The organism is Plantactinospora sp. B24E8 (genome assembly GCF_039871735.1).
Taxonomy (GTDB): domain Bacteria; phylum Actinomycetota; class Actinomycetes; order Mycobacteriales; family Micromonosporaceae; genus Plantactinospora.
In genome coordinates this window covers 57,159-101,308 of sequence record NZ_JBDPMH010000026.1, presented here as the reverse complement: position 1 = coordinate 101,308, position 44,150 = coordinate 57,159, and the positions used below count along the sequence as shown (strand labels likewise).

The 44,150-nt window shown below is 71.8% G+C and carries 35 protein-coding genes (1 of these 35 only partly in view); 8 read left to right on the top strand and 27 right to left on the bottom strand.

Annotated elements, in window-relative coordinates:
- Positions 1-213 precede the first annotated feature (213 nt).
- Positions 214-2,205 carry a cellulase family glycosylhydrolase gene (locus tag ABGB21_RS27635; RefSeq protein WP_347680259.1) on the bottom strand — a complete coding sequence of 664 codons (1,992 nt, stop codon included), beginning with the start codon at positions 2,203-2,205 and terminating at the stop codon, positions 214-216.
- An 80-nt stretch (positions 2,206-2,285) separates the two neighbouring features.
- Positions 2,286-4,865 carry a glycoside hydrolase family 2 protein gene (locus tag ABGB21_RS27630; protein WP_347680257.1) on the bottom strand — a complete coding sequence of 860 codons (2,580 nt, stop codon included), beginning with the start codon at positions 4,863-4,865 and terminating at the stop codon, positions 2,286-2,288.
- 333 nt (positions 4,866-5,198) lie between these two features.
- Between ABGB21_RS27630 and ABGB21_RS27625 the strand changes: the two genes are divergently transcribed.
- Together ABGB21_RS27625 and glyA are read left to right on the top strand one after the other, a co-directional pair.
- The gene (locus tag ABGB21_RS27625; RefSeq protein ID WP_347654699.1) at positions 5,199-6,212 is read left to right on the top strand and encodes a LacI family DNA-binding transcriptional regulator; all 1,014 of its coding nucleotides are present in this window, start codon (positions 5,199-5,201) and stop codon (positions 6,210-6,212) included.
- A 123-nt stretch (positions 6,213-6,335) separates the two neighbouring features.
- Entirely contained in the window at positions 6,336-7,604 is a 1,269-nt protein-coding gene (gene glyA, locus ABGB21_RS27620) for a serine hydroxymethyltransferase (RefSeq protein ID WP_347680255.1), read from the top strand.
- Between the two features lie 510 nt (positions 7,605-8,114).
- Here glyA and ABGB21_RS27615 read toward each other — a convergent pair.
- The 5 genes from ABGB21_RS27615 to ABGB21_RS27595 form a co-directional block, all read right to left on the bottom strand.
- Positions 8,115-8,729, bottom strand: coding sequence for a TetR/AcrR family transcriptional regulator (locus ABGB21_RS27615; protein ID WP_347654697.1), 615 nt, complete (start codon positions 8,727-8,729; stop codon positions 8,115-8,117).
- A complete protein-coding gene (locus ABGB21_RS27610; RefSeq protein ID WP_347654696.1) occupies positions 8,729-9,577 on the bottom strand; it encodes an oxidoreductase in 849 nt (282 codons plus the stop codon). The genes ABGB21_RS27615 and ABGB21_RS27610 overlap by 1 nt, the downstream gene beginning before the upstream one ends.
- A 101-nt stretch (positions 9,578-9,678) precedes the next feature.
- Complete coding sequence (locus tag ABGB21_RS27605) at positions 9,679-10,341, bottom strand: ISAs1 family transposase (RefSeq protein ID WP_347680253.1); 663 nt, start codon at positions 10,339-10,341, stop codon at positions 9,679-9,681.
- Complete coding sequence (locus ABGB21_RS27600; protein ID WP_347680251.1) at positions 10,317-10,946, bottom strand: lipase family protein; 630 nt, start codon at positions 10,944-10,946, stop codon at positions 10,317-10,319. The genes ABGB21_RS27605 and ABGB21_RS27600 overlap by 25 nt, the downstream gene beginning before the upstream one ends.
- A 398-nt stretch (positions 10,947-11,344) precedes the next feature.
- Positions 11,345-13,990, bottom strand: coding sequence for an EAL domain-containing protein (locus ABGB21_RS27595; protein WP_347680249.1), 2,646 nt, complete (start codon positions 13,988-13,990; stop codon positions 11,345-11,347).
- Between the two features lie 239 nt (positions 13,991-14,229).
- Here ABGB21_RS27595 and ABGB21_RS27590 point away from each other — a divergent pair, with 239 nt between their 5' ends.
- Positions 14,230-14,634, top strand: coding sequence for a PH domain-containing protein (locus ABGB21_RS27590; protein WP_347654691.1), 405 nt, complete (start codon positions 14,230-14,232; stop codon positions 14,632-14,634).
- A gap of 34 nt (positions 14,635-14,668) precedes the next feature.
- Here the strand turns inward: ABGB21_RS27590 and ABGB21_RS27585 are convergent, their stop codons facing one another.
- Positions 14,669-15,595, bottom strand: a complete 927-nt coding sequence (locus ABGB21_RS27585) for a 2-hydroxyacid dehydrogenase (RefSeq protein ID WP_347680247.1) — start codon at positions 15,593-15,595, stop codon at positions 14,669-14,671.
- Between the two features lie 54 nt (positions 15,596-15,649).
- Positions 15,650-17,302, bottom strand: coding sequence for a hypothetical protein (locus ABGB21_RS27580; RefSeq protein WP_347680245.1), 1,653 nt, complete (start codon positions 17,300-17,302; stop codon positions 15,650-15,652).
- A 286-nt stretch (positions 17,303-17,588) separates the two neighbouring features.
- On the opposite strand from ABGB21_RS27580, the gene ABGB21_RS27575 reads away from it, so the two are divergent.
- Positions 17,589-18,776 carry a PQQ-dependent sugar dehydrogenase gene (locus tag ABGB21_RS27575; protein WP_347654688.1) on the top strand — a complete coding sequence of 396 codons (1,188 nt, stop codon included), beginning with the start codon at positions 17,589-17,591 and terminating at the stop codon, positions 18,774-18,776.
- 57 nt (positions 18,777-18,833) lie between these two features.
- Positions 18,834-20,528, top strand: coding sequence for a metallophosphoesterase (locus ABGB21_RS27570; RefSeq protein WP_347680263.1), 1,695 nt, complete (start codon positions 18,834-18,836; stop codon positions 20,526-20,528).
- A 73-nt stretch (positions 20,529-20,601) separates the two neighbouring features.
- On the opposite strand, the gene gatB is transcribed toward ABGB21_RS27570, so the two are convergent.
- From gatB to ABGB21_RS27550, 4 genes are all read right to left on the bottom strand, one after another.
- Positions 20,602-22,107 carry an Asp-tRNA(Asn)/Glu-tRNA(Gln) amidotransferase subunit GatB gene (gene gatB / locus ABGB21_RS27565; protein WP_347654687.1) on the bottom strand — a complete coding sequence of 502 codons (1,506 nt, stop codon included), beginning with the start codon at positions 22,105-22,107 and terminating at the stop codon, positions 20,602-20,604.
- 71 nt (positions 22,108-22,178) lie between these two features.
- The gene (locus tag ABGB21_RS27560; RefSeq protein WP_347680243.1) at positions 22,179-22,880 is read right to left on the bottom strand and encodes a response regulator transcription factor; all 702 of its coding nucleotides are present in this window, start codon (positions 22,878-22,880) and stop codon (positions 22,179-22,181) included.
- A complete protein-coding gene (locus ABGB21_RS27555; RefSeq protein WP_347680241.1) occupies positions 22,877-24,145 on the bottom strand; it encodes a sensor histidine kinase in 1,269 nt (422 codons plus the stop codon). Before ABGB21_RS27555 ends, ABGB21_RS27560 begins: the two co-directional genes overlap by 4 nt.
- Positions 24,146-24,463: 318 nt before the next feature.
- On the bottom strand, positions 24,464-25,162 hold the full coding sequence (locus tag ABGB21_RS27550; protein ID WP_347654684.1) for a hypothetical protein: 699 nt from the start codon (positions 25,160-25,162) through the stop codon (positions 24,464-24,466).
- Positions 25,163-25,610: 448 nt separating this feature from the next.
- Here ABGB21_RS27550 and ABGB21_RS27545 point away from each other — a divergent pair, with 448 nt between their 5' ends.
- The 3 genes from ABGB21_RS27545 (at position 25,611) to ABGB21_RS27535 (ending at position 28,146) form a co-directional block, all read left to right on the top strand.
- Positions 25,611-25,937 (top strand): hypothetical protein, encoded by a 327-nt coding sequence (locus ABGB21_RS27545; protein WP_347680239.1) that lies wholly within the window; start codon positions 25,611-25,613, stop codon positions 25,935-25,937.
- A gap of 22 nt (positions 25,938-25,959) precedes the next feature.
- Entirely contained in the window at positions 25,960-26,802 is an 843-nt protein-coding gene (locus ABGB21_RS27540; protein WP_347680237.1) for a metallophosphoesterase, read from the top strand.
- A 114-nt stretch (positions 26,803-26,916) separates the two neighbouring features.
- The gene (locus tag ABGB21_RS27535) at positions 26,917-28,146 is read left to right on the top strand and encodes a CehA/McbA family metallohydrolase (RefSeq protein ID WP_347680235.1); all 1,230 of its coding nucleotides are present in this window, start codon (positions 26,917-26,919) and stop codon (positions 28,144-28,146) included.
- 178 nt (positions 28,147-28,324) lie between these two features.
- Here ABGB21_RS27535 and ABGB21_RS27530 read toward each other — a convergent pair whose 3' ends face one another.
- The 14 genes from ABGB21_RS27530 to ABGB21_RS27465 all read right to left on the bottom strand — a co-directional run.
- A complete protein-coding gene (locus ABGB21_RS27530) occupies positions 28,325-28,954 on the bottom strand; it encodes a DUF4276 family protein (protein WP_347654680.1) in 630 nt (209 codons plus the stop codon).
- Positions 28,954-30,339: an AAA family ATPase gene (locus tag ABGB21_RS27525; protein ID WP_347654679.1), complete on the bottom strand. Its 1,386-nt coding sequence runs from the start codon at positions 30,337-30,339 to the stop codon at positions 28,954-28,956. The genes ABGB21_RS27530 and ABGB21_RS27525 overlap by 1 nt, the downstream gene beginning before the upstream one ends.
- Positions 30,340-30,345: 6 nt before the next feature.
- Entirely contained in the window at positions 30,346-31,821 is a 1,476-nt protein-coding gene (gene gatA / locus ABGB21_RS27520) for an Asp-tRNA(Asn)/Glu-tRNA(Gln) amidotransferase subunit GatA (protein ID WP_347654706.1), read from the bottom strand.
- 5 nt (positions 31,822-31,826) lie between these two features.
- The gene (gene gatC, locus ABGB21_RS27515; RefSeq protein ID WP_331212630.1) at positions 31,827-32,186 is read right to left on the bottom strand and encodes an Asp-tRNA(Asn)/Glu-tRNA(Gln) amidotransferase subunit GatC; all 360 of its coding nucleotides are present in this window, start codon (positions 32,184-32,186) and stop codon (positions 31,827-31,829) included.
- A 24-nt stretch (positions 32,187-32,210) separates the two neighbouring features.
- Positions 32,211-33,119, bottom strand: a complete 909-nt coding sequence (locus ABGB21_RS27510; protein WP_347680233.1) for an FAD:protein FMN transferase — start codon at positions 33,117-33,119, stop codon at positions 32,211-32,213.
- Positions 33,116-33,628 carry an FMN-binding protein gene (locus tag ABGB21_RS27505; protein ID WP_347680231.1) on the bottom strand — a complete coding sequence of 171 codons (513 nt, stop codon included), beginning with the start codon at positions 33,626-33,628 and terminating at the stop codon, positions 33,116-33,118. Before ABGB21_RS27505 ends, ABGB21_RS27510 begins: the two co-directional genes overlap by 4 nt.
- Positions 33,622-35,007: a ferredoxin reductase family protein gene (locus tag ABGB21_RS27500; RefSeq protein WP_347680229.1), complete on the bottom strand. Its 1,386-nt coding sequence runs from the start codon at positions 35,005-35,007 to the stop codon at positions 33,622-33,624. Before ABGB21_RS27500 ends, ABGB21_RS27505 begins: the two co-directional genes overlap by 7 nt.
- 23 nt (positions 35,008-35,030) lie before the next feature.
- Entirely contained in the window at positions 35,031-36,446 is a 1,416-nt protein-coding gene (locus ABGB21_RS27495; protein WP_347680227.1) for a HAMP domain-containing sensor histidine kinase, read from the bottom strand.
- Between the two features lie 116 nt (positions 36,447-36,562).
- Positions 36,563-37,252, bottom strand: coding sequence for a response regulator transcription factor (locus ABGB21_RS27490; protein ID WP_347680225.1), 690 nt, complete (start codon positions 37,250-37,252; stop codon positions 36,563-36,565).
- Between the two features lie 103 nt (positions 37,253-37,355).
- Complete coding sequence (locus ABGB21_RS27485; RefSeq protein WP_347680223.1) at positions 37,356-39,647, bottom strand: EAL domain-containing protein; 2,292 nt, start codon at positions 39,645-39,647, stop codon at positions 37,356-37,358.
- Positions 39,648-39,831: 184 nt separating this feature from the next.
- On the bottom strand, positions 39,832-41,961 hold the full coding sequence (gene ligA, locus ABGB21_RS27480; RefSeq protein ID WP_347680221.1) for an NAD-dependent DNA ligase LigA: 2,130 nt from the start codon (positions 41,959-41,961) through the stop codon (positions 39,832-39,834).
- A 121-nt stretch (positions 41,962-42,082) separates the two neighbouring features.
- A complete protein-coding gene (locus ABGB21_RS27475) occupies positions 42,083-43,111 on the bottom strand; it encodes an ADP-ribosylglycohydrolase family protein (RefSeq protein WP_347680219.1) in 1,029 nt (342 codons plus the stop codon).
- A 94-nt stretch (positions 43,112-43,205) separates the two neighbouring features.
- Complete coding sequence (locus ABGB21_RS27470) at positions 43,206-43,574, bottom strand: VOC family protein (protein ID WP_347680217.1); 369 nt, start codon at positions 43,572-43,574, stop codon at positions 43,206-43,208.
- A 38-nt stretch (positions 43,575-43,612) separates the two neighbouring features.
- A protein-coding gene (locus ABGB21_RS27465) for a methionine synthase (protein ID WP_347654670.1) crosses the window boundary here: on the bottom strand, positions 43,613-44,150 show its 3' portion. The gene runs 503 nt beyond the window's last position; the window shows 538 of its 1,041 coding nt (coding positions 504-1,041); the start codon falls outside the window, past its right edge; the stop codon is at positions 43,613-43,615.

The following is a 44,150-nucleotide window of genomic DNA, read 5'->3' as shown; positions in this document are numbered from 1 at the left end:
GGCTGGCCGCGGGTCACCGGGCACCCGTGGCGTCTCGACGGCCGCCCCACCGCGCAATGGTCACGCCCCGGCGTCGCACCGCGATGACGTCCTGATGATCAAGGTGATCATGCTCGGGTCGGCCGCGTCGTGTCATCTGGCTCCGTCCCGACACCGTGTACGGGCTCCCACCGGCCACCCCGGCGGGAGCCCGTACCTGCAAACCCGGTCAGGTCACTCGGCGCGCAGGTGGTCGACGTCGTGCGTACCGGGGCTGCCCCAGAGCCAGATCACCCGTACGTCGGCCAGCGCCGCCCCGTCACAGGACATTTCGCTGAGCAGGTCGACCACCACCGTCGTCTCGGTGTTCTCCGGCACCCAGCCGAACGTCGACTGGCACCACGCCCAGCCGGCACCGGTCTGCACCGCGATCGCACTGGAGGTGCCGCCCGCTCCGGCCCGCAGGTCGTAGCGGAGCGTCGCCTTCGCCGACAGGTCCACCGGCTCCGGCAGGGTCACCCCGAACCAGCCACCGCCGGTGGCGGCGACCCGCAGCCCGGCGGCGCCCTGGGTGGCGTACTCGGTGGTCTGGCTGAGTGTGCCGGCGTCGGCCTGCCAGTCGCCGGGTGCCCAGCCCTCCACCCCGGTCTCCCAGGAGGCGAGCAGGATCGGGTCGCCGGCGGCCGGCTTCACCGTCACCACCAGCTCTGCCACATTGGAGGTACAACCGGCCTGGTCACGGATGGTGTAGGCGGCGGTGGCCCGGCCCTGGAAACCCTCGTCCGGGGTGAAGGCGACGGTCCCGGTCACCGGGTCGAGCGTGAAGCCACCCCCGGTAACAACAGCGTTCACCTGCTGCCCGGCGATGCTCGGGTCCAGGTCGATGCTGGCCGGCCGGACCTGTGTCCGGTACGCGATGTCGTTGCCGGCCGGGGTGAGGGTGACCGGCGTACCGGTTTCGGTGACCGCGCTGTCGTGGTCGGCGACCGGCGGCCGGGACCGCTGCCCGTGCCGGATCTCCTCGCCCGCGTTGCTGATCGTGGTGCAGACCGGGCTCGGGCAGTAGACGGTGAAGCCGTCGTAGTCCGGATAGGGCGAACCGTCGTCCTGCACGCCGGAGAGGATCCAGTACAGGAAGCCGCTGCCGCCGGTGCCGGTGAAGGCGTCCGTCCAGCGTTGGAAGACCGGGTTGCGGGTGGCTTTGTCGTGCCAGCCGAACTCGCCGAGCAGCACCGGCTTGCCGAGCCGCCGCGCGTCCCGGTTGTGTCGCTTGATCCACTCGGCGCCCCAGGTCGCGTCCTTGCCCCAGTGGTCGGGATAGAGGTGGTACGACACCACGTCGACCGCCGGCAGCCGGGTCAGGGCCAGCGAGTCGACGCCCTCGCCACAGTTGGTCGTCCAGTCCGCGCTTGCCGGGTCGTCGCAGTAGAAGCCCTCGTCACCGACGCTGGCCAGGTGCCTGCGGTCGATCGACTTGATGTGCCGGGTCATCTCGTCGGCCCAGGCGGTCAGGGTCTCCGTCGTGCAGTCCGGTGACGTCGGATAGACCCCGGAACCCTTGCACCGGGGCTCGTTGCCGAGTTCCCAGGTCATCACCGTCGGGTCGTCCTTGTATTTCACCCCGGTCAGGGTGTTGGTCCGGTTGAGTACGTGCGAGATCCAGTCCCGGTACCAGCCCCGGATCACCGGGTCGGTGTAGAACTCGTCGTGGTACTGCCCGCCGCGCCAGCGGACGTACTGGTCCATGCCGCCGAAGTCCCGCCAGTTGTTGGTCAGCGGGATGACCAGCTTGATCCCGGCCTGCCGGGCGGCGAAGAGCACATAGTCGAGCCGTTCCAGACCGTCCGGTCCGTCGTGGTAGGCCGGCTTCTCACCGTCCCAGTACTGGAAGTAGACCCCGTCGGCCGGGCCGGCGACCGAGTCCGTGCCGCCCGGGGTGCCGATGTCGAGGAATCCCCAGTGCCGCAGCACGGTGAAGCCGGCCGCCCGCGCGTCGGCGACAACGTCGTCGACCATCGTCCGGGACTTGTACATCAGGTAGTAGTTGTTGGTCCCGGCGAACCGGAACCGCTTGCCGTCCAGGTACAGCTGGTCGCCCTTCCGGACAACAAACCCGGCGGCGGTAGTGGTGGTGGAGTCGGGCGTCGGGGCGGCCAGGGACGGGGCCGGCTGGGCGGTGAGCAGCAGCCCGGCGACGGCCAGCAGCAGGGTGACACGGCGTTTCATCGGGTGGTGGTCCTTCCGCAGATCAGCGGTGCCGGAACGAGGTCCGGTGCCCGCCGCCACCACGACCGCCGCGGCGTGCGCTACTCGCGCGCCACCAGGTCGTTGACGCAGCGCAGCACCGGCCGGGCGGTCAACGCGGCCGGATCCAGCCGCTGCCGTGACCGCACGGTGAACGTGGTCGACTCCCCGGGAAGCAACGTGACCAGCGCCTCGTCGACCACCGCCGCCGGATCGAGCCGGTCCGGGGCGAGCACCAGGTCACGCAGCACCGTCCGGGCGGTGACCCGGACCCGTACCCCGTCGGGGGTCTGCTCGACCGTGGTGTCGTACTCGGCCTGTGGGTAGGCCAGCTCGCGGTCCTCCGCGAAGAACCAGAAGGCACGCTCGGCGGTGCCGCCGGGATCGGCGAGCAGCAGCTCGGCGCGCGGATCGTCGGGCCGGGCCAGGTCCGCCGGCAGCGGCCAGCTCGCCGAGGAGTACGCCGGCACGTCCAGCTCGATCGACGTCTTCGCCCTCGGTTCGCCGGCCAGGGTCAGCCGGGTCACCTCGACCCGGCCCGTCCACGGGGTGCCGCCGTCGTTGACCGCGACAAGCGTCGGTTTGCCGTCCCGGGGCTGCACGGTGAGCAGCCGGTCGGCGTACGAGTGGCGCAGCGCGTACCAGAGGGGTTTACGCCGGCCGTCGCCGTCGACCGCCGCCCACGAGGTGACCGGCCAGCAGTCGTTGAGCTGCCAGACCACGCTGCCCATGCAGATCGGCCGCAGCGACCGCAGGTGCTCGACCCCGACGCTGATCGCCCGGGCCTGGTTGACCTGGGTCAGGTAGTGCCAGTCGTCGAAGTCGCGCGGCTCCGGCAGATGGGCGGCGAGTCCCCGGGCCAGTTTCAGGTCGCCGTCCCCGGCCTTCTGCCGGTGCGCCATCGCCACCGAGTCCGCCGCCAGCTCGCCGTCGCCGATCGCCCGCCGCAGCGTGGCGTACGTCGCCGGCCCCTGGTAGCCGAACTCGGCGACGAACCGGGGCCGGTAGTCGCGGTAGTGCAGGTAGTCGACCTGGTTCCAGACGTCCCAGATGTGGGTGGTGCCGTGCGCCGGGTCGTTCGGGTGCCGGTCGGGGCTGCCGGACCACGGGCTGCCCGGCCAGTACGGTCGGGTCGGGTCCAGTTCGGCGACGATGCCGGGCAGCAGCTCGAAGTAGTAGCCGGCGCCCCAGCTGCGGCCGGCGAGCGGCTCCTGCCAGTCCCAGTCGTGCCAGCCCCAGATGTTCTCGTTGTTGCCGAACCAGGCCACCAGACTCGGATGGCTGGCCAGCCGGACCACCTGCTCGGCCGCCTCGGCGCGTACCTCGGAGGCGAACGGCTCCTCCTCCGGGTAGGCGGCGCAGGCGAAGAGGAAGTCCTGGGCGACGAGCAGGCCGTGGGAGTCGGCGAGGTCGTAGAAGTCCTCCGACTCGTACCGGCCGCCGCCCCAGACCCGCAGGAAGTTGACGTTCGCCGCGACCGCCTGGTCGAACCGTTGGGCGTAGCGGGCCCGGGTGACCCGGGTCGGGAAACAGTCGTCCGGGATCCAGTTCACGCCCCGGGCGAAAATCGGACGATCGTTGACGACCAGGGTGAACGGCGTGCCGTGCTCGTCCGGGGTCGTGTCGACCCGGACCGACCGGAAGCCGATCCGCCGCTGCCAGGTGTCCAGCTGCGCGCCGCCGGCGTGCAGGGTCACCTCCAGCGGATAACGCGGCTGGTCCCCGTACCCCCGGGGCCACCACAGCTCCGGGTCGGCGACGGTGAGGGTCAGGTCGATGCCGCGCTGGCCGGGTGGCAGCACCGCCTCGACGGTCTCGCCGGCGACGGTGGCCCGGACGGTGACCGGCGCACCGTCGACCGAGCCGTCGACCACGTCCTCCGCCGGGCCGTTGTCCCCGTCACCCGGGGTGTCGTCCCCGCCCGCCGGGACGGTGGTGTGGTCGGTCGGGATGGCGTCGCCGGCGCGGTCGATCTCGACGTGTACCTCGACCCGGCCCTCCCGGTCCTGCCGGTCGGTGGCGACCGTCACCAGTGGACGGACCTCGGCGAGTCGGGCGACCCGCCAGGTACGCAGCCCGATCTCCTGCCAGATGCCGGCGGTGACCAGGGTCGGTCCCCAGTCCCAGCCGAAGTTGCAGGCCATCTTGCGGATGAAGTGGAACGGTTCCGGGTACGCGTTCGGCCGGTCACCGAGCCGGTCCCGCCACTGTTCGGCGTAGCGGTAGGCGGAGTCGAAGCGGACCCGCAGCACGTTGTCGGCACCGACCCGCAGCAGTGGTCGTACGTCGAACCGGTAGCCGCGGTGCATGTTGGCGGTCCGGCCGACCTCGACGTCGTTGAGGGTGATCGTGGCCACGGTGTCCAGGCCGGCGCAGACCAGCTCGACCCGGGCGTCGTCGTCCGGGTCGCCGGCCCAGGCGAAGGTCGTCTCGTAGCGCCAGTCGGTCCGGCCGATCCAGGCGAGTGTCCGCTCGTTGTCGTCGAGGTAGGGATCCGGGATCAGTCCGGCGGCGAGCAGGTCGGTGTGCACACACCCCGGCACGGTGGCCGGGATCCGGACCTCGGCGACCGCTTCCGGGATCTCCGGTCCGGGCACCGCGCTCAGGAACCAACCGTCGTGCAGGCTCTGCCAGGACGTCACAAGCACCTCAACTCGGGGTCGCGTCAGGTGGGCGTCGTTACCCTAGGATATTGACAAGCGTCGACTGAACCGGATAAGTAACGTCACCGTACGGCCGGCCCCGCACCCTGTCAACGGGCGCCCGACCGGGGCCGGAACCGCAGCGCCGGCAGGCTGCCGCCAAGATTGGCGGGTCGCTATCCTTAACCGGAAAAGTTGTCCGTCGTCGGCCCGGACCCGGCGGACACCGGCCGACGCCCGCGACCAATGACCGCCCGCGACCAATGACCGCCCGCGACCAACAACCGCCCGCGACCACCGCCGGCCACGGCCACACAACCGAAGGAGCGCCGGGTGAAGCGGCCGACAATCGCCGACGTGGCCCGCCGGGCCGGCGTCTCCAAGGGCGCCGTCTCGTACGCGTTGAACGGCCAGCCGGGCGTCTCCGAGGCCACCCGGCAACGCATCCTCGCCATCGCCCAGGAGATCGGCTTCAACCCGAACAGCGCGGCCCGGGCCCTCTCCGGCGCCACCGCGAACGCGGTCGGGCTCGCGCTCTGCCGCCCCGCCCGCATCCTCGGCATCGAACCGTTCTTCATGGAACTGATCAGCGGTGTCGAGGCGGAACTCTCCGCCCGGTCGTACGCGCTCACCCTCCAGGTCGTCGACAGCCCCGACGCCGAGATCGCCGTCTACCGGCGCTGGTGGGGCGAACGGCGGGTGGACGGCGTCCTGGTCTGCGACCTGCGCACCGACGACCGACGGGTCCCGGTGCTGGAGGACCTCCACCTGCCGGCGGTGGTGATCGGCGGCCCCAACCACGGCAGTGGGCTCCCGCACGTCTGGTCCGACGACGCGGCGGCGCTCACCGAGGCGATCGAATACCTGGTCGCGCTCGGGCACCGCCGGATCGCCCGGGTCGGCGGCCTCCCCGACCTGCTGCACACCGAGATCCGCACCGAGGCGTTCCGCACCCTCTGCGGACGGCTCGGCCTCGACCGTACGCTCACCCTCTCCTCCGACTACAGCGGCGAGGAGGGGGCCCGGGCCACCCGCCGACTGCTCAGCTCCGCCGACCGGCCGACCGCGATCGTGTACGACAACGACGTGATGGCGATCGCCGGGCTCGCCGTCGCCCAGGAGATGGGGCTGGCCGTACCGGCCGACGTCTCCATCGTCGCCTGGGACGACTCGCCGCTGTGCCGACTGGTGCACCCGCCGCTGACCGCACTCAGCCGGGACATCCCGGCGTACGGGGCACACGCCGCCAACCGCCTGCTCGCCGCGATCTCCGGCCAGCCGACCGGCGACTACCAGGACGAGACGGCCCACCTCATCCCGCGCGGCAGCACCGCGCCGCCCCGCTGACCACCGGGGCACGACGGGACGCCCGGGCGTCGCCTACGGCGGGTGACCGGGTTACCGATAGCATCGGCGTCGCAGGCCTGACCAGCGAGGCCCGCAGGCCTGACCAGCCAGGAGGACGACGCCGTGCACGTACCACCGATTCCCCACCTGACCGCCGCCGACCCGGAACTGGCGACGCTGATCGAGGGTGAGGCGAAGCGGCAGCACGACAAGCTGCGGATGATCGCCTCGGAGAACTACGTCTCCACGGCGGTCCTGGAGGCCAGCAGCACGGTGCTGACCAACAAGTACTCGGAGGGCTACCCCGGCCGCCGGTACTACGAGGGCCAGCAGTTCGTCGACCCGATCGAGACGCTCGCGATCAGCCGGGCGAAGGACCTCTTCGGCGTCGACCACGCCAACGTGCAGCCGTACTCCGGATCGCCGGCGAACCTCGCCGTCTACCTGGCGTTCCTCTCCCCCGGCGACACGGTGATGGGGATGGCGCTGCCGATGGGCGGGCACCTCACCCACGGCTGGTCGGTCTCGGCCACCGGCAAGTGGTTCAACCCGGTCCGCTACCAGGTCTCGAAGGAGACCGGTCGGATCGACCTCGACGAGGTCCGCGACCTGGCCCTCCGGGAACGTCCCAAGGTGATCTTCTGCGGCGGCACCGCCGTACCCCGCACCATCGACTTCGCCGGCTTCGCCCAGATCGCCCGGGAGGTCGGCGCGGTCCTGGTCGCGGACATCGCGCACATCGCCGGTCTGGTCGCCGGTGGCGCGCACCCGTCGCCGGTCGGGCACGCCGACGTGATCACCACCACCACGCACAAGACCCTGCGTGGCCCGCGCGGCGCGATGATCATGACGACCGCCGAGCACGCCTCCGCGATCGACAAGGCGGTCTTCCCCGGCCTGCAGGGCGGCCCGCACAACCACACCACCGCCGGCATCGCCGTCGCGCTCCGGGAAGCCGCCACCGACGACTTCCGCCGGTACGCCCACCAGATCGTCGCCAACGCCCGGACGCTCGCCACCGAACTCGTCGAGCGGGGCTTCACCCTCTCCTCCGGCGGCACCGACAACCACCTGATCCTGGCCGACCTGACCGCCAAGGGCATCGCCGGCAAGCCCGCCGCCCAGGCGCTGGACCGGGCCGGCATCGAACTGAACTACAACACGGTGCCGTACGACCCGCGCAAGCCGTTCGACCCGTCCGGGATCCGGCTCGGCACCGCCGCACTCACCACCAGGGGCCTGACCGAGGAGCAGATGCCGCAGGTCGCGGCCTGGATGGACGAGGCGATCACCGCCGCGACCAAGGACGACGCCGCCGCCCTGGACCGGATCGCCGGCGAGGTCGGCGACCTGCTGGCGGCGTACCCGATGCCGGGCTACACCACCGCCTGACCGCCGGAGGCCGCGCCCCCGGGCGGGCAGGCCGCTAGTCCGGCGGTGGGACTGCGGGCCCGGCCTCAGCCCGCCCGGTGTGGGCCAGACCTGGCCGGGCACGCATCTCGTTCCCAGAGCCCTACCTACTTTGAGGCCGGGGAACGTGATCACTTTCCGTGCATGCTGTATGCCGCCGATGCGAGATCGTCGACATCGACGAGCGCTTGACACGTCTGCCGGGCAGGCTCGCCCGTCAGCCCAGGGTCGGGTAGCCGGAGGGAGTTTCACCCTCCGGCTCCCACAGATCCCGGCGTGACAGTCTCCTGTCACCCGGCTCTTGTCATCCTGGTCACCAAAAAGCACGTGTGGTTCGAGCCGGGCGCTTCCCCGGGCCGCCGGTCTCCTGCCGGAACCTCCTGGCAGCTACCCGGGCCGGAATCCAGAACCCGATGTGGAGATCCATGTACAGGAGTTTTGGCCGAAATCGCGACGTCCGGTTCTTATGCTCCACCGTCCATGCCGGATGTATCAGACGGTCAGACCGGCGCTGACCAGCCAGATGTGTTCGCAGGTCGAGGATGCCTGTTGCAAATTCTCGCGGGACTCCTGTGAGACGTGGTAGAAGGTCCGCTCGATCATCCAGCACAGGGCGCGTGCCATCGCCGACGCTTGTTCTGGTTCGGTGCCGGCCTGAACGCCGGCACGTTCCAGGACCGCGGCGATGGCTGTGATGAACAAGTCGGCTGTACGGTTCCACAGCTCGCCGATCTCCGGCACGGTCAGGGACAGGTCGATCGCCGTGCGCATGACCAGGCCGTGCTCGTTCCATAGGTCGACCGTGCGCCGCATGGCTGCCGCGATGGCCTGGCGCGGCTCATCGGCCTGCGCGGTGACCCGGGACCGCTCCCACAGTTGCTCAACCGTCCGGGCCACGAGCGCCGTGACCACTTCTTGCTTGGAGCCGAAATAGAAGTACAGGGCGCCGCGTGTAATGCCGGCGCCCTGGGCGATGTCGCCGACGGTCATGGCTTCGTAGCCCATCCGCGCCAGCAGAGCCGCGCAGGTATCCAGAATGGCTCGCTCCCGGACATCGCCCTTGCGTTCGGCGGCGCGTCGGCTTCGCGCGGGGTGGTAGCCGGGCATCAGAGCTGAGCACCCTCGGCGAAGTCGGTCGTACGGGAGAGCGTCTCCCATGTGCGAATGTCCTCGTCCACGGCCGTGCGCGCGGCGGTGACCAGTCGCAGCGCGTCCGAGCCCAGGACGAGATGGGCCGGCGGCTGGTCCACCGTCGTGATGTGCACGACGGCTTCCCCGGCCTTGGCCGGGTTGCCCAGTTGGTTCCCGCTTGCCTTCTGCCGCGCTTCGCGGATGGGGGTGAACAGCTCGTCGTAGTCGTCGATGGACTGCGCGGTGCGTGTCATGGACCGTCCGGCCCAGTCGGTGCGGAAGGAGCCAGGCTCGATCGCCGTCACGTGGATCCCGAACTGCGCGACCTCCTTGCCCAGCGCCTCAAGGATGCCTTCTAGCGCGAACTTGCTGCCGCAGTAGGCGGACATGCCAGGCACGGCCATGAGCCCGCCCATGGAGGTGACGGCCATCAGGTGTCCGCGGCGACGTCGGCGCATGTGGGGCAGTGCTGCCTGTAGGGTGGCCACTGCCCCGAGTACGTTGACCTCGAATTGCCGCCGCACCTCGGCCAGCGGGGTCTCCTCGAAGGTGCCCTCCAGGCCGTAGCCGGCGTTGGCGATGACAACATCCAGAGCTCCGACGCTCTGCTCTACCTCTGTGATCACATTCGAGACGGCGTCGCCGTCCGTCACGTCCAGGATGCGGCCGTGAGCCTGCCCGGGTTCGAGCTCTTCGAAGGCTCGCAGGTCCTTCTCCGAGCGGACCGTGCCGACGACCGTGTGCCCGGCGGCCAGGGCTGCTTGGGCGAAGGCACGTCCGAGGCCCGTGCTGACGCCGGTGATGAGCCACTTCTGTTCCTGCATAGTTCCTCCAGTTGGGCCTCGGAAGGAGCCTGGTTGTTCCCTCACCTCCAATTCTACACGGCGTCGATTTTTGCCATCGTCATGCAGATTCTGGTGACCCCTTACGGCTCCGCGTGTAGGTGGGGCTGGTTGCCTTTGACGGTCAGGATCCAGTGGGCCCCGCGCCGCGCGAGGTAGGTGACGTGCTCGCGTTGGCAGTACAGGGCGTCGGCGGTGACTACGGTGTCGCGCAGGTCGCTGATCTGGTCGAGCAGCGGTGCGAACCGGGTGATCTCGTTGGTCTTGCCGTCGACGTCGATGCTGGCCAGGACCACACCGGTAGCCTGGTCGCAGGCGGTCATCACGTGCCGGGCAACGGTGTCGGTGGTGCGGGAGCCGCGCAGGGTCTTGCCGTCGACGGCGATCGCCCGGCCGGCGAGCCAGACACTGATCGCCGCGGTCAATAGCTGCGGGTCCACGGCCTGCAACAGCCGACGGATCATCGCCTCCGATGGGCGCCGGTCGGCAGTCATGCCCAGGGCGAGAGCCGTCGTGGCCGGCACGTCGGCGACCCATTCGGCGATCGCGGCGTACGAGCGGTAGCCGGCGACCACCGCACACACCGCTGCGGTGACCACGACCGTCAGCCGGTGCCGGACGCCTCGCCTGGCGCGTGGATCAGGCAGACCAGCGAGTGCTTCGGGTAGCCCACCGGCGGTTTCGACAACGGTCAGAGCCGGTGCACAGGACAGGGACGAGATCAGCGATGATGGCAGCGCGGGCATGACTCACTTCGGGCGATCAGCATGGCGTCGATCCAGGCTGGCGAGCTGCCACCGCCGATAGCCACCGGGACGACGCCCTGGAATTGTAGTTGCGGTGCCCGCCGCGTCGCGATCTCACCTGCGCCGAGAGCGGGAAGTCCGTCTTCCGAGTGGCCCGCCGCGAACCACTGCCGTCCCACTTCCGACGACACGTTACGCGCGGCCAGGACGCTATCGATCATAGAACGGGCAAGTGTGTACTTTTGAAGGAAGTTGTGCAGTTGTCCGGGAAGGCCGAGCCCCGCGTAGTCGGTTGCGACAACCGCGTACCCGTCCCGCAGGAAGCGCGCGATGATGCTGTCGTATCCGCCCAACTCCGGCTGCCGCGAGAGTGCACAGTCCGGCCCGACGCCGGTCGTCCCGTGCCCCCATGCGATGATCGGCCACCCGCCCTCGGGGCGTGCACCGCGTGGAACCACCAGGTAGCCCGTTACCGCGATGGGTGTCCCATGGACTCCGTCCGAGCGATACATGATCCGCCATGCCTGGGAGCTGGCCTCCCGAACAACCTCGGTCACTGGCATCGGCTCGACGGCGAACACTCCACCGACCGGCGTCGCCTTCAACTCCCACCTGCTCGGATTCTGGTAGAAGTCCGTTCGCCGGGCATCGCCCCCCATAATCGCGCCACCGGCCGAGCCGGACAGGGTGAGTACGGCAAGGACACCGAGCCCGATACCGAGGGCCGCACGCCAGACCCGGCGCCCCGGTCTGGCTCTTCGCCGCACGTGGTCGCCCGACTTGAGCGGGCCTTCCGGTGGGCGGTCAGCCGTCCAGCTTGCTTCCGCCGAATTTGATCCATGTTGTGCCACAATCGACCTCCATCCGAGGATTGGGTGCGTGCAGCCAGCATCAGCTGAAAACGCATATGTGACACTGTTTCGGCTTCGTCTCACCGTTTCGGCGACATGCACCACAGCCCCGGTTTCCCACAATCGGGAACCTGGTCGATCGGGCGTTGCGGTCAACGGGACGCGCTCGGGAACTCCTCCAGGAACGCCTCCACCCGTTCGGCCGGCGCCGGCCGGGACAGCGCGTACCCCTGGCCGAACCGGCAGCCGGCGGCCCGGGCCTGGCTGACCTGGGTCGGCGACTCCAGCCCCTCCGCGATGATCTCCAGGCCGAACCGCCGGCCCAGGCTCACCACCACGTCGATGAACGGCTTGCTCTCCCCGTCCCGGCTGCCCCGGTCGATCACCAGCGTCCGGTCGACCTTGAGGAAGTCGACCGGCAGCCGGCGGAGCTGGGCCAACGACGCCGGACCGGTGCCGAAGTCGTCCAACGCGGTCCGCACCCCGACCGTCCGCAGCGCCGCGAGCTGGGTCACCGCCGCCGGGATCTCGACACTGCCGCGAGGCTCGGCGATCTCCAACACCAGCCGCTCCGGCGCCACCCGGTGCTCGGCCAGCGCCGCCGTCACCCGGCCCACGAAGTCCGGGGAGGCCAGCTCCCGCGCCGAGACGTTGATCGCCATCCAGATCGGCCGGGACCGGTGTGACCAGGCGGCGAGCTGCCGGCAGGCGGTGTCCAGCACCCACCGGCCCAACTCCTCCACGAGCATCAGGTCCTCGGCCACGGTCAACAGTTCGGCCGGCAACACGGTGCCGAGCGCCGGGCTGCGCCACCGCAGCAACGCCTCGATCCCCACCGGCTGCTGGTCGTCGAGGTCGAGCACCGGCTGGTAGACCAGGTCCAGCTCGCCCCGCTGCGCCGCCCCGGGCAGTTCCCGCTCCAGGTCCAGCCGCCGGGTGAACTGCTCCTCCAGCTGGTCGTCGTACCACTCGACCCGGTTGCGGCCGAGCTGCCGGGCCCGCAGCCGGGCCAGATCCGCCCGGCGCAGCACGTCGTCGACGCTGTCCCCGCCGGTCAGGTCGGCGAGCCCGATGCTGGTCCCGAGATACACCAGGGCGCCCGGCATCTGGTACGGCTCGGTCAACGCGGTCAGCAGCCGGGTCCCCATCGCGTACGCCAGCACCGGACGGTCCACGGTCAGTACGGCGAACTCGTCGCCGCCGAGCCGGGCCACCACGTCGTCGGTGCCGACCCCGGTCTTGAGCCGACGACCGACCTCGGCCAGTACGGCGTCGCCGAACTGCCGGCCGTGCGCCTCGTTGATCCCCGCCATCCCGTGCAGGTCGACCACGAGCAGGGCACCGGCGTGACCCGGCACCGCCCGCTGCGTGACGATGGTCCGGGTCAGCTCCCGGCGGTTGGCCAGCCCGGTCAGCTGGTCGGTGAAGGCGAGTTCGTGCAGGGTCCGTTCCAGCCGCTGCCGTTCGCTGACGTCCCGTACGTGCACCACCAGCGCCGCCACCTCGGGCACCCCGCGCTGGTCGCTGATCGTCGACTCGGTGTCCCGCCAGACGCCGTGCCCGTCCCGCAGCCGTGCGGTGACCAGCTGCGGACGATCGGGCACCTGCCGACCGGCGATGACCCCGGTGAGCACCGCGGTGACGTCCGGCGCGTCGTCCGGATGCATCAGGTCCGGGAAGAGCCGCCCCACCACCTCGGCGTCGGCGAGCCCGAAGAGCCGGGCCGCGGCCGGGGACTGCCAGCGGATCAGCAGATCCTCCCCGACGATCAGGGTCAGGTCGTTGGCCCCGGAGACCAACGACCGGAAGTGTGCCTCCTGGCCGGCCAGCCGGCGGGCGTAACGCCGGATGTCGAGCATCACCAGCACCTCGCGGACCACCACGGTCGGGATGATCGCCAGCCCGAGCAGGATCGAGGTGCTGTCGAAGTGGCCGACGGTGACCAGGTGGTAGAGGGCCGAGAGGGTGGCCAGGATCGCCGGAATGGTCAACAACGGGTACGCGGTGAGCGTGGTCTGCGGCTCGGTCGGCCCGGCGGGCGGCTGGGCGACCGGGTTCGCCCGGCGGGCCCCGGCGGCGATCAGTGCCGGGCCGGCGACCAGCGGGATCGCGACCAGCGGCACAGCCGTCGGCGCGGCGTTGTAGTCGGTGAGCACGGCGACCAACGCGAGGCCGACCACCGCCGACCCGGCACCGAGCCCGCAGAGGGCGGCGGAGCGGCGGTGCTCGTACGCGCGCAGCGTGGTGATCGTGATGATCGGCAGACCGACGACGGCGAGCAGGGCGGCGACCATCGCCAGTGGCGGCAACCCGCCGGCCGGCGGGATCACCCAGGCGGAGAAGGCCAGGCTGATGCCGAGGCTCAGCCCGTCGAAGGCGCGCCGCAGTCGTACCGGCACGGTGCTGGCGGCGCCGGGCAGCATCAGCATGCCGAGCAGGTAGAGGAGGAGGGCCACGGCGAGCCCGGCGAGTGCCACCGCGTCCCGGGCCTCGGCCGGCGACAGCATCAGCACGACCGCACTGATCCCGCTGGCGAGTACGCCGAAGCCGAGGAAACCGGCACCCCGGCACGGCCCGAACCCACGCTGGGCACGGTGCAGCCGGACGGCGAGCCGGACCAGTCGGCTGGCGGCCAGCGCGGCGGCCACGCCGACCGCGCCGCCGACCGCCGCGTACGGCGGCAGGGCGCCGAGGTGGGCGGTCAACAGCACGCCCACCGCGAGCAGCGGGGCACCGGTCTCGATGAACCAGACGGCGAGCCGGCGGGCTCGACCATCCGCAGGTTGCGCCACGGACATGGCGGCTGCCTTCGCAGAGGGGGGCACGGGGCGTGGTGCGGCACAGCGAGTCTGGTCGGGTGAACCGGCCAAACAATTCCTATCAACCCCCAACGATCGGTCGGGGGCGTGGTTACGGGCTGGTAGGGGGTTTCCCACCGACGCGCGTCCCTGATCTTTGCGCACCTGGCGCCGGTGGGAAAGGACCGAGCGGTGGAGCCTCGTGTCGGGTCGACCGGCCCAGGTGCGAAAATCGCGGGGTGAACAGGACCAGCAGTCTCCGGTTCCGGCACAACCAGGCGATCTGGGTGGCCGCCGCCATCGGGTTCCTCGGCGCCGTACCGCTCGCCTCGTCCCGCTGGTATCTCACCCCGGTGCTGCTGATCCCGCTCGCGATCGGCCTCTGGGCCTGGCGGGCCGGCACCGACGCGGACCCGACCGGGGTACGGATCCGGGCCCTGGTCGGGCAGCGGACCATCCCCTGGTCCGACATCGTCGAGCTGGGCGCCGACCCGCGCGGTCAGGCGGTGGTCCGGCTCACCGACGGGCGTACCACGGCGCTGCCGGCGGTCCGCTCCACCGACCTGCCGGATCTGGTCGCCGCGAGCGGCCAGCGGCTCCGCCCGGACGGCGACCCGGACGCCCCGGAGCCGGCCGCCCCGTAGGCGACGGGCCCGGAGCCGGCAGCCGGTGCCCGGCTCAGTAGCCGTTCACCACCTCGTTGATCAGTGGTTCGCCCGCGACGTACCGGCGCAACTGCTGGCCGGCGAGCCGGTACGCCCGGGGCAGCAGTCCCCGCACCGAGCCGGCGACGTGCGGGGTGAGCAGCACGTTCGGCAGGTCCCAGAGCGGGTGACCGGTGGGCAGCGGCTCCGGCTCGGTCACGTCCAGCGCCGCCGCGATCCGCCCGGTGGAGAGCTCGGCGACCAGCGCGTCGGTGTCGACCACCGGCCCCCGGGCGGCGTTGACCAGCAGGGCACCGTCCCGCATCGCGGTGAGGAACGCGGCGTCGACCAGGTTACGGGTCTGCTCGGTGAGCGGCACGATCAGCACCACGACGTCGGCGGTCGGCAGCAGTCTCGGCAGCTCGGCGACCCCGTACACGCCCTCGGCGGGACGTGCCGTCCGGGCCACCATGGTCAACTCGACCTCGAACGGCGTCAGCCGGGCCGCGGTCGCCGCCCCGATCGACCCGGCCCCGACGACCAGGACCCGCTTGCCGGCCAGTTCGTCGGTCGGCACCGTCCGGGCGTACGCCCACTCCTGCCGTTGCTGGGCGCGGATGTAGGTCGGGAAGGCGCGTACGTGCGCCAGGATCGCCGCGACCACCCACTCCGCCGTCGACGAGTCGTGCACGCCCCGCGCGTCGCAGAGGGTGACCGCGGCGGGCACCCGGCCGGCCCAGATGTCGGCACCGGCGGAGAGCAGCTGCACCACCCGCAGGTCCGGCAGCTTCGCGGCGAGCGGCACCGCCGCCGCCTGGGCGAGGAACGGCGGCACCCAGAACCGCACGCCGGCCGGATCCGACGGAAGGTCGTCGGGTGCCGGGGCGATCTCCACGGTGACGCCGTCGGGCAGTTCGCCGAGCAGTTCCCGGCCCTCCGGGTGCGGAATCCAAGCCTTCACGCCCGCCGACGATAGTCGCCGCGCCGTCGGGCCGGAGCGCCGGCCACGGCAGAGCTACCCAGCCGGCACCGGAGGTCGGGCGATGGGCAGGTCGACCCGGGTCTCCGGCAGGTAGATGTCGTAGCCGGCCACGGTGAGCCCGGCGTGCGGCACCCGTCCGTCGCGCAGCCGGTCCCGGACCGCCGTACTGAGCGCGGACCCGACCGGAAGGACAAACGCCGGCCGGTCCGCCCGGGCGACCTGCGCCGGGTACGCCGGATAACGGTCCCAGCCGGTGTCCAGGTCGTCCCGGATGACGCCGCAGACGATCCGCTCCCGGGTCAGGAAGATGACGGTGTTGCAGGTCCAGTAGTCGGCGTAGAAGTGCGACACGCCGAGCCGGTCGAGCGTGCCGACCAGGTCCCGCCGCTGCTCCGCGTGCCGGGACAGTCCCGGAGCCGCCCCGATCAGCGTGGTGCTCGCCAACGCCATGCTGCCCGCCAGGGCTGCCAGCGGGACGCCCGCCGCCCGGCGGAGCAGCCGGCGGGTGGGGGCGGACGCCCGGCCGGCGCCACCGGGCCGGGTCAGCGCCGACCAGAGCGGCCAGAGCAGGGCCGGAGTCGAGATCAGCAGGCAGGAGAGGTAGCGGGAGCTCTCCACCGGGGTGTGCGCGGCGGCGCTGCTGCCCGCGTACAGGGACAGGGTCAGCGCCGCGCCGGCCAGCAGCGCCAGTCGGCCACCCTGCCGGACCCGATCCGTGCGCCGCCCGGCCCGGCGCAGACCACGCCAGGCCAGCACCGCCGCGACGACCAGCAGCAGCGGACAGACCACGCCCCACCACCGCTGCCAGGGCAGACACCGGCCGGGGTCGCAGACTCCGGTGCCCATCGGCAATCCGATCAGGAACGCCCCGCCCAGCCGGTCCCACCACGCGGCCGGCGCCCCCTCACCCAGCGCGGCGTAGACGGCGAGGGACCGGTGTTCGGGTGCGGCCGTCAGGTTGTGCACCAGGATGGGGACGAGGCCGACCAGCAGTCCGGCGCCGAGGGCGAACCCGGGCCGACCGGCCAGGTCCCGCCGACGGACGACGAGCAGCAGCCCGCCGGCGACCGCGACGTACGGCAGGACCAGCCAGTCGTCCCAGAGGGTGAGACCGGCGACCAGGCCGAACCCGGCGTACGCCGGTCCGGGGCGCCGGACCAGACCGAGCCCGAGGTTGACCGCGAGCAGCACCAGCAGCGCACCGGCCGGATTCATCTCCGGATAACCGCCGGCCGCGATGAGCTGGTTTTTCAGGATCCGCTCGGAGCCGAGGGCGAGCAGCCCGACGGTGACCGAGGCCAGCCACGGGGTGTAGAGCCGGCGGGTGAGCCGCCACATCAGGGTCAGGAAGACGGCGTAGAGCAGCAGGTTCGGCAGCCGCAGCAGGAACGTCGAGGAGCCGAGGAGGGCGAAGAGCGGCGCGGCGAGGTACGACTCCAGCGCGCCCATGTAGTACTGGCCGTAGAAGAAGAGCGGAAACGCGCGTCCCTGGGCCACGTGGGCCGCCACCAGCCCGGTGACCGCCTCGTCGCTGTTGCTCGGCGGCACCTCGGCGAGCAGCATGGCCAGCCGGTAGCCGAGCCCGAGTAGGGCGAACCCGACGGCGACCCGACCGGCGGTGGGCCGCCAGCGGGCCGGGGCGGTCGGCCCGGCCACGGGCAACTGCGGCAGGGTCACGAGCGCCATGCCGGGCAGTTTCGCACGGGTGGACGGGCTGTCCGGCCGGCGACCCACCCGACTCCTCCCATCGGCACCACTCGTCCGGGCCGTTGTGGTTGCTCCTGGTCCGTACCCGGGCCGCCCGGGACCGTCGACCGGGCCACCGACGCCCGGACGGGCCGGTGACCGGACGAAGCGCCTGCCCGGACGGACCGGTGCGCCGAGCAGACGGACCGGTGCGCCGACCGGGACGACCGGTGAAATGATCGTGCGTACCGACGGCGGGCGGGCGGTCCCGACTACCCTGGGCCGGGTGAGCGCTCGCCCGTACCCCAGATTCAGCCGTCGACGCGCGGCGGTCGCGCTCTGTGCGGCGGCCGTGCTCGTCACCGGCGGTTGTTCCTTCGGCGAACCGGAACCGGATCCGGCCGGCGAACCACCGACCTTCCCCACCCCGTCCGTCACCCCGACCGCGGCCGGTGCCGAACAGCAGGTCGCGGCCACCGTCCTGGCGAAGGGTCTCAAGGTCCCGTGGGGGATCGCGTTCCTGCCCGACGGCGGCGCGCTGGTCACCGAACGGGACAGCGCCAAGATCCTGAAGGTGGGTCCGGAGTCCGACCCGGACGGTCTCAAGGTGACCACCGTGCAGACCCTCGACGAGGTCGACGCGGCCGGCGAGGGCGGGCTGCTCGGCATCGCGGTGTCGCCGGCCTACGACAAGGACAAGACCGTCTTCGTCTACTACTCCACCGCCGAGGACAACCGGGTCGCCAAGCTCACCCTCGGTGGAGAGCCGACCCCGATCCTCACCGGCATCCCGCTCTCCGGAATCCACAACGGCGGACGGCTCGCCTTCGGTCCGGACGGTTTCCTGTACGTCACCACCGGCGACGCCTCCGAACGTGGACTGGCCCAGCGGACCACCAGCCTCGGCGGCAAGATCCTGCGGATCACCCCGGCCGGCAAGCCGGCACCGGGCAACCCGTTCCCGAACTCCCCGGTCTGGTCGCTCGGGCACCGCAACGTCCAGGGCATCGCCTGGGACGCCAACAAGCGGCTCTACGCCACCGAGTTCGGACAGAACCGCTGGGACGAGATCAACCTGATCCGTCCGGGGCAGAACTACGGCTGGCCCGAGATCGAGGGCCAGCAGGAGAGCGGCGGCGGAGCCGGCGACGACACGTTCACCGAACCGCTCGTCGTCTGGCCCACCGCCGAGTCCTCCTGTTCCGGAGCGGCGGTCGTCGAACGGGTGCTGGTCGCCGCCTGCCTGCGCGGAGAGCGCCTCTGGACGGTGGAACTCACCGCCGCGGGCGGGGTGCTCGGGCAGCCCCGGTCACTGTTGACCGGCGAGTTCGGTCGACTCCGGACCGCCGTGGTCGCCCCCGACGGCTCGCTCTGGATCTCCACCTCGAACCAGGACGGGCGGGGCGACCCGACCGCCGACGACGACCGGATCATCCGGCTGGTCTTCTCCGGAGGGACCGCCGGCCGCAGCTGAGCCGGCCTGAACCCCGGCGGTTTTCGCGGACCGTGAAGTGGGCAGGTGATGATGACCATGGACTGGCGGAGAAATAGCAACCGGACCGCCGAAGGCGACCGGCCTCCGGCGGTCCGCCGTGTGCTCCGGTCGGTCGTCGGCGTCGGACGACGGGGTGTGCGGGCGACCGGACGCGGCGGGCGGCGGATCCTCGGCGCCACCGCGACCCGCCGGGTCGGCACCGCGCTGTCGGTCCTCGCCGTCACCGTCGCCGGGATCGTCATCGGGGTCCTGCTCGGCGGGCGTCTGGAGACCGACATCGGGCCGTTCCGGGCCGAGATGGCGATCACCCCGTCGGTCGACGGCGGCACCACCGTCACCATCCCGCCGCTCGGCGCGCTCGAGATCGGCAGCCACACCGGCCCGGCACACCTGTCGGTCCAACTCGGCTCGCTCGACCAGCGCCAAACCGAGGCGCTGATCGACGACCCGGCCAGCATCACCCGGGCCAGTCAGTCCGCGGTCGCCGACGTGACCGACGGCGTGATCCGGGTCGGGGTCCGGACCGTCGGGGTCTCCGTACTCAGCACGCTGATCCTGGCCGCGCTGGTCTTCCGCCGGGTCCGCCGGGTCGCCTGGGCCGGCAGCCTCGCCCTGCTGATCACCGGCGGCAGCCTCGGCATCGCGGCGGCCACCTTCCGGCCCGACGCGATCGAGGAGCCACGGTACGAGGGCCTGCTGGTCAACGCCCCGGCGATCGTCGGTGACGTACGGCGGATCGCCAACGACTACGGCCGGTACGCCGAGCAGCTCCAACGGCTGGTCGGCAACGTCAGCCAGCTCTACACCACCGTCTCCAGCCTGCCCATCTTCGAGCAGACCCAGGGCAGCGTACGGGTGCTGCACGTCTCCGACCTGCACCTGAACCCGTCCGCCTGGCAGGTCGTCCGGACCGTGGTCGAACAGTTCAAGATCGACGTGGTGCTCGACACCGGCGACATCACCGACTTCGGCAGCGAACCCGAGGCGTCCTTCGTCGGGTCGATCAGCCTGCTCAAGGTGCCGTACGTCTTCATCCGCGGCAACCACGACTCGGCTACCACCGCCGCCGCCGTCGACCGGCAGCCGAACGCGGTCGTGCTCGACAACTCGATCGTGACGGTGGCCGGGCTGACCATCGCCGGCATCCGCGACCCCCGGTTCACCCCGGACAAGGAGACCTCGCCGGCCGGCTCCGGCGCACTGCCGGAAACCGTCAACCAGGTGGCCTCAACCGGCGACCAGTTGGCGGCGACGATCCGCGCCTTCGGCAAGCCCGTCGACATCGCGATGGTGCACGATCCGGCCTCGGCCGGCGGGCTCTCCGGCGTCGTACCGCTGGTGCTGGCCGGGCACACGCACAGCCGGGAGATCCGGGAACTGCCCCAGGTGCCGGGCGCGACACCAACCCAGTTGCAGATCCAGGGTTCCACCGGCGGCGCCGGGCTACGCGGCCTGGAGGGTGACCAGCCGACCCCGTTGGCGATGTCGGTGCTCTACTTCGACCAGCAGCGGGCCCTGCAGGCGTTCGACGACATCCGGCTCGGCGGCACCGGCGAGGCCCAGGTCAACCTGCAACGGCACGTGGTCAACCGGGAGGATCCGGCGACCCCTGGCACACCGACTCCCGGCCCTCCGCCGACCGCCCCACCCGCCGGGCCCGGCGGGCCGGTCACCCCCGGCTCGCCGATCACCGTCACCCCGCCGGCGACCGCCCCGACCCCCACCCGCTGACCTGCCGGAAAGACAAGGCCCCCTCCTGCTTGGGATCCAGCGCAGGAAGGGGCCTTGTCGACAACAGGGCAGGTCAGCCCTCGACGCCGAGGCGGGACAGGATCAGCGACCGTACGGTCTTGGCGTCGGCCTGGCCCCGGGTGGTCTTCATGACCGCGCCGACCAGCGCACCGGCCGCCGCGACCTTGCCGTCCCGGACCTTGGCCGCGATGTCCGGGTTGGCGGCGATCGCCTCGTCGACGGCGGCGGTGAGCGCACCGGTGTCCGAGACCACCTCCAGCCCCCGGGCGGCCATGATCTCGCTCGGCGAGCCCTCGCCCGCGACGACCCCCTCGAGTACGGTCCGGGCCAGCTTGTCGGTGAGCTTGCCGTCGTCGACCAGCCGCTGCAGCTCGACGACCTGCGCCGGGGTCGCGCCGACCGCCGCCAGCTCGACGCCGGTCTCGTTGGCCCGCCGGGACAGCTCACCCAGCCACCACTTCCGGGCCGCGGCCGGGGTGGTGCCGGCCGCCACCGTCTGCTCGATCAGCTCGACCGCACCGGCGTTGACCACCGACTGCATGTCGTGGTCGGTCAGGCCCCACTCCTGCTGCAGCCGCTTGCGGTGCACCCGGGGCAACTCCGGCAGCCCGGCCTTCAGCTCGGCGACCCAGGTCGGGTCCGGCGCCAGCGGCACCAGGTCGGGCTCGGGGAAGTAGCGGTAGTCGGTCGCCGTCTCCTTCGACCGGCCCGAGGTGGTGTCGCCGGTGTCCTCGTGGAAGTGCCGGGTCTCCTGGACGATCCGGCCACCGGCGTCGAGGACGCCGGCCTGACGCAGCATCTCCGAGCGGACCGCGCGTTCCACCGACCGCAGCGAGTTGACGTTCTTGGTCTCGGTCCGGGTGCCCCACTCGGTCGAGCCGGCCGGTGACAGCGACGTGTTCACGTCGCAGCGCAGCGAGCCCTCCTCCATCCGTACGTCGGAGACGCCGAGCGAACGGAGCACGTCCCGCAGCTCGGTGACGTACGCCCGGGCGACCAGCGGCGCCTTGGCCCCGGTGCCGTCGATCGGCTTGGTGACGATCTCGACCAGCGGGATCCCGGCCCGGTTGTAGTCGACCAGCGACTCCGTGGCGCCGTGGATCCGCCCGGTGGCGCCGCCGACGTGCAGGGTCTTGCCGGTGTCCTCCTCCAGGTGCACCCGCTCGATCCCGATCCGGACCAGCTCGCCGTCGACCTCGACATCGAGCCAGCCGTCGGTGCAGAGCGGCTCGTCGTACTGGCTGATCTGGAAGTTCTTCGGCATGTCCGGGTAGAAGTAGTTCTTCCGGGCGAACCGGCACCAGGTGGCGATCGAGCAGTTCAGCGCCAGGCCGATCCGGATCGTCGCCTCGATCGCCGCCCGGTTCGCGACCGGCAGCGAGCCCGGCAGGCCGAGACAGACCGGACAGACCCGGGTGTTCGGCTCGCCACCGAAGTCGGTCGGGCAGCCGCAGAACATCTTGGTCCGGGTCCCCAGCTCGACGTGGGTCTCCAGGCCGATCACCGGGGCGTAGCGCTCGACGACCTCGTCGTACGAGGGCAGGACGGTCGTGCTCATCAAGACTCCAGCTCTCGGGTGGCAGCCGGCCCCCGGTGGCATCCGGACAGAACGTGTCCCAGCCTAATGGCTCAGCCCACCACGCCTCGCCCGGGTTTCACCGCCGGCCCGCCGGGACGGACCAGGCCCGTCTCGTACGCGAGGATCACCAGCTGGATCCGGTCCCGGACGTCGAGCTTGGCGATCGTCCGGGACACGTGCGTCTTCGCGGTCAACGGGCTGATGAACAGCCGGCGGGCGATCTCCTCGTTCGACAGGCCGGTGGCGACCAGCCGGAGCACCTCCCGTTCCCGCTCGGTCAGCACCGACAGTCGGGCGTCGGCGTCGGCGTACCTCGGCACCGGCCGGTGGGCGAACTCCGCGATCACCCGGCGGGTGACACTCGGCGACAGCAGCGCCTCCCCGGCCGCGACGACCTCGACCGCCTGCCGGAGCTGGGCGGGCTCGATCTCCTTGCTGAGGAAGCCGCTCGCCCCGGCCCGGAGCGCGGCGAAGACGTACTCGTCGGTTTCGAAGGTGGTGAGGATGACCACCCGGCAGCCGGACAGCTCGGGGTCGCCGACGATCGCCCGGGTCGCGGCGAGGCCGTCCAGACCCGGCATCCGGATGTCCATCAGCACCACGTCCGGCCGCAGCTCGCGGGCGGCCCGGACCGCCTCGTCGCCGGTGCCGGCCTCCCCCACCACCTCGATCTCGCGGCTGCGCCGCAGCAGACTGCGGAAGCCGGCCCGGACCAGGGCCTGGTCGTCGGCGAGCAGCACGGTGACGGTCACGGCCGGAACTCTGCCACCGGGAGGGTGGCCCGGACCAGGTATCCGCCCGGTTCCGCCGGCCCGCCCGGTTCCGCCGTTCCGACGTAATTCGCCGTCTCGGTCTGCTTCGCCGTCTCGGTCTGCTTCGCCGCTCCGGCCTGCTCCGCCGCTCCGGCCTCGAAGGTGCCGCCGAGCGCGGCGACCCGCTCCCGCATGCCGCGCAGGCCGTGCCCCGGCGTCGCCGCCGGACCAGGCCCGGTCCCGTCGTCGACGACCTCGACGGTCAACGCCTCGGCGGTGTACCGCAGCCGCACCGTGACCCGGCTGGCCCCGGCGTGCCGCACCGTGTTGGTCAGCGCCTCCTGGATGACCCGGTAGGCGGCCAGCGCGACCGGGGCGGGGACATCGGTCGGTTCGCCGGCCGTGTCGACGACCACCGCCAGGCCGCTGCTCCGGGTCCGGTCCAGCAGGTCGTCGAGCCCGTCCAGGTCGGCCTGCGGCGCCGGTACGTCGTCGGCACCGGCCCGGTCGTCCGGTCGGCGCAGCAGCCGGACCAGGGATCCCAGGTCGTTCACCGCCCGGGAGCGGACCTCCTGCGCGGTACGCAGTGCCTTCCGGGCCTCGTCCGGCGAGTCCTCCAACGCCTCGTCGACCACCCTGAGCTGTACGCCGACCACGGTGAGGGTGTGCGCGACCACGTCGTGCAACTCCCGGGCGATCCGCAGCCGCTCCTCGACCGCCCGGCGGTCCGCCTCCAGCGTCCGCTCGTGCTCGGCCCGGGCCAACCCGGCCGCCAGTTCGGCACGCCACCGTTCCCAGTTGCGGTACGCGAGGGCGACGGCGACGAGCAGCGCGAGCCAGAGCGCCTCCGCCCCGACCTGGGCGAACGCCCGTGCCCCGTCCAGGCCGACCACCGTCCAGTCCCAGTTGACCGCGAAGAGGAGCTGGAAGGATCCGGCCGCGACCACCCAGTGCAGCCCGTTCTGCGGGCCGCGTCCCGGGAGCGGCAGCCGGTCCCGCCCCTCGGCCGCCAGCAGGTAGAAGGCCGCGGAGGCCGGCCACACCCAACCGACACTGGTCAGTTCGGCGGTTCGGAACGCCAGGATGGTCGCCAGACTGGTCAGCAGCGCGGCCAACGGCCAGCGGCGGCGGACCAGTAGCAGCAGCACCAGCCAGGTGGTCAGCGGCACCACACCCTCGTAGTCGAGCGTCCCACCGCCGAGCACGGTGCCGACCGGCACCCCGACCGCGGTCACCGCGGCCAGGACCAGGTCGACACGACCCAATCTCCGGTTCGTGCCCGGTCCGCCGCCATCGGTCGTTTCCACATCGACGGGTCCGGTCGTCGAGGTCATGGCAATCACTCCTCACCTGGAGAGCCGACAGCGACGACGCTAGGCGGCGGGACCAGCGCGGACATCGGCCGACGGCCGTCCACCCCGGGTACGCCACCCGGGCACGCCGTACTCCGGGCGGAGTAGTCGCCGACGGTGGTGGTGGCGGTGGTGGTGGTGGCGGTGGCGGTGGTTCGGACGCGGTGGCGGCGGACGCCGTCCCCGCCGGCGGTGGCCACCGGGCCCGACTCGGCCGGCGCAGCGAGCGGACTATCCGAACAGGACGGCGACCAGGACGACGCCGAGCAGGGCGGCGGGCAGACCCCAGCGGAGCAGACCCCGCAGCCGGTCGCCACCGGCCGACTCCCGGCCGGTGCCGAGCAACCGGCCGGAGACCAGCGGCCACCAGGCGAGCGTGACCAGCAGCAGTCCGACGCTGGCCAACAGCCAGCCGGGGGCGTGCAGCACCGGCTGCTCCCAGACCAGTTGCGGGGAGGTCGTCACCACGATCCCGAGGGCGGCGGCGAGTCCGAACCGCCAGTCGAATCCGCCGCCGGCCCGCCGTCCGGTACGCAGCAGCAGCATCGTGACCAGCACGATCCCGGCCGCCCCGGTCACGATCGAGCCGACCTGGCCGAGCGTGAGCACACCCCGGGCGTCCCGGGTGAGCGCGTCGACCCCGGCGAGCAGCGTCATCACCCCGGCCAGGGTGCCGGTGCCGACCAGGGCGGCCTGCCGGAGTCGACGACGTACGCCGGTGGAGTCGTCGACCGGCCGCCAGCCCCGGGCGACCTCGGCGGCGTACTCGGCGGGGTCACCGAACGCCTCGGCCGGATCGTCACCGGTGTCCGCGCAGTACGTCCGCACCTCGGCCAGGGCGTCGCCGATCTCCCGACCGGGCAGGCCGTGTCGCCGGGCCTCGGCTTCGAACGTCTTCCGCCAGTCGTCGCGAATCGCACCGGCCGCCATCGAACCTCCCCGACGCTACGGGCAACCCCCGTACCCGTTTGTCGGCACCCACGGTAGCGGGCCGGCCGTGCTCGGTCGGGCCGTGCTCAGTGGGTCAGCGCATCCCGCAGTTCGTCGGCGCCGCCAGGAGCGGCTCCGACAATGAGCCTTTCCGGGTAAGGCTCTGATCGCCGAAAGTAGTGTCCAAGATGCCCGAGGCGCGCAGGAATCGCCCTGTGAGCGGGGATGAACCAGTAAAGGCGCGGAACGCCGGCACGAAGTGTTCCTCTCACAGACCACTCACCCCGGAGTTCCGCGCCGACCATGAGTATCACCTATACCGCCACCTACCATGAACCCCGCAGAACGATCTCCAAGCGGACCCAACGCATAGATCAACCCGAAAGGGTCTCCGACCGCCCTCTGGCTGCCGCGCCGGTTCTTCGCCGGGGCGGCGAAGGTGATCGACGTGCCGTGGGACATCGCGGTCGGCGCCGACCTGCGGTATCCGGCGGTGCCGGGTCCGCGCAGCCGGAAGAGCAGCTTCCTGAACGCGTACGTCGGCAGGCTGCACGTCGCGGCCGAGCGGCATCCGGTGGTCAGACGGCGGTTCCTCAGCGTGGCGAACCTGATGACCTCGCCGCAGGGGCTCTTCGCCCCCGGCATCCTGGCCCGGGTGCTCTGGTCCGGGTGCTCTGGTCCGGGTGCTCTGGTCCGGGTGCTCTGGTCCGGCGCACTGTGGAGTGACTGGTGGCCGGGACGTGGCATGCCGGATAGGCTCGCCGGCATGTACTGACCGGACCGGCGGAGGAGCGCGCATGGCACGGGTGGCCGTGATCGGCGACGTCGGTGGACACCCCGGACAGCTACGCGACGCACTCGGCGCACTCGGCGCGGACGCCGACGGGCGGCACCTGCCGCCGGACGTGACCGTGGTCCAGGTCGGAGACCTCGTCGACCGGGGCCCGGACAGTACGGCGGTGCTCGACCTCGTGCGCTGGTACCTCGACCACCAGCCGGAACGGTGGATCCAGCTCGCTGGCAACCACGAGGCGCAGTACCTGCCCGGCGGCACCGGCTTCTGGCCGGAGCGGATCGCGGAGCCGGACGTCGACCTGCTCCGCTCCTGGTGGGCAGCGGGCTGGCTGCGGGTGGCGGTGGCGATCCGGTGCGCCGACGGAGAGGACCTGCTGGTCACCCACGCCGGGCTCACCGTGGGATGTTGGCGGGAGTTGGCCGAGCCGGCGACCGCCGCCGCCGCGGCCCGCCGGCTCAACCAGCGCCCCACCCCGCTGATCTTCCGGGGTGGGGAGTCCGTCGTCGACCGGGCCGCCGGGCCGTTCTGGGCCGAGGCCGGCTGGGAGCTGCACGAACCATGGCTGGAGCACCACGCCCGGGGCGGGTTCGTCCCGTTCGGTCAGGTGCACGGGCATTCCCAGCCGGTCCGGTTCGCCGACCGGACGTGGCGTTGCCCCGGCCGGGTCCGGCAGCGGGCGACGGTCGACTGGGCCGCCCGGCACGTCCGGGTACGCCTCGGCGGGCGGGTCTTCACCGCGATCGACCCGAAGCACGGGCGGACCGGGGCGCCGCAGTGGTCGCCGCTGATCCTCGACGGTGCGGAACTGCTCACCCCGGCCCAGGTCACCGAGCCACAGCCGTAGCCGTCCCGGTCCGGCGTCCGGAGCCACCCGTGCCCGACAAATGATCGACACTCTTAACCGTCTCGCCAACCACGGATATCCATCCGTTGCCGGACGGACGGTCCACTGTGCGGCATGACGCACACCCACGCCGGGACCGGAGAGTCCCACCACGGAGCCAACCGACGCACGCTGATCGCGGGCGCCGGCGGGCTGCTCATGCTCGCCGCCGCACCCGGGACCGCGTACGCCGGCGCGACCCCGACCGCCCTCGGACCGCGCCAGGCACCGGGAACCGGTGCCGCACGGGCCTCGCTGATCACCCAGGGCACCACCCTGGTCCACGCCGACCTGCACAACCACACCGCCATGTCGGACGGTGACGGCGACCCGGAGTTGGCCTTCGCCTCGATGCGGGAGGCCGGCCTCGACGTCGCCGCACTCACCGACCACAGCACGCTCTTCTCGATCGAGGGACTGTCCCAGCGGGAGTGGGACCGGACCGGGGCTCTCGCCGACGCCGCCGACGATCCCGGCAACTACACCGCGATCCGCGGCTTCGAGTGGTCACACCCGCTGCTCGGACACGTCAACGTCTGGTTCACCGACAACTTCGTCGACCTGGGCGGCGCGTCCAGCATGAGCCGCCTCTACAACTGGATCAACAGCTCCGGCGGGGTCGCCGGGTTCAACCACCCGGGACGGGAGATTCTCCGGTTCGAGAACTTCGGCTACGTCGCCGGCGCCCGCGAACCGATGATCGGCCTGGAGATGTTCAACCGGGGTGACGACTACCTCTTCGACGGCTGGGGCGACGGGCAGAGCTCACCACTGGTCGCCTGTCTCAACGCCGGATGGCGGCCCGGGCTCACCGGCGTCTCCGACGAGCACGGCACCAACTGGGGCTTCCCGGAGGGCAAGGGCCGCACCGGACTCTGGGTCACCCAGAACACCCGGCAGGAGGTGCTCGCCGCGATGCGGGCCCGCCGGTTCTTCGCCACCCGGGTCTCCGGGCTGCGCCTCGACGCCACCGCGAACGACGTACGGATGGGCGGCGTGCTGCCGATCTCCCGGGCCGACGTCACCTTCACCGTGGACCTGGACCGGGGACCGGACTGGGTCGGCAAGCCGCTGCGGATCCAGGTGCTGCGGCCGGGCAGCCGGGCGCCTGAGGTCCCCGAGGTGGTCGACGTGGAGGCCGGGCAGGTCACCCGGTTCACCGTGCCGCTGGACATCAGCGACGGGCACTGGGTGGTGTTGCGGGTCTCCGACCCGACCCAGCCGAACCCGAGCCCCGGGCCGGCGGGTCACCCGTGCAACGACTGGGGTGTCGCGTACACCAGCCCCTGGTTCCTCCAGCCGTAGTCCCGCCGTCGGCTGCTCACATCTGCCGGGTCGGTCGCTACCCATGCGACCGGCCTGGTGGCTGCGGCCGCAGGACAGAGGCCGCAGGACAGATTCAGACCAGCGGATTCGCGAGTGGGCGGTCTCGGCGAACCAGAGAGCCGTGGGACGGCCCGTCCGCCGCCTGTAGCCCGCTGCCTCAGAGAGGTCGGTAGCCCAGCTCCGTCAGAGCCTTCCGGGTGTCGGACCACCACCGCCGATATGCCGGAACCAGCTGAAGCCGGTCCAGGGACACCAACTCGCCCAGCTGTCCGTAGTGGTCATCGATCGAACGACTCACCCTGCGTAGTACGCCATTCAGTATCCTCTTTGGATCGTCGATCCGCTCTACGTCCTTCGGATGAGCGGGTAGTCCCATTTCAGCATCCGACCAACGCACGCCCAACGCCGTCCGCAGCGCGACGCCGTCCGCGAGGAGCCACGCCTCCGTCTCTCTGATCGGCACCACGGCGACCAGACGCTCGACCCGTTCGCCCCACAACCGCTGTAGTGGGCCGAGCCATTCGAGCTGCAGCCGTTCGGCAGCAGCGCCTTGGTCGTGATGGAAAAAGACTACTGAGAAGCTGTTGGCATTCAGCTCGACCAGCTCGATCACTTCCTCGACCGAGCAGGGCCCCTTGCGCCGACGAAGCGGCTGTACGTCCGCCACCTCGACCACGTCGTCGAACTCCGTCAAGCACAGCTCTGTCAGTGCCCGCCCGAGCAGCCTGGGGAGAAACTGGTCGTCGGTGACGCCCTCCGAGACCAATGCGGAGGTGAGATAACGCATCAGACGTCCAGCTCCGCCATGACCTCGAACTCAGCAATTTCAGCCGGACTGACCACCTCAGCGTTACCGAGTAGGTCGTCTATCGACATCTGCCGACTACCTATCGCCCGCCAACGGGTGACCCGACTACGCGGCTCGCCACGTCGTACCCGGGTCACCACGTCCATGAAAACCGCGTTGGTGCCCGTGTCGGGCTGCGCTGGCTGCAACGCCCGCAGGATCGCTGGCGAGTGACTGCTAAGAATAAGCTGAGTCAGGGCCGAACCATCAGCCCTGGTCTCCAACGCACGGCTGACCAGGGCCCGAAGATACCTGACGAACTGCGCCAGCCGCTGGGGGTAGATGCCGTTCTCCGGCTCCTCGAAACAGATCAGTCCCGCGCCACGCGGGTCGTACAGGGCGGCGAGCAGCGCTATCGCCCGTAGGGTGCCGTCGGATGCGACCCTCGCGGAGAACGGCGCCTCCCCACGGGTAACCACCTCCACCTGACGCTGCCGACGCGCCTCGTCCTCGCTGAGCCGGATGCGAACGACGCCAGGTATCACGGCCGCCAGATCAGCGGAAAGGTCGTTCAGCACCCCGTCGGGCCGCTCCTCGTCCCCTGTCTCATCAACCAACCGGCGAAGTGCATTCGCCAGGTGCGCGCCGTTGGCGGCCAGGATATCCGGATCATCGTACGAGTCAGGGGCCCGAAGGGCACTCGGATCCAGATGCAGCAGTCGCCATGACTGCAACTCTCGCTTCAGGGCGTAGAGCAGAGGGAATTCGGTGGCGGTGGTCAGGCTGGAAAGCACCGTCGCCGTCGCCGCCGTGGCAGGCAGTCTCCGCTTTCTGCCCTGATTGCCCTGCTGCCGGATACTGAAGACCGGTCGGCCCTGTTCGTCCTGCTCCGTTTCGAGGAGGTCGGTACCGCTACCGCTGTAGATCGCCAGTCGTCGGCCCGGGTCAAAACGCTTGATCCACGTGTCGTCGGCCCGCCTGAGTCTGCGCACCGCCTCGCTCACGACGTACGGGCGCTTCACCCCACTCTGCCCTGTCGATCGCAGCTCGATGGCGAGTTCATAGCGTAGTCGCGAATGGTTGACCTCGGCCGTGTCGCCGAACGCATCGGTTACGGTCCGATCGAGCAGCACCTCCACCGCGAACGACATCATGTCGACCGAACTCTCGTCCGTGTGCCGGTGAAACAGGTCGACAACATCGCCACGCATACGCTGGGTGGCCTCCAACACCGGCTCCCCGGCCAGCCTGCCGAGGAACTGGATCGCGTCGAACAAGTTCGACTTGCCGGCGGCATTACGACCGACGATCACGAGAAAGGGCGGAACGTCCAATGCGAAACCGCGGAAGGACTTGAACCCGTCAATCTCGATCCTCGTCAGCACGTCGGCTCAGAGCTCCGGCGGGGTGAGGGTGCCGATCACCGACTCCAGCGCGGCGCCGACCCGGTACATCCGGTCATCCGCCATGGTCGGCGCCATGATCTGCAGACCCACCGGCAGCCCGTCCGACAGGCCGCACGGCACCGAGATGCCCGGACCGCCGTACAGGTTGGTCGGGATGGTGAACAGGTCGGCCAGGTACATCTGGTACGGGTCGGAGGTGCGCGAGCCGAACGGGAACGCCACGAACGGCGTGGTCGGCGAGATCAGGACGTCGACCTGCTCGAACGCGGCGGTGAAGTCCCGGGTGATCAGGGTACGGACCTTCTGCGCCTGCCCGTAGTAGGCGTCGTAGTAACCCGACGACAGGGCGTACGTGCCGAGCATGATCCGCCGCTTCACCTCGGGACCGAAGCCGGAGTCCCGGGTCAGCGACATGACCTCCTCCAGCGAGTGGACGCCGTCGTCGCCGACCCGCAGCCCGAACCGCACCCCGTCGAACCGGGCCAGGTTCGAGGAGCACTCGCTCGGCGCGATCAGGTAGTACGCCGGCAGCGCGTACTGGAAGTGCGGACAGGAGACCTCGACAACCTCGGCACCGAGCTTGGTCAGCGCGTCGACGGCGTCCCGGAACGCGGCCATGACGCCCGGCTCGGCGCCCTCGCCGGAGAACTCGGTGACCAGGCCCAGCTTCACCCCGGTCAGGTCACCGGCGGCCCCGGCCCGGGCGGCGGCGACCACGTCCGGCACCGGCTGCGGGATCGAGGTGGAGTCCCGCCAGTCGTGTCCACCGATCGCCTCGTGCAGCAGCGCCGCGTCCAGCACCGTACGGGCACACGGGCCGGGCGTGTCCAGCGACGAGGAGAACGCGACCAGTCCGTACCGGGAGGTGCCGCCGTAGGTGGGCTTGGCGCCGACGGTGCCGGTGACCGCACCGGGCTGCCGGATCGAGCCGCCGGTGTCGGAGCCGATCGCCAGCGGTGCCTCGTACGCGGCCAGCGCGGCGGCACTGCCACCACCGGAGCCGCCCGGGATCCGGGTCAGGTCCCACGGGTTCCCGGTCGGCCCGTACGCGGAGTACTCGGTGGAGGAGCCCATCGCGAACTCGTCCATGTTGGTCTTGCCGAGCATCACCGTGCCGGCCGCCCGCAGCCGCTGCACGATCGTCGAGTCGTACGGCGGACGCCAGCCCTCGAGGATCTTCGAGCCGACGGTGGTCGGTACGCCCTTGGTGGTGAGCACGTCCTTGACCGCCACCGGCACCCCGGCGAGCGGCCCCAGCTCCTCGCCGGCCGCCCGGCGGGCGTCGACGGCCCGGGCCGCCTCCAGCGCCCCGTCCGCGTCAACGTGCAGGAACGCGTGTACGCGATCGTCGACGGCGGCGATCCGGTCGAGGTGGGCCTGGGTCACCTCGACCGCGGACGCCTCGCCGCCGGCGACGAGGGTGGCGATCTCGGTAGCGGTCATCCTGGTCACGTCGGACATCGTGCTCACGCCTTCCCAGCTGAACCGGACGCGGCCTCCGCCGACCCCTCGCCACGCGGGCTGGGCGGCTCGTCCTCGTCCAGGATCCGGGGGACCCGGAACCGGTCGTCCTCGCGGTCCGGCGCTCCGGAGAGCGCCTCCTCCCGGGTCAGTCCGGGGACCACCACGTCGTCACGGAGCACGTTGGTCAGCGGTACGGAGTGCGAGGTGGGCGGGATGTCGGCCGCGGCGACCTCACCGACCCGGGCGACGGCCTGGAGGATCACGTCGAGTTGGCCGGCGAAGGTCGCCAGCTCCTCCTCGGTGACGGCGAGCCGCGACAGTCGCGCCAGGTGCGCGACCTCCTCGCGGGAGATGGCGGACATCCGTGCCCCCTTCATGCCTAACGTCTACGCGGCTCGCGCCGTGCTCTCCGTGGCGCAGCCTGACACGCGCGCCGTGACCTGAGCGAGTCTATTTGTGCCCTGAAGCGCCGCCGCCTCCGACTCCCCCGGGGCGTCGGAGCCGGGTTGGTCCGGCAGACGCCAGTCGAGACCGTCGGTGGCGGTCAGCGTACCGGCAGCGTCCACCACGAGGGCGGGGTAGCCGGTCGGGTGGGCAAGCCACGTCGGCTCGGCGACGCCCCGGGCGAGGATGGCCGTGGCGTAGACGTCCGCCCAGGTGAGGGAGGGGCCCGACACGGTCACCGAGGCCAGCGCCACGGCGGCCCGACCGGTGTACGGGTCGATCACGTGTGGCCCGCGCCGTGCCGTACCAGAGGTGGCGACGGCACCGGACCGCACCGGCAGCACCGCCACCAGCCGGTCCGGTGCCGCCGGATCCTCCACCCCGACCCGCCACTCGGGCTGGTCAGGACCGGCCCGCAGCACGATGTCCCCGCCGGCGTTGAGACAGAAGTCCGCCACGTCCCCCGCCGTGAGCAGGGCCGTGGCCCGCTCCACCGCCCAGCCCTTCACCAGCCCGGACGGGTCGAATCGCGGTCGGCCGTCCGGTCCGGGCAGCATCACGTCGAAGTACCCCCCGGTGCGCTGCCGCGCCTCGTCGGAGAGGTCCAGCACCGCACGCAGCTCAGGAACCGCGTCCGCGACGTCCAGCTCGCCCCGGTTCAACCGACTGACCGCACTGTCCGGCCGGTAGGTGCTGAACGTCCGATCGACCGCCCGCAGCCAGGCGAAGACCTCGGACACCACCGACCCGGTCGACCGCCCCTCTGCCGCCTCCCGGATGTGCAGGGAGATCGGCATGCCCATGATCTGTTCGCTCCAGGCCCGGCGCCCGGCACCGCCGGTCGCCGTCACGCCCCACCTCCGAAGTGCGCGGCGTCCAACGCCGCCTGTACCGACCGGGCGTACGCCTCGCTGGTCAGGGTGGCTCCGCTGATGGTGTCGACCTGCGCCGACTGCGCCGCCAGCACCTCCCGCCGCAGCCGGGGCACCGCCCCGGAGTTGATCCGCCGGGAGTGCCCGTCCTCCGGCAACGCCACGGCGGTCACCTCGACGATCCGGCCGTTGCTGATCGTCACCTGGACCTGCACCGGCCCGTAGCCGTTGTCCTCGACGGTTCCGTTGGCGGTCACCGGACCGGCGGTGCCACCGCGCGACGCGGAGCCGGCACCCGGGCTGGTGCCCGCATCCGGCGCCGCAGGCCCCAACGGCGTGACGATGCCCGGCGGGGCCTCCCCCACCGGGCCGCGCGACGGCCCCGCGGTACTGGTCCGGTAGCTGAACAGCAGCACAACCGCAGCAACCGTGCCGGCCAGGCCCAGGACGATCCTGCGCATCCGCCAGCCCGACCCGCCGTTCACCATACGAACTCCTCGCAGTGGATCTGCCTCGCCGGCACCCGCGCCCGGCGCAGCGTCAACTGGACCGCCTGCATCCAGGACGGCGGACCGCACAGGTAGACGTCGCGTTCCGCCACGTCCGGCACCAGCCGCAGCAGCGCCTCCCGGTCCGACAGGTGCCCCAGCGAGGCCGGCAGCCAGGACGACCGGGTCGGCGCCGGGCCGGTCAGGTAGTGCACCAACGCGCCCCGCCGACGGGCGATGACGTCCAGTTCCCGGTGCAGCGCGAGGTCCTCCGGCGTGCTGGCCCGGTACGCCAGCGCCGCCTCGCCCGGCCGGTACGGCAGTTCCTCCAGCAGCGCGCGGAGTGGGGTGATCCCGATCCCGGCCCCGAGGAGCAGGACCCGACGTCGGCGTCGCACCACCTCGGTCAGGCGCCCGTACGGCCCCTCGATCAGCACCCGGGTACCGGGACGGACGCCCGCGATCCGCGCCGCGTCGTCCCCGCCGGCCCGTACCGTGATCCGCAGCAGGTCCCGGTGGGGAGCCGCGGAGAGCGAGTACGGGTGGGCACGCGTCCAGCCCGTCCGGGTCAGGAACCGCCAGTTGAAGAACTGGCCGGCCGAGGCCGGCAGGCGGTGCAGGTCGCGACCGGCGACATAGACGGAGAAGATTCCGGGCGCCTCCCACCGCACCTGGCACACCCGGAGCCGGTGCCGGTGGCTGCGCCACACCGGCAGCGCCAGCCGAAACAGCAGTACGCTGCCGGCGCAGACCAGGTAGAGGGACCACCAGTAGACCCGGGCGGGCATCGAGCCGACGAAGTCGGCACCCGTCCAGAGCTGGTGCGGCAGCGCCAGTCCCACGCCGAGATAGGCGTAGAGGTGGAGCAGGTGCCACGACTCGTAGCGCATCCGTCGCCGACCGGCCCGGACGGAGAGCACCACCACCCCGACCAGCAGGGCCGTTCCGACCACCGCCAGCAGCATTCCGGGATAGCTGGTGGTCAGGTCCCAGCTCTCGGTCATCAGATCGACGTGCCCGTCGGCCGCGTAGCCGAGGATGGTCAGACCGACGTGGGCGAGCATCAACCAGAACGAGCCGAATCCGACGTACCGGTGCCACCGGAGCAGCCGGTCCTGGCCGTACGCCCGCTCCACCCACGGCACCCGGGCCATCAGGAAGATCTGGAGCAACAGAAGGTCGGCGGCGACCAGGCCGGTCAGCCGCCCCAGCGAGGTGAGGGCCGTCGCACCGCCCGCGGCTACCGCCGACAGCCCGCCGTCATGCCACCACAGGGCGAGGATCGCCGCGACACCGCCGGCCGCGCCGGCCGCCGCCAGCACCGCCCACCAGCGCGTACGTGCGCGCTCCCGCCGTACGTCCCGTCGTCGTCGGTTCATGCGGTTCAGCGTGACGGCGAAGCCTAAGAACACGATGAAAGGTTGCCGCCCTCCGGGGCGACTGCCGGGACGCGTACCGTGAACAGCGCACCACCGGCCTCCGAACGGCCGGCCGTCACTGTGCCGTGGTGGAGTTCCACCGTCTGCGCCACGATCGCGAGGCCGAGGCCGGAGCCGGGCATCGCCCGCGCCGCCGCGGCGCGGTAGAACCGTTCGAAGACGCGGGGCAGATCCGCCTCGTCGATACCGGGGCCGGCATCCGCGACCGTCAGCTCCGCCCATGGGCCGGACGCCGGCACGCCGCCGTCGCCCCCGACCTGCGCGAGCCGCAGCCGCACCCGTACCGGTGCGGACGGCGGGCTCCACTTGGCCGCGTTGTCCAGCAGGTTGGCGATCATCCGCTCCAGCGCCGACGGCCGCCCTTCGACCGGGACCGGCGCCAGGTCGGTTTCGAAGGTCACCGCCGGCCAGCGTCGTCCGATGCGCTGCCGGGCCTGGTCCACCAGATCTCCCAGGAGCACCGGTTCGACCGGCTCGGCGCTGTCCTCGTGGCGAGCAAGCTCCACCAACTCGGCCACCAGGTGGGCCAGCTCGCCCGTCTGCGTGTTCAGGTCGCGTAGCAGCGCGGCGCGGTCTGCGGCCGGCAGGCCCGGTCCGACACCCGCCTGCTCCTCGACCCGGATCAGCAACTCGATGTTGGCCCGCAGGCTCGTCAACGGTGTCCGCAGCTCGTGGCCCGCGTCCTCCACCAGCAACCGTTGCGCGGTCCGGGAGGCCTGCAGGGCGGCGAGCATGCCGTTGAACGCTTCGGCCAACCGGCTGACCTCGTCGCGGCCTTCCACCATGATCCGGCCCTGCAGGTCGTTGGTGATCGCAACGTGCTCGACGGCGCGGGTGAGCCGGTGCACGGGGGCCAGACCGGTACGCGCCACCACGAAACCGGACATCGCGGCGACCGCGATGCCGCCGACGCTCACCGCCAGAAGGACCAGACCGATTCGCCGCAGCGGCTCCTCCACACTCTCGGTACGCTCCGCGACCTGCACGGCGCCCCCACCGTGTTCGGCCGGCCGGGTGAACATCCGATACTCCTCGCCCGCGACCCGGACGGTCTCGTACGCGCTGTCCCGCTCACCGTGGACCACCGCCAGCGCACCGCTGGTGGCCGGAAGGGCCGTCCCGTCGGTTCTCCGGACCGGCCGGCCGGCGCTGTCGAGCAGTTGCACCATCGGCCCGATGTCCCGGTCCCGATCGTGGTCGTCACCGCCTGCCCAGCCGGCGGGCCGTTCGGCGACGGTGTGGGCGTCGGCCCGGAGCTGCTGGTCGAGTTGGTGGCGGAGCTGTGCCCCTACCACGAGGAAGACCGTTGCCGACACGGTGACCACCGTGACCGCCACGGCGGTCGCGGCGATCAGGGTGATCCGGGAACGCAGCGACAAGCGCCGCCAGCCCGGCCGCGGTAACCATCCGCGCGGGCTCGCCGGCACAGCTGCTCGGCGTCCGCGCCCCGACTTCCACCTGCGGCCGCGACGGGCAAGGGAAGGTTGAGAAGGGTTCACTGTGCGGTTCGCAACACGTAGCCCACGCCACGGACGGTCTGCAGCAGCCGCGGCTCGCCACCGGCCTCCAGCTTGCGCCGCAGGTAGCCCACGTAGACGTCCAGACTGTTCGAGGTCACATCGACGTCGTATCCCCAGACGTGGGCGAAGAGCACCGCCCGGGTGAGCACCTGGCGGGGATGCCGCAGGAACGCCTCCAGAATCGCGAACTCCGTACGGGTGAGCTGAATCAGCCGTTCGTTCCGACGTACCTCCCGGGTGAGCGGGTCCAGCCACAGGTCGGCGTACCGCATCGGGCTGTCCTGCCCCGCACCGCCCCCGGCCGTCGGTACGCGGCGCAGCAGCGCCCGGAGCCGGGCCAGCAACTCCGCCGAGGCGAAGGGTTTGACCAGGTAGTCGTCGGCGCCGGCGTCCAGCCCGGCGACCCGGTCTCCGACGCCCTCGCGTGCGGTCAGCATCAGCACCGGCACCTGGATCCCCTCCTTCCGTAACGTCCGACACACCGCAACGCCGTCGAGACCGGGCAGGGCGACGTCAAGGACCAACAGATCGGGCTCCCGTGCCCGCACCTCGCGCAACGCCGCGGTGCCGTCGCCAGCGACGCCAACCGTATACCCCTCAAACCGCAACAGACGAGACAATGCGTCCCGTACCGCCGCCTCGTCGTCAACGACCAGAATCCGCACCCGCTGCCCTCCTCCCGACCACGGCGCATCCGTCATATCCGAGGCGGATGAAAGCCGGCTGAGAGTTCCGCAGGCGTCGCGACAGGCGCCCGAGGCGGGGTGGTCACTCCACGCCGGGCAGGAATCCGTCGGCGGCGAGCAGCTCCACGCTCGTCTCGGTCGGCGCGGCCTGGCCGTTGCGACCCGGCCCGGCGGGGCGCACGGTGGTGGCAGCCGTCGTCGGGGCGGCTCCGGGTCGGACCGGCCGGTACCGGGACAACCAGGTGACCAGGTCCTCCGCCGGCATCGGCCGGGCGTAGAACCAGCCCTGCGCGACGTCGCAGCCGGCCGCGTGCAGCAGCCGCCAGGTCCGCTCGTCCTCCACCCCCTCGGCGACGACCCGCAGCCCGAGCGCACCGGCCAACTCGATCACCGACCGGACGATCGCCGCGTCGTCGGCGTCGGTCACCATGCCGAGGACAAACGACCGGTCGACCTTCACCTCGGCCAGCGGAAGCCGACGCAGGTGCTGCATCGACGAGTACCCGGTGCCGAAGTCGTCGAGGGCGATCGCCACCCCGATCCGGTGCAGCCGGGAGATGGTGGCCAGCACCCGACGGGGGTCGGCCATCAACGCGCCCTCGGTCATCTCCAGTTGCAGCCGGGACGGCGGCAGGTCGTACCGGGCGAGGCCCTCGGCGATCTGGTCGGCGATCTCCCCGGTGTGCAGGTCGCGGACGCTGACGTTGACCGCGGCCCGCAGGTTGATGCCGGCGGCGGACCACTTGGCGAGCTGCTCCAGGACGTCGTCGACCACCCGCCGGGTCAGCAGCCGCATCACCGCGCTCTGCTCGGCGACCCGGATCAGCTCCTCCGGGTCGACCATCCCGCGCCGGGGATGCCGCCAGCGCAGCAGCGCCTCCACCCCCACCACCTCGCCGGTGTCGATCTCGATCTGCGGCTGGTAGTAGAGGGTGATGTCGCCGACGTCGGAGGCGGCACCGGCGTCGTCGCCCCGTCCGTCGCTGTCGGGGTCGGCCCCGGCGACCGCGGCGGCCGAGGTTCCGCCGGTTCCGCCGGCCCGGGTGCCGGCCGTACCCGCCCCGCCGGTCTCCAACACCCGACGCAGATCGGCGAGCAGGCTGAGCCGCTCGGCCGAGTTGTGGTCGGACTCGGCGACGTAGACCGCGACCGGGTCACCCCGGTGCTTCGCCTCGTACATGGCGACGTCCGCGTGCCGCATCAGGGTGGCGAAGTCGGCACCGTGCTCCGGATAGAGCGCGATGCCGATCGAGCCGCCGACGTCGAGCGGCAGCCCGTCCAGCGGGACCGGCTCGGCCAGTGCCCCCACCACCCGGTCGGCGAGCCGGCGGGCGTCGTCGACGTCGTCCAGCCGGGTAGCCACGATCGCGAACTCGTCGCCGCCGAGCCGGGCGATGACGTCCTGGGGGCGTACCACGGGGGTGAGGCGTCGGGTCACCTCGACCAGCAGCCGGTCGCCGACGGCGTGGCCGAGCGCGTCGTTGACGTGTTTGAACCGGTCGAGGTCGAGCAGCAGCAGGGCCAGCCGGCGCCCGCCCGGGGCGTCCTTGCCGGCCAGTTCGGCGTGCGCCGCGACCTGGGCGGTCACCTCGTCCAACAGGGCTTTCCGGTTCGCCAACCCGGTCAGCGGGTCGAGTCGGGCCAACTGCTCCCGCTCGGCGGAGAGCCGGGCCATCCGGGAGACCGCGTAGAGCGGCACCACCAGCATCGGGATGAGCGCCGCGCTGGACCGGGCCGCCGCGACCAGCAGCGGGCTGAGCAGCAGCAGAGAGCCGGTGGCGAGCAGTTCGAAGCCGAGTCCCTGGCGTACCCGGCTCCACCACCGGCCGCCGAACCGCAGCCGGATCGCGCTGGCGACGAGCCCGTGGTTGACGGCCAGCCAGGCGGTCCCGGCCCCGACGACGAACACCACGTCGAGCAAGCGCAACTGTTCCGTCGTGCCGGGTCGGTGTCCGGGGGTGAGCCGGAGGACCAGGTCGGCGGCGGCCAGGGCGCAGGCGTACTGGGCGATGTTGAAGACGGTCCGCCAGACGGCGTACCGCATCCGGAGCCCGGAGACGACGACGGCGGCGGCCTGCACCCCGATCGCCGGGCCGAGCCCCCACTCCAGGGTGATCGCGAAGGTGAAACAGATCGACGGGAAGACAGCAAGGTTCTGCCGTGCGGCGTGTGGACTGAACGGACGGGCGTCGAAGGCGACGGCGAGGGCGGCCATCAGCCAGAACCCGACCGGCAGCCGGGTCAGCTGCGCGGGCAGGGCGGCGATCGGCGCGACGCTGACCAGCACGGCCAACGCGACCACGGTCCCGACGAACCCGAAAAAGGGTGCCGTCCGACCAGGAGGGACGGAGTTCCGCAGCGCGGCGGCCTCCATGGGACCTCCCGAGCCTCTCGGTCCAGGCGCGCGGCCGGCTGCCGCGCGGTGCGCCTCCCATGAAACGCCCTGACCCGGTCCGCGTGGGGGGCGACAGACGCGAATCGGGTCTAGTCGTGACTAACTTGAAATACGCCGCATCTCAACCGTCGACTTTGTTAACTCAGAGCTGATCCGTCAATCACTAATTGTCACCAACGACAACCCTACCCGCCGCTTCCGGTCCCTCCTCGAGCAGCGTCCGGAAGCCCGCCTCGTCGAGGATAGGTACCTTCAACGCCACCGCCTTCTCCGCCTTGGAGCCGGGGTTCTCCCCGACCACCACAAAGCTGGTCTTCTTCGACACCGAGCCGCTGACCCTGCCGCCCCGGGCCTGCACCTCCTCCGCCGCCCGGTCCCGCGAGTACGCCGACAGGGTGCCGGTCACCACCACCGTCACCCCCTCCAACGGCCGCGGCCCGGACTCGACCCGCTCCTCGGCCATCCGTACCCCGGCATCGGCCCACTTGGCCAGCACCTCCCGGTGCCAGTCGACGGCCAGCCACTCCCGAAGGCTCTCCGCGATCGTCGGACCGACACCCTCCACCGCGGACAGTTCCTCCTCGCTGGCCGCCTCGATCGCGGCCACCGAACCGAACTCCCGGGCCAACGCCTGGGCGGCGGTCGGACCCACGTGCCGGATCGACAGCGCCACCAGCACCCGCCAGAGCGGCCGCTGCTTCGCCTCGGCGAGGCTGTTCAGCATCTTGCCGGCGTTCGTGCTCAGCGTGCCGTCCTTCTTGACAAAAAACGGCACCTCGGCGAGCCGTCCCTCGTCCAGGTCGAACAGGTCCCCCTCGTCGGCGACCACCCCGGAGTCGAGCAGCGCGACCGTCGCCTTCTCGCCCAGCACCTCCACGTCCAGCCCGTCCCGGCTGCCGAGGTGGACGATCCGCTCCCGCACCTGGGCCGGGCAGGTACGGGAGTTCGGGCAGCGGATGTCGACGTCGCTCTCCTTCGCCGGGGCGAGCGCCGTACCGCAGGACGGGCAGCGGGTCGGCATCTCGAACCGCCGGGCGTCGGCCGGACGCAGCTCCACCACCGGCCCGAGCACCTCGGGGATCACGTCGCCCGCCTTGCGGATCACCACCGTGTCGCCGATCAGCACCCCCTTGCGCTCCACCTCACGCGCGTTGTGCAGGGTGGCCAGCGCGACCGTGGAGCCGGCCACCCGGACCGGTTCGAGCACCGCGAACGGGGTCACCCGGCCGGTACGCCCCACGTTCACGTCGATGTCGAGCAGCCGGGTGTTGACCTCCTCCGGCGGGTACTTGAAGGCGATCGCCCAGCGGGGCGCCCGGCTCGTCGACCCGAGCCGACCCTGGATCGCCACCTCGTCGACCTTCACCACCACACCGTCGATCTCGTGCTCGACGTCGTGCCGGTGCGTCGCGTAGTGGTCGACGTACGCCCGGATGCCGGCCAGGTCCGGCACCACCCGCCAGCGCTCGCTGGTCGGCAGCCCCCAGGCCCGCATCGTCGCGTACGCCTCGGACTGCGTCGCCGGCCGGAAGCCGTCCCGGGCGCCCAGCCCGTGGACGACCATCCGCAGCGGCCGGCTCGCGGTGATCCGGGGATCCTTCTGCCGCAGGCTGCCGGCCGCCGCGTTGCGGGGGTTGGCGAACGGCGCCCTGCCCTGCTCGACGAGCCCCGCGTTCAGGTCGGCGAACGCCTCGACCGGAAAGTAGATCTCCCCCCGGACCTCCAACACCTCGGGCGCGGTCTCCGGGCCCTCGGCCAGCTGCTCCGGCACCTCCCGGATGGTCCGGACGTTGGCGGTGACGTCCTCCCCGGTCCGCCCGTCGCCCCGGGTCGCCGCCCGGACCAGCCGGCCGCGCTCGTAGGTCAGGTTGATCGCCAGGCCGTCCACCTTCAGCTCGCAGAGGTAGCCGACCGGGCCACCGGCGTCCCGCCCCACCCGCTCCACCCAGGCGGCCAGCTCGTCCTGGCTGAACGCGTTGTCCAGCGACATCATCCGCTCGGCGTGCGAGACCGGGGTGAAGAGCGTGGAAAAGGTCCCGCCGACCCGCTGGGTCGGCGAGTCCGGGGTACGCAGCGCCGGGTAGCGCTCCTCCAGCGCCTCCAACTCCCGCAGCAGAACGTCGAACTCCGCGTCCGGGATGGTCGGCGCGTCGAGGACGTAGTAGCGGTACTGGTGGTCGGTGATCTCCACGCTGAGCGTGTTGTGCCGCTCCCGCGCAGCGGCCGGCGGTTCCTCGCCGGCGGCCGCCACCGCCTCCGGGCTGACCTGCTGCGGGATGGCTTCCTCGGACACCCTCGACCTCCGTGATCGGCTACTGCCGCAACGGTAACCGGCGGGGCCGGTCCGGAGAGCGCCCCCGGTCGACAATCCGGGACCCGGGTCACCGGTCCGCCGGCCGGGCCCGGCCCGGCGGTCAGTCCCAGGCGGCGCCGAGGGTGGCGAGCTGGTCGGCGTACTCGATCCGGTCGCGCCAGCCGGCCGGCCAGGCCGCCATCCCGTACGCCGCACCGAGGAAGGCGCCGGTCAGACAGGCGATGGAGTCGGAGTCGCCGGAGGTCGTGGCCGCCCGGGACAGCGCCGCCACCGGATCGTGGTGGTGCCGGACGGCGCAGAGCAGCGCCGTGGCCAGCGCCTCCTCGGCGATCCAGCCCTCCCCGGTGGCCCGGCACGGGTCACCGCCGTCGTCCGGTACGGCCAGCGCGGCGTCGAGCCGGTCCAGTACGGCGAGGCACTCGTCCCAGCCGCGGGTGATGAACTCGGCCGGCCCGTCGACAGCCGGCCGGTGCCACAGGTCGCCCAGCCAGTCGTGCTGGTAGACGGTGCGCTGGCTGACCGCTCGGGCGCGCAGCAAAACGGGCAGCTCGGTCAGCCCGGCGCCCTCGCGGAGCACCCGGACGGCGTACGCGGTCAGTTCGCTGGCAGCCAACCCGGTCGGATGCCCGTGGGTCAGCCCGGCCTGCAACTGGGCGACCCCGGCGAGGGTCTCCAGGTCGTAGCCGGACACCAGGCCGACCGGGGTGACCCGCATGTTCGCGCCACAGCCCTTGGAGCCGTCGATCGTCGCCTCCTGCCAGCGCAGTCCCTCGGCCAGCCCGCCACAGGCCCGCAGGCAGGTCATCCCCGGCGCGCGGTTGTTCTCCGGGCTGTGCGCCCAGGCGACAAACCGTTGGCGGAGCAGGAACGCCAGCCGCTCGGGGGTGGGTGCCGGGCCGGCGTCGTACAGCGCCCAGCCGACCGCCAGGCCCAGTTGTGTGTCGTCGGTGACTCGGGCCGGATCACCGGTCAGGTCGCGGGGACCGGTAGGGCCGTACCGCCGGATGATCTCGTCCAGCGGCAGGAACTCGGTCGGCGCACCCAGGGCGTCCCCGTAGGCCAGCCCGAAGAGGGACCCGGAGGCCCGTTGACCGACAGCGTCGGGTGAGGTCACCGCATGATCGTCCATGGCCGTCCATGGTCCGGCACCGGAGGGGTACGACACCAGCCGGTTCCGGCCGTGGACGGTGGCCCTCCAGGATGGATACCGGTGGAGCCGCTGCTCAGTCGTCCCAGCAGAGGCAGAACGGGTGGCCGGCCGGGTCGGCGTAGACCCGGAAACCGTCGCCCTCGCCCGGCAACCGGGTGGCACCGAGCTTCAGCACCTTCGCCTCGGCCTCCTCGACGTCCTCGACGGTGACGTCGAGGTGGAACTGCTGCGGCCGGTCCGGGTCGGGCCAGCGCGGCGCCCGCAGCCCACGCGCCCGTTGGAAGGCGAGCCGGGGCTGGCCGGGGCCGCCGCCGAGGACGACCCACTCGTCGTCTCCTCCGCCGTCGTACGTCAGCGGCAGGCCGAGCAGTTCGGCGTAGAAGCCGGCCAGGGCCCGGGTGTCCGGACAGTCGATCACCACGCTGCGCAGTTGTCCGATCATGTTTCTCATCCTGCCCAACCGGTGTGACAGCGCAAACCTCAGTCCTCGGCGAGCCGGCGTCCGGCGTCCCGGCAGGCGGTCAGCACCGCCCGGGCGTACGCCTCGGTGGCATTGGCGAGACCGCAGGCGGGGGTGACGACCACCTGCTCGGCGAGCCGGGCACGGGGGAAGCCGAGCCGGTCCCAGACCTGTCGTACCCGATCGGCGACCTGGGCCGACGACGGTGCCCGACCGGCCGGCGGGGGCAGCGTCGGCGCGGCGCCGGCGAACAGCCCGAGGCCCGCGTCGATCGCCTCGCCGAGCGGGTCGAGCCGGTTGCCGACGAGGGCGAGGTCGAGCGCGACGCCGACCGCCCCGGCGGACCGGAACAGCTCCAGCGGTACGTCCGGCGCGCAGCAGTGCACCACCACCGGCGCCTCGACGGCGGAGATGACGGTGCCGAGCAGTCCGGTCGCGGTCCCCGTCTCGACCGGCCGATACGCCCCGAGCCCGCTCTCGGTCGGGATCCGGCCGGCGAGCACGGCCGGCAGTGACGGCTCGTCGAGTTGCAGCAGCACCGTGGCCCGGGGCAGCCGT

Excerpts from the sequence above, each read along its gene's own strand:
- ABGB21_RS27635 (WP_347680259.1), bottom strand. The coding sequence starts at position 2,205 with ATGAAACGCCGTGTCACCCTGCTGCTGGCCGTCGCCGGGCTGCTGCTC.
- ABGB21_RS27615 (WP_347654697.1), bottom strand. The coding sequence starts at position 8,729 with ATGCCCGGCTACCACCCCGCGCGAAGCCGACGCGCCGCCGAACGCAAG.
- ABGB21_RS27610 (WP_347654696.1), bottom strand. The coding sequence starts at position 9,577 with ATGCAGGAACAGAAGTGGCTCATCACCGGCGTCAGCACGGGCCTCGGA.
- ABGB21_RS27605 (WP_347680253.1), bottom strand. The coding sequence starts at position 10,341 with ATGCCCGCGCTGCCATCATCGCTGATCTCGTCCCTGTCCTGTGCACCG.
- ABGB21_RS27595 (WP_347680249.1), bottom strand. The coding sequence starts at position 13,990 with ATGTCCGTGGCGCAACCTGCGGATGGTCGAGCCCGCCGGCTCGCCGTC.
- ABGB21_RS27580 (WP_347680245.1), bottom strand. The coding sequence starts at position 17,302 with ATGGCGCTCGTGACCCTGCCGCAGTTGCCCGTGGCCGGGCCGACCGCC.
- ABGB21_RS27570 (WP_347680263.1), top strand. The coding sequence starts at position 18,834 with ATGGACTGGCGGAGAAATAGCAACCGGACCGCCGAAGGCGACCGGCCT.
- gatB (WP_347654687.1), bottom strand. The coding sequence starts at position 22,107 with ATGAGCACGACCGTCCTGCCCTCGTACGACGAGGTCGTCGAGCGCTAC.
- ABGB21_RS27550 (WP_347654684.1), bottom strand. The coding sequence starts at position 25,162 with ATGGCGGCCGGTGCGATTCGCGACGACTGGCGGAAGACGTTCGAAGCC.
- ABGB21_RS27540 (WP_347680237.1), top strand. The coding sequence starts at position 25,960 with ATGGCACGGGTGGCCGTGATCGGCGACGTCGGTGGACACCCCGGACAG.
- ABGB21_RS27535 (WP_347680235.1), top strand. The coding sequence starts at position 26,917 with ATGACGCACACCCACGCCGGGACCGGAGAGTCCCACCACGGAGCCAAC.
- ABGB21_RS27530 (WP_347654680.1), bottom strand. The coding sequence starts at position 28,954 with ATGCGTTATCTCACCTCCGCATTGGTCTCGGAGGGCGTCACCGACGAC.
- gatA (WP_347654706.1), bottom strand. The coding sequence starts at position 31,821 with ATGTCCGACGTGACCAGGATGACCGCTACCGAGATCGCCACCCTCGTC.
- gatC (WP_331212630.1), bottom strand. The coding sequence starts at position 32,186 with ATGTCCGCCATCTCCCGCGAGGAGGTCGCGCACCTGGCGCGACTGTCG.
- ABGB21_RS27505 (WP_347680231.1), bottom strand. The coding sequence starts at position 33,628 with ATGGTGAACGGCGGGTCGGGCTGGCGGATGCGCAGGATCGTCCTGGGC.
- ABGB21_RS27500 (WP_347680229.1), bottom strand. The coding sequence starts at position 35,007 with ATGAACCGACGACGACGGGACGTACGGCGGGAGCGCGCACGTACGCGC.
- ABGB21_RS27485 (WP_347680223.1), bottom strand. The coding sequence starts at position 39,647 with ATGGAGGCCGCCGCGCTGCGGAACTCCGTCCCTCCTGGTCGGACGGCA.
- ABGB21_RS27475 (WP_347680219.1), bottom strand. The coding sequence starts at position 43,111 with ATGGACGATCATGCGGTGACCTCACCCGACGCTGTCGGTCAACGGGCC.
- ABGB21_RS27470 (WP_347680217.1), bottom strand. The coding sequence starts at position 43,574 with ATGATCGGACAACTGCGCAGCGTGGTGATCGACTGTCCGGACACCCGG.